Source organism: Spirosoma rhododendri (genome assembly GCF_012849055.1).
GTDB classification, from domain to species: Bacteria; Bacteroidota; Bacteroidia; order Cytophagales; family Spirosomataceae; genus Spirosoma; species Spirosoma rhododendri.
This window is the reverse complement of the sequence record NZ_CP051677.1, coordinates 2,862,672-2,920,342: the sequence shown is the minus strand read 5'-3', so window position 1 is coordinate 2,920,342 and position 57,671 is coordinate 2,862,672. Positions and strand designations below refer to the sequence as shown.

Sequence of the window (57,671 nt, the reverse complement as noted above, 5' to 3'; positions counted from 1 at the left end):
CGAAGCCGGTTCGCTCGATGAACTCAAAGCGTCGGTCTGGATTGCCGACCAACTTCGGGCGATGGGCCTGCAACCGGCGGGCGACGATGGCACGTTTTTCCAGTTTTTTCACATTCAGCGCACCCGCATCACCGAGACCAGCCGCCTGAACATCGGCTCGCATCAGCTCACCCACGGGCAGGACGCTTTTCTGCTGGCTCCCGCCATTGCGTCGGTCGATGCACCGCTCGTTTTCGTCGGGACGGGAACGCCGGACGAACTGGCGAAAGTCGATATCAAAGGCAAGGCCGTCGCAATTCAGTTTTCGGGTACCGGCCCGGCCGACATCAGCTATCGCCGGTTTCTGTTCGGAACGATGAGCCGCCGGGCCGCCGAACTCGTCAAAGCGGGGGCCGTTGCGGTCGTGTGGGTGTCCGACAAAGAAGCGCAGTCGTACTTTGAACGCTGGACAACGGGGCTGGAACGCGGCCGGTACGACTTACCCGGTGGCCCCAACACGCGGGTGTTTTCGCAGGCACCGACCGTATGGCTTCCGGCTTCTGCTATCGACTGGATCAAGCAGCCCGGTCAGCAGTTTACCAACGTCGTCAACGTCGAGAGTTTCAGCTACCCATCGGTCAATATCGTGGCGAAAGTGCCGGGGACCGATCCGAAGCTGAAAAACGAGTACGTACTGTTCAGCACCCACCAGGACCATGACGGCGTCCGCCGGGCCGTGGCGGGTGACTCGATCTGGAACGGGGCCGACGACAACGCCAGCGGCTGCGTCGCGACGATGGCCATTGGCCGGGCGTTTGCGCAGAAACCCGGCAAGCGGTCGGCGCTGATCGTTTTTCACGGGGCTGAGGAGCGCGGGCTGCTCGGTTCGCGCTACTACGTGGAGCACCCGACCGTACCGAAAGGCTCGATCGTGGCCGTGCTGAACGCCGAGATGATTGGCCGTAACGCGCCGGATAGCGCCTGTATTCTGGGTCAGCAGCCGCCCCACCGCAACTCGACCGATCTGGTCAACGCAGCACTGGCGGTCAACAAAGCGGACGCCCATTTCAAGCTCGACACGCTGTGGGATAAACCCGAGCACCCCGAAGGCTGGTACTTCCGTAGCGACCACCTCCCCTACGCCCGCGCCAACATCCCCGCCATCGCGTACACGTCGCTGCTGCACCCTGACTATCACACGCCGAAAGACGAACCCGAGCGCATCGACACCGACAAGGTAACGCGCATCGCCAAATGGATTTACCTGACCGGGTGGGACGTCGCCAACCGCCCCACCCGCGTTGGTCTCGACCCCGGCTTTAAACTTGAACGCTGATGCGCCCTTTTCAACCGAAAATCTGGGCTATCTGGCTGCTCCTCCTCGCGCTGACGGCTGCCTGCCACCGCCCCCCAACCGACACACGCCCGTACTTCCCGCCGAAGGGCGATGGCTGGGCGCACCGCAACCCGGCGCAGGTAGGCATGAACGCGGACAAACTGGCCGAAGCGGTCGCGTTTGCGAAGACGCAGGAAACGACGCAGATGGCCCCCGACTTCTCGACGCAGGAAGAAATCTTCGGCAAACTGCTCGGCCCCATGCCGACGAGCCGCGCCAAGACCAACGGCATCGTTCTGCGGCACGGCTACATCGTGGCCGAGTGGGGTGATACGGAAGCCGTCGACCCGACCTACAGCGTCGCCAAAAGCGTACTGTCGACCGTGCTGGGCATTACCCTCGACCGGAAAATGATCCCGGATATTCACCAACCCGTGGCCAGCCTGATTCACGACGGCGGCTACGAATCAGCGCAGAACCGGGCGATTACGTGGGAACACCACGCCCGGCAAAGCAGCGAGTGGGAAGGTGAACTGTGGGGTAAGAATAGCGATTTTGTCGGGAAGGAAGCGTTCGGGAAGGGCGAGCGTAAGCCCCGCGCGCTACAGACGCCCGGCACCTACTACGAATACAACGACGTTCGTATCAACCGACTGGCCCTGTCGCTGCTGCGCATCTGGAAAAAGCCCCTGCCCGACGTGGTCCGCGACGAGATCATGAATCCCATCGGTGCGTCGGACACGTGGCGGTACATAACCTATCCGAACGCCGTCGCCACCGTCGACGGTAAGGAAATGCCGTCGGTCAGTGGGGGAACGCGCTGGGGCGGTGGCCTCCGGATCAGTGCCCGCGACGAAGCCCGGTTCGGCTATCTCTTTCTGCGGCAGGGCAACTGGAACGGTAAGCAGATCGTGTCGAGTGACTGGGTGAAACAGGCGACAACGCGCGGCCCGGTGGGTCCGGCCTACGGCTATCTGTGGTGGCTCAACACGCCGAAGCCTGGTGAAACCAAACCCTGGCCCGACGCACCAACGTCAAGTTTTGCGGCTCTGGGCGCGGGGCAAAATACCGTCTGGGTCGACCCGGAGCACGACATTGTCATTGTGTGGCGGTGGCACAACGGTAACCCGAACGAACTGATTAAACGCGTATTGGCAGCCGTAAATGCGGGCTCATGACTGGCACTAAACACCACGGCGGACCCCGGATAAATCCGAGGTCCGCCGTGGTGCTGATGTTACGGTACCAGCCTTTCTGCTGAGCTGGCAACGCAAAACCAAAAAATGGTGTGGATAGAAAGGCAGTACAAGTTCAGGAATTGGTTCAGTTAGCAGATACCCTACCATAGGGGTGTGACCCTAAAATTTTCGCACAGGTACCCCATTTTCCGAGGCCCGGCAGATTTGTACGACCCGTGAGTCGTTTATACATATTCTGATAATCAATACACGATTCGGCATCATTCCTGCCTATATTCATCCGGGCTATTATCTTTGGCGATACAGATTGTCAAGTCTGTACTACCTACCGTTTTACGCTATAACCTATAAATATGATTGCCGAGAAGATTCGCCTGAGCGAACGAACAGATAATAAAGGCTGGAAGAAGTGGGGGCCATACCTGACTGAACGGGCCTGGGGCACAGTCCGGGAAGATTACTCTCCCTACGGCGACGCCTGGAACTTCATCACCCACGACATGGCCCGCTCCAAAGCCTACCGCTGGGGCGAAGAAGGTATCGGTGGTATCTCCGACAACAAAGGGCACATCTGCTTCGCGCTGGCCTTCTGGAATCATAAAGACAGTATCCTGAAAGAACGGCTGTTCGGCCTGTCGGGACCGGAAGGAAACCACGGCGAAGACGTTAAGGAACTGTATTACTACCTCGATAGTACGCCGACGCACTCCTACATGAAGATGCTGTACAAGTATCCGCAGCAGGAGTTCCCGTACAACCGGCTGGTTATTGAAAGCTCGCGCCGAAACCGGATGGATCCCGAGTTTGAGATCACCGACACGGGCATTTTCGACAGCGACGAATACTTCGACATTTTCATCGAATACGCCAAAGCCGATCAGAACGACTGGCTTGTGACGATAACGGCGCACAACCGCGCCGACCATGCCGCTCCGCTGACCCTGCTGCCGACAATCTGGTTCCGCAACACCTGGTCGTGGGGCTACCCGCAATACAGCGCCCGGCCGATACTGAACGGTATCGGCAACCGGCAGATCGAGGTGAACCACAAGCAGCTGGGTAAGTACAAACTCTACTGCGAAAACCCCGACGGACTGCTGTTCTGCGACAACGACACCAACACCGAGCGGCTGTACGGCCGCCCCAACACGGTGCAGTATCCCAAAGACGGCATCAATAACCATATTGTGTCGCGGGGAAAAAAGGGGTTCGTCAATCCGCATCAGATCGGCACGAAAGCCGCGGCCCGGTACACGCGCGAAATTCCGGCGGGGGGCAGCACAACGATCCGGCTGCGGTTCAGCGATCAGACGACGATGGCCCAGCCTTTCGCTGATTTCGACGCGCTCTGGGACAAACGACTGACGGAAGCTAACACGTATTACGACGATCTGCAAAAAAACGTAACCGACACGGAGTTGCGGGATATTCAGCGGCAGGCCTACGCCGGTATGCTCTGGAACAAGCAGTTTTACTACTACAACGTCAACGAGTGGCTCAAGGGTGACCCAAAGATGCCGGTACCGTTTCAGGGGCGTGTGTATGCCCGCAACGAAACCTGGCGGCACATGTACACGGCCAACATTCTGTCGATGCCCGACAAGTGGGAATATCCGTGGTTTGCCGCCTGGGATCTGGCTTTCCACACCCTGACCCTTGCCCGGCTCGACCCAAACTTCGCGAAACGGCAGCTGGCGGTTATTCTGCGCGAGTACTACATGCACCCCAACGGGCAAATTCCGGCCTATGAATGGAATTTCTCCGACGTCAACCCGCCCGTTCATGCCTGGGCAACCTGGAAAGTATACGAAATCGACCGCGACCTGAACGGTACCGGTGATGTCGGCTTTCTGGAACGGGCCTTTCATAAGCTGCTGCTCAACTTCACGTGGTGGGTCAACCGCAAAGACGTGGAGGGCAACAACATTTTCGGGGGTGGCTTCCTCGGCCTCGACAACATCGGGGTATTCGACCGGAGCCAGCCGCTGCCGATGGGTGGGCACATCGAGCAGGCCGACGGGACCGGCTGGATGGCCATGTATACCCTGAATATGCTGCGGATTGCCTGCGAAATCTCGCTGACGCGCCCGGTGTATCAGGATATGGCCAGCAAATTTTTCGAGCACTTCCTGCACATCGCGTCGGCGATGAACAACCTCGGCAAGAACCACATCAGCCTGTGGGACGAGATCGATCAGTTCTACTACGACGTGCTGCACACGCCGGGCCGCGACTCGCGACTGCTCAAAATCCGGTCGATGGTGGGACTGATTCCGCTGTTCGCTGTTGAGATTCTGGACGAGGAGCTACTGTCGAAACTACCCGATTTCAAACGACGCGTCGAGTGGGTACTGACCAACCGCCCCGATCTGGCGTCGCTGGTGTCGCGCTGGAACGAGCCGGGCAAGGGCCAAACCCACCTGCTGAGTCTGCTGCGTGGCCACCGGATGAAGATGATTATGCGCCGGATGTTCGACGAAAGCGAATTCCTGTCGGACTACGGTATCCGGGCGCTGTCGAAATACCACGAAAAGACGCCGTATCAGTTCGAGCTGAACAGCGAAATTTTCCAGGTGCGCTACGTACCGGCTGAGTCGGAGATGAGCATGTTTGGCGGCAACTCCAACTGGCGCGGGCCGATCTGGTTTCCGGTCAACTTCCTGCTCGTCGACTCACTGCTGAAGTTCTATCAGTACTACGGCGATGATCTGGAGATCGAATACCCGACCCACTCCGGGCAGGTGATGAGTATCAAGGAAGCAACCGTGCAGGTTATCGACCGGCTTATCAATATCTTCCGGCGCGATGAAAGCGGGCACATTGCGGCCTTTGGCAACGACAAAAAGATGCAGGACGACCCCAATTTCCAGGGCCTGTACCTGTTCTACGAATACTTCCATGGCGACGTGGGGGCGGGTCTGGGTGCCAGCCACCAAACCGGCTGGACGGGCCTTGTCGCCGACCTGATCGAGTACTCGTACAAATACCGATCAGAGCTGGTCGCCCTGCCGGTAGGTAAGTAAAACGAAAAGCCCGAACCCGAAACGGTTCGGGCTTTTCGTTGCTCAAACTTCGGCGGCTTCGGCCATTCGTCGACGAAAATAATCGGTATTCTCGTTGGCCGTAGCGGCTTCTTCCACCAGGTTGATAGCTAAGGCACGGGCGGCTTCTTCGCCCACTGCGTTTAGCAGCGCGTCGAACTGGTGGGCGAAGTCGCTGTGCGGGTAGGGCGTCGTGCCTTTCTCGACGGATAGCTGAATCTGCCGGTATGTCTGCGACAGAAAATAAAGTGTCTTGTTTGTCATGTGGCCTATTTAACCAGGTTACTACGCCGTTGTTGCAGATACGCCTGCATCTTTTCCAGCGGTAGCGCGTTGAACGTCATTTCGGCGGTTAGCCCCCCTTTGCGCGCAATATCAACGCCGTAGTGCATGTCGAGCAGCCCGGCCAGGCTATGCGCGTCGGGATTGATACTCAGCATAACGCCCTGCTGCATGGCGTAGTCGATCCAGCGCCAGTCGATGTCGAGCCGGTACGGGCTGGCGTTGATTTCGATCACGACGTTATGCTCGGCGCAGGCGTCGATGATGGCGCGGTGATCGATGGGATAGCCTTCGCGGGCCAGCAACAGCCGACCGGTCGGGTGCCCCAGAATCGTCGTGTACGGGTTTTCGATGGCCCGCAACAGTCGCGTCGTGGCTTTTTCGATAGACATGTTTAGCGTCTGATGTACCGACGCCACCACGTAATCGAAGCGGGCTAGAATCTCGTCGTCGTAGTCGAGCGAGCCGTCGCCCAGAATATCGGATTCGATACCTTTAAAAATGCGGAAGTCATCACCAAAACCAGCGTTCAGCTGATCGATCTCGGTGTGCTGCGCCATCACTTGCTCGACGCTCAGTCCGTGGGCGTAGGTGGCCGTTTTTGAGTGGTCGGCGATGCCGAAATAGCTCAGGCCCAGCTCCCGCGTGTAAGCCGCCATACTCGCGACAGATTCCTTACCATCCGACCAGGTACTGTGGTTGTGGAGCGTGCCGCGCAGATCATCCCACGTGACCAGATTGGTGTGGTGATGCTGGGTCGACCAGCGGAAAGCGAAGTCGTCTTCGCGCATTTCGGGCACCACATACGGCAGGCCCGCCCGCTCGTAAATAGCGGTTTCACTGGCGTCGTTGCCCGTGTAAGCCGCCTGCAACAACGCGACACCCGCCGACCCCGGCTGTTTCAGATGGGATTCAGCCGCCGACTGAATGAACAGTTGCCGGTCCATCTGATCGGGCGCGTTGAACCGCAGTTCCACCGGTACGTCGTACCCGGCAAACCGCCCCCGCCAGACAAACGGCGACGATTCGCGCTCGTCGATCAGCAGTTCGGGCATACCCCGGAGTGTGAGCATGGCCGAGAGCGGATCGGTGGTTTGTACCAGCAGCTGCACGGTGTCGACTTCCTGCACCCGCCGACGTACCTGCCCGCTGACGTCGACGCGCTCGAAATGCGGCAATAGCTGTTCGCGCAGCCGCTGCGCCAGTTCGTCGGCACGGTCCATGCGGAGTTTGCCCTGCTGTTCCTGCAAAAACGTCAGCGCGTCGAGGATTTTCTCCTGCGTACTGGCCCCAAACCCTTTGATCGTGGCAATACGCCCTTCTTCGCCCGCCTGCCGCAGTGCGTCGAGCGTGTCGATGCCTAGTTCGCGCCAGAGGGTGCGTACTTTCTTGACGCCCAGCCCCTTGATGCGGAACATATCGAGCACCCCGGCGGGTGTTTCGGCCAGCAGCGCATCGAGATCCGACAGCCGCCCGGTCTGACTGATTTCGTGGATTTTCTGCGCGACGCTTTTTCCCACGCCCGGCAGCTTGACCAGCTCATCGACCGGCAGCTGGCTTAGGTCGGCGGTAGTTTTATCGAGGTTGAACGCGGCCGACTGGAAGGCGCGGGTTTTAAACGCATCACGTTCGTGAAGCTCCATCAACCGGGCCGTCAGTTCCAGCAGGTCGACAATTTCAGCGTTACTCATAAGGGTCCAAATTCAGCCTGCAAGATACGGGGCAATGGCCGGTTTACAGTTTACACGACCACCACAGGATTCGAAAAGAGCGAGCCGGATCAGTTGTGCTGATCCGGCTCGCTCTGGCTACTGATACCCTACTTCGTTTCGAAATAATCCGGCGGAAATACCTCCTGACCGTGTTTCTCTGCGACAGCCTGCATCTGCGCGATCCAGTCGGGGGTTACGGCTGGCGGGGGCAGAAACTCATCGGCAGCTACCGGCTGGCCAATCTCCTGAAACATAGCCTCCAGTCCCGACGGCACCACGATACAAAGCAGGTGCGCTGGCTTGTCGGATTCGTTTTTAAACATGTGCACCGCCCCACCCATCGGAATCGTAACAGATGCCCCCTTACGGGCCGTGTACGTCTGCGTTTCCGACCGAATAACCACTTCGCCATCGATTACGTAAAACGTTTCAATGATGTTGGCGTGGGCGTGCGGACCGGGGCCACCGCCGGGCGGAACCAGCATATCGATAACGGCCAGCTTGTTGTCGGTCTACTCGCCGGTCAGTAGCATACGGTACGTATCACCGACAACCGACAGGCTGTTCCCGGCCTGCGGGTCCAGCGTAATTACTTTGTTGGGTCTCATGGCTAACGGGGGTTGACTACCAAGGGATAAGAACGATTTTGCCATGTGTGTGGCCTGCATCCAGGTCATCGTAAGCCGCTTTTACGTCTGACAACGGATAGCTGCCGGCTACCGGAAACTCCAGCTTGCCCGCGTCGATCAGCCCGGCCAGTTCAGCCAGTACATCGGCATTGGATGCTGCCGCACTACCCACCGATTTGACCTTGTATTTCGCAACGGCGGTAAAGTCAGCGATGGTGTTAATCCGGTCGGCGGGGATGCCCAGGCTGAGGGCGAGATCCACGTAACCGGCTCCGGAGCAGTCGAACAGGGCCGCCGGCTGACGCCCCTGCAAAGCCTCCCGGACGGCTTTCTCCGCGTCGGGCCGGTAGTCGACGGGGGTTACGCCGTGGTCGCGCAGCCAGGCATGGTTGGCCTGACCGGCCAGACCGATCACGTCGGCACCCCAGGCCGTAGCCAGTTGCACGGCCAGCGACCCTACCCCCCGGCAGCACCGGCCACGATCAGCAGATCGCCGGGCTTCAGTGCCAGTGCCTTCACGCCCGCATAGGCCGTACTGCCCGCCACAAACAGACCACCTGCCTGCTCCCAGCTTACGCCGGCGGGGCGGGGTGTCAGATGCGTCTGGTCGACGACGACGTACTGCGCCTGGCTGTTGCGTTTGTCCGAAAAGCCGATCACTTCGTCGCCCGGTCTGACCCTGTCGACACCCTGACCAACGGCCTCGACAATACCCGCAAAGTCACTACCCTGACCGGATGGAAACGTAGACGGGAAAATAGCCTGGAGTGCTCCACTGCGAATTTTCGTTTCGCCGGGGTTGATACCGGCCGCTTTTACCCGAACGACTACTTCACCCGTTCCGGGCGATGGCACTGGCAGATCAGCCAGATAATAGACGTCGGTTCCCCCAAACTGATTGTACTGTACGGATTGATTTCCGGATGAATTAGACTCGCTGTTCATTGCGTTGACTGACTAGATGGTTCGTTTGTATCGTGTTTGGCCAGATTGGCCTGTAGGCCATCGGCTCGTAAGCACATGACAAAGGTCAGCCAGCAGAACAGACTAAAATAGTCCGGTAAGACGCAAAATTAGTCGTATCCGCCAGCGTACTTTTTCGGAGCAATTCCTTTATGTTTCTGGAACAACCGACTGAAATGGCTCATGTTCTCGAAACCCAGCCGGTAACCCACCTCTGCAACGGAGTGCTTTCTCTGCCGCAGTAACAGGGCCGCTTCCTCGATGCGGGCCTGCTGGAAATACGCGTAGATGCTGGTGCCGAACACCTGCCGGAACAGATCCTTGAGCCGGGTCTGACTCATACCCACCATCCGGGCCAGTTGCGGCAGGCGCGGAGGAGCCGCCAGATCGGTCAGTATGGCCGTACGAACGCTGAACAGCCTGTCGGTGTCGGCCGGGACGACAGGCTGGTGCTGGCCAGCGTCGCGCCGAAGCAGCCGGTCAATCACCTGATAGACCAGTTCCTGCACTTTGATCCGGTAAAAGAACGACGTCAGTTCATCCTCGCGTTGGTTATCAGTCAATTGGCGGAGACTCGTGAGCACGTCGGCATCGAGCCGCTCGTAGACCAGAAAGCCCGGCACCCGGTTCAGCATAGATTGCAGGACCGGGCTGGGAGCGTCGATTTGCAACAGTTCCCGGAGCGTAGCCGACGACAGCCCCACTACGGTGTAACTGATCGGGACATGGGCGGGGAAATGAATCGTTGAGGTCAGATCGGCAGACGCAATCTGAACGGCGAACTCAGTAGTTCGGGATAAAACCACATCGCTGCCGGGGGTGCTTAGCCGGGCCGGCACGTCATTGACGTGGAAGATAATGCTGATCAGATCGTAGGGCTGTTCGGACGGCAGGCGTTTGAGAATAAGCTCGTCGTTGAGCGTGTACTGATGAATGAGCAGTTTAAACTCCGGCCCCAGATCAATCTTGCGAATGGTGCCCGTTCCCAGACTGGGTGGTATCACCAGCGTATCGCCCTGAACCGGTATGTCGAACTGCTGCCCGAAACTGGTCAGAAAATTAAAGTGGGGGCTACTGACAAATTCAAACAACATAGCAGGCATGGGGCTACCGTTGGCCAAAAATAAACCAGTTTCACGATCCCACATCCATCGTTTCATCGTCCAGCACGTCCTGCACGTACAGCATCTGGGTCAGGATCATCAGCATCGCTACGATGGGTGTCGCCAGCATCAGGCCCAGAATACCACCGAACGCGCCGATCACCAGCTGCGACCCAAACACCAGCGCGGGCGGCATGTCGATCAGCTTTTTCTGCACCAGTGGAGTGGCCAGGCTGCTTTCCACAAACTGGACCCCCATGTACAGAATGACCACGTAAAGTGCCTGCTGCGGGCCGTCGAGAAAGGCAAACAGGAGAGCCGGAACCAGCGCGATGATCGGGCCGAGGTTGGGAATGAACGAGATTAGCCCGGCAAAAAGGGCAAGCACACCCGCCAGCCGAACGCCGAGCAACCATAGCCCCAGCCCTGTCAGCAACCCGACCACTGTCATCGAGAAAAGCTGCCCCATCAGCCAATGTACCAGCGTCGTGTTGAGCTGATCGAGCACCTCACCTGCTCGTTTGCGGCCCCGCTTCGGCACCAGCCGCAAGATGCCCTGCCGGTATAATTTGGGGTCGGCCACGATGAAAGCAGCCATGAAAATAACGACGTAAATATTGCTTAACGCGCCAAACGTCCCCGACAGTACGCCCGTTGCCCGCGTCAGCAGTTTTGGGCCGTTCTTCATCAGTTGAGCCGGATCGGGCAGGTTATTGAGCACCTGTTGGCCCAGTTGCGACGACGCCAGCCGTTGCTCGAAATTGGCGATGGCTTCAGGCGTCTGCTCCTGAAACTCCGCAATCTGCGTGTTGATTCGCGACGCCAACAACCAGAAGATAGCAGTCAGCAGCCCCAGCACCCCGACGATCACCACGATCAGCGACAGCGTTTCGTTCCAGCCGAATTTCTGGTGGATTTTCTTCGCACCCGCCCGCAGCGGCAAGGCAATGAGCAGGGCCGCGATGATTAACAGAAACACCTCGAAGCTGACGCCGAACAGCCAGATCAGCAGGACAAATAGAATCGTGATACCAACGGCAATTGACACCCGCTGGGCGAACGTACCGGTGTCGAGCTGGGGAGAGTTATCAGGCATACGTTGAGTAGGTAGCCGCGTAACATACCCACGGCTATTTTTTTAACCGCTCTCATCGCCTGATGTTCAGCAAACAAGCCGCGCGCTTCCGGGCTATATTCATTACCGGGAATTTATCTGGCAGAATAGCCCATTCTGCAACGCACGACCATTGCCCTTTACCCAATCCGAGTCTCCTGACCCGGTCGGCACTCAGTTCCCCCAGATCATACAAGGAGGCTAGGCTATTCACATACCGGCCCGGCGGTCGGGGTAGCCCTAAAAATCGGATGTGTACCGGACACCCGACAAGGTCGACTGCCATTCGATGATGTCGGATCGGCGCAGTTGCTGGCAGGTAGCAACCATACCGCCGTCGGCTTCAAACTGACGGCATGCAGTCGCTTCATCACTGTTCAGATACAGCCGGGTGACGTGTTGTATCGACAGTTTGGGCCGATACCCGGTGATTACGATAATCGGTTTTTCTTCCATGAGCGGATTAAGTCGCAAAGGCCCGAAACAGGCCATACGGCGTTGATGATCGTTCAGAACAACCGGTAAGCTACTGGTCAAAGTTTGGGAGTTATGAGGAAACGGGATACCTGCCCATACCCTAACTACCGGCCCCAATCGAACGCCCGTTGTCGGCGACCGGCGGTTAATAAAGCAGTTTTTAACTAAGCCGAACTAATGGAAAACGAACCCTTAACCCAACTTATTAAACAGGGATTGGGCGCTCTGAAAGCGGGCAGTCAGGTAGCGGAGCAGGCTACCAGCGAAATTCAAAACGACGTTCGGGATGCGCAGCTGACCGACGCGCTCAAAAAAGGAAATCAGACATCGCAGCAGTGGTCGGCCCGGATCGATCGGGCACTGGCCGAAGTGGGCGGCAGCGATCAGCAGGAAAACCCCGTGCTGGAAGCGCACTACGAAGTCAGCAAAAAGATTCGGCAGCAGGCCACCGACGACATATCGCGCGACCTGGGTATCATTGCCGCCGGTCAGCTGGCCCTTCACTATTGGATCGCGTCCTTCGGCACGCTGGGAACGTATGCCGCAGCCGCTGGCCTGCAACAAACCGAGCAGGACATGAACGCATCGCTGGAAGAAGCCAAACAGGCCGACAGCGAACAAACATCAATTGCCCAGCAAATTCTGAATAAGCGCTAGTCACAGCCGACCAGTGTAGTTGCAGGAGGGGTACGGACGAGAGCGTTTTCTTGCCCGTACCCCTTTTTCATGGGTTACGCAGACGAGTGATCGGGCGTAACCTGTCAATCGGGCGTAGTGGCTGCGGTATACAGCACAAACCCCGTCCAGAGCAAACCGATCAGCGTGGCGACGGTCGCCAGCCACGTTTTAGCCGTTACAGCGGAGAAGTGATAGGTGAGCAGACCATACAGAATCAGGCCCGGACCCGATACCGCCGACCCAAACACGAGCATGCCCATTGTCAACCCCGTGTAAGGCGGATCGCCGTGCCACAGCACAAAGCAAATCGGCAATAGCAGACACAGCAACAGAATCACTAACCCACACATATTGCGCCTTTCTCTTGTCATTGCGATCACACTAACACAACTGATTCTTGTATGACTAACTCGGAAAATCCAGTTGACCTCATGTAGATTGAATGTCAGACGAGTGCCAAACCATCAAGAAGCTTCAAATGCTGTCGCGTCGAGCGAGTAGGGCGCAAAGTTTACTACAACAAAACCTGTTTGCACTGCAATTGTAAATATGAAAGCATAAGGATGGACACTGCTTTTTGCTGCTATAGATGTGCAAAGGCGTCAAGGAGATTCAAAAAAAAAATCTTCTTAATAATCTAACTCAACTGCAATATTTCTGACACCAGTCTTCGATGTCAGAAACATTGCAGTTGAGAATAATACCTTAAAGTTTGATTACACAAATGAACCTGATAATTTCTTCCATATCATTTTATATTCGTTACCAGATATATTACTAGTGTCTGGATTCGACCATTGATCGTCCTTCAAAGTATGTAACCAAGAAGTAACTTCATCAGAAGTGGCACTATATATATTACTATTTGAACTGTCAAACAATTTACCTATACGGCTAGCTATAGATCTAGGAACATTATTCTTTCTCATCAGAATGGCTTCGTCTGAGTTGACTCCATAATGAATCATTGCTGGCAAATTAGACAACCTCCTCTTATCTATATCACTTAAACTATCCCATTCCAAACCACTGTTCGGGAGCTTTTGTAATCCTGCCAATCCCCAAGTTGCAGCATTAGTTATGTTCCTGTAAATAGCTTTAGTACATTTTTCGATTGATTTCTGAGAACTATCTTCGGCAAAATACTTTTGTGCAATTTTTTCTATAGTCTCGCCACTGACCCAGTCCGTAATCAATCTAGAAATTGATGTTCTATCCAAGACACTATCACCTGATTTAATCTCCTCTAACTGTTGGCGTACTTCCGGTGTGCTTAACATAAGGCCAACTAACTTATTAAGACTTGAGTTTTGATTAGAAAATAATCTTTTACTATCCCAATCAGAGGAAACTAATTTTTCTCTTCCGAGTCCTGAGATTAAAGTTCTAACAGAAATAGTAGAGAACCTTGTTGCGTCTGAAAGCGTAGCTTCTGCAGGTTTAATATTTTTAGCATACTGCCTTAAGTTTTCTCTTATAAACTTTTTCTGTGGCTCATCTAGCTGTTTATAACCTAATGTACTTTGTAAATCAATCTCTAAAGATGCCAAAAACTGATCTAAACTTTCTGCTTGTTTATGTAGGTGCGAAATAAATTGTAATAGGTTGGTCCAATGTGGTTCAAAGTATATTAATTTTTCAAAATTTTGAAAACCATTATTCATGGCTTCTTTAACCATATCAATCAGTCTTGACTTTAGATCGTCAGCCGCCCTTAATACATACTGTGCGACAGTATCTAACTCTGCATCGTTTTTTAATGTAATGCCAACAAAGCCAATGTTTTTTTGGCTGGTCCTACCTACCCTCCCAACAATGTTCCAAAAATCCCTTACAGGCATTCTCTTAAATGGGTAACTATAAGAAGCCATTATAACGGAAGTAACAGGAAAATTTATTCCCTGAGCAATTGTAGTGGTAGCAACTAGAACTCGAAGTTTCCCCTTTGACATTAAATCCTCAATTAAGAATTTAATGTCTTCAGGAAGCGTAGAACTATGAATCCCTATTCCCTTATCTAAAAATTTATTCAAAGGAAACTCACTTCCTAACTCAGCCGAAACATATTTCTTAACCAACTGAACCTCATTATCAATTTTATCATTGTTACCCCAAAGAGACCATATTGATTCTGCAACTGTAAATGTATCCTCAGGTGTCCCAACAAGCACTATCGAATTTTCGTCAATGAAAGAGGAAGCGAGATAAGCAGACAAAATAGTCTTTCTACCTGCACTTTTAGTAGAACCTCCAAATAATGATGATTTAGTTACCGCAGCGTTCTCAAATGAAGTCATCAGTATCTTATCTGAAACTTCATAAGTACCCTTTTCTGTAAATAGCGTATTCAATAGAATTGAAAAGTTTCTTCCTGAACCTTCAACTGAAACTGCACCTATTATCCTTTCATTTGGTTGCCACCAATTCAAACCTAAATGAATTTGGCTTCCTCTTTCGGCCCCAAGCCATTTAGCTATCTCATCAGAATTTTTAATCTCAGGCGTTAACAATAAAAAGTTAGCTTTATTACACTCCTTTTTTATTAGCGTCAACAAAAGCTCTAAGGCGATACCTCGTGTCTCCTCCTCTAAATTATGTGCTTCATCAACAACTACTAATACAAGAGGGCGTTCAGCCTTCGTACCTACCTCCCTCCTAATCAGTATCTGAAGTTTTTCATACGTTGTAACAAGAACGTCAAATTGCCTGTGATTTGTGTCTTCGGTTAGTAGAGAATCCTCGAATCCATCTATATCCAACGCACCACTCAACTTTTCAACCTTTATTCCAACAGGTTGCAAATCTCTCTTGAGTTGAGTAGCTATCTGATTTACTAATGCTCTAGTAGGAACAACATATGCAACCCATCCACCTTGCTCAGAAAATTGATTAATTGCTTTCAGGATTCTATATTCAGCTATTAGTGTTTTGCCACTTGAAGTTGGTAAGTTGACTACTATTGCATCATATGCGTCATCTAGAAGCCTACCCTTTAATATAGCTTCTCTTTGTGGGTATAGCAACTCAAAAATTGGATCATTTTCTCTTTTAGTTACATACTCATTAAATTTATCTATTCGCTGATATGTACCACGAGTAATATACCAAAGAGAATTTTTAACAATTTTATCAGAGAAAGGCTCAAAGTATTGAATTAGTAAGCTCAAAGAGTAATCATTGAACTCTTGAGCATATTGCTCACTCTGAGAAAGATGATATCGTAACTGATCAAGTACGTTATTTGGAGAACCATCAATTAAATAAACAGCTAGAAGATCAACAGATTTTGCTAAATGATAAAGAGATATCAATTCAGCAGCTGCAGGTTTTTTCTCATTTAAGTCGAGCGCTTCTAAATAGTCAATCTCCAATTCTTTTTGTCTCTCTCTCAGGGAAGATATGTATTTCGATGCCAGTTTTAAGTCCTCCCAAGAATCTTTTTTAACTGTATAATATAACGCAAAAAAAATATTTTCTAACAACTTTTTATTCCAAACATCGTCAACTTTGGAATCAAAAAATTCATTCTGATTGTTCTTGAGAAACTTTTTAACTAAATGCCAACTCTCACCTACATAACTAATAGCTATCAGTTTTATACATTCAAATACTCTTAGAATTGGATCTTTTGGCAACTCTAGCAAACTAGCAATATCATAATAGACAGAACATAACGTTTTGAGTTCTTCATCTTCACCTGCATTCCATCTCTCTATTATTGATATTTCACAAATTTCCTTTATAGTCTCTAATTCTTCTATATCACTTTCGTTGAGCGATATATTTTTAAAACGTTCACTTATCTTGGCTTTTTGAACAAGCTGATTTGCCCCATCCAACAAGTCGGGGTAACTCTCTTCTAGTACAGAATATTTATTAATTATTTTCATTTCAATTATTAATTATACTGTACCAATCATCTTTATTTATTGGAATATAACAGGCAATCAGTTGGAGACCCGTATGATCCAAAATATCAGCTTTCAATTTGTGATAACACGAATTTATATCAGATTCAAGTGGATCAACATCTCTAACTAAAACTCCTACAACTGAAAATCCTTTCTTTTTTTTTCGATAATATTGAACTGTTGCATTTTTATAATCAATCTTAAAACTATCACTATCTGAAAGATTTCTCGTCTTACTAGCTAAATATCTTATTAGAATATCCCTTTTGTATTCATCTGTATATATTCCACGCATTTGGTCCATCATTTCTCCTTTACCTGTCATAACGTTGGGAGGATTAGGTCTAATGTCTTGAGACGATGTTTTAACTTCACCGAATAGAAAAAAAACTTGTTTATCTATTTCAACAAAACCCACTAGATCAGCACCAGTCTTATTTCCCTTTGGATTTCTAGCATCTCTTAATTCATTCCAATAAAACCGCGCATCAAATTTTTCAGCAAGAACAACTTCTGCGATCGCTTCGCCTATGCGCCACGTGCGCTTCTCATCAACTTCCGCAGTTTCAATTGACAGTATATCAGTCAAAGCTAAAGTTGTATCGAAACCTGTCGTACTTAAGCTTTCTACAACTTCTCGTAAATCTTCTAAAATAGCTTGTTGCTCTTCATAATCCTGTAAACTTTTTCGTACTGGGCCTTTGAAGCATACGTTGGTTCTATGCTCATCAAGTAACACTCCTTGGTAATTTCTACTAGAATTTTCGAGAAGCTGGTATACTATATTCATTGAGTATGATAGTTAAATGAACTAATCTAAACTTAATCAACTGCTGGATAAATTAATGCAAAAAAAATACTCTCTCAAAAGACCTTAATTACTGTTAAAAGCACCAGATGCAAATATTTTTGACACCTGATACATTCAAAATCAAAATGCTATATACAAAAAATTCCGTTGTTGATATAACAATAGAACCCGTTATATCAACATTAGCAACGCCCCCGAGGAACGGAAGCAATCACTTATAAATAAAAAAACCCAAATACCTGACATTCAGACACTTGGGTTTTTTTAGCAGAGAGAGAGGGATTCGAACCCCCGGACCTGTTACAGTCAGTGGTTTTCAAGACCACCGCAATCGACCACTCTGCCATCTCTCTTTGGTGGTACAAAGGTAGGGTGATTTTCGCGTCAACGCAACATGCAGGCGGTTTTGGCGAAAAAATATGCGTTCATACGCTTTGTAGGGCCCAACGAAACCGACTGTATACGTTATCAGTTTATATCGTATCGGCAGCGTAGTCGACTGGCGCGGCTTGCCCGGCCAATCGTGGCTGTACCTGCTTCGTCATCTTCATGAAGGAAATTCTTGCCATCATCGCGGCTTACAACGCACTGAATACCAACACAACAAAAGCGGCTTTGGCAACCGTCGTTCGTGTTGAAGGGTCGTCGTACCGCCGGACTGGAGCGCGTATGCTCATTATGGACAACGGGCAGTGGGTAGGCGGTATCAGCGGGGGTTGCCTGGAAGGTGATGCGCTCAAACGCGCCCGGCTGGCTATCGCGCAGGGTAAACCGACATTGGTTACCTATGATACCACCGAAGACGACGATTACCAGATTGGCGTGGGCCTGGGCTGCAACGGCGTGATCGACGTGCTGATTTCGCCCCTCCACCCCGACCACCCAAACCCGCTCGACTGCCTGAAAACGTGCCTCGCCGACGCCCGTAAAACCCACGTCCTGCTGACGCTCACCAGCTTTACCGGTTCATTCGACACGCTGCAACGGGGCGATATGATCCGTTACGAAGACCCCGACAGCCTGCTCGTGCTGGGCGACGCCGAGCTTACCGCGCCCATCGATCAGAAGATTCAGCAGTATATCAGCAAAGGCAAATCGGCCCCGTTTACGTTCGAGTTGGTCAATGGGCAGTCGGTGGAGTTGTTTATCGAGGTCTTGCTGCCCGTACCGCACCTGATTCTGATGGGACAGCAGTACGATATTCTGCCGCTGGTTCGGATGACGAATGAGCTGGGCTGGATGGCTACCGTCGTTGCCAACCCGCAGAAGGTAACGCAAACGCTGTTTGCCGAAGCCCACGCGATTGTCGCGCCCGACGCCTTCGCCAGTATTCCCGTCGATCAGCAGACGGCGGTAATTCTGATGGCGCACGATTTCAAGACCGACAAAAACAACCTGCCCCGCGCACTTGCTACCGATGCACCATTCGTGGGGATGCTGGGGCCGCGCGTTCGGGCCGAGCGTATCTTTAACGAACTAACGGAGGAAGGGCGCTTCGACGGCGAAACCGACCGTATCCACGCACCGATCGGGCTGGACATCGGCGCGGCAACACCCGAAGAAATTGCCCTCTCAATCGTCGCCGAGGTCCGGGCGTTCCTGGCCCACCGCAGCGGCACGGCCCTCCGCCACCGCCCCGCCCCTATTCATGAGCGGGAAGACAGTTAGTTTAAAGGCTAATGGTTAAGGTTTAAGGTTAGGCGCAGGGCGTACCAAAGACCAGCCAACGCCAAACCTTAACCATTGAACCCGAAACATTAAACCCAAAAATGACCTACCTCGACTATAACGCGACGACGCCCGTTGACCCGGCGGTGCTGGATGCCATGCTCCCCTACTTTCGGGAGCATTTTGGCAATGCCGCGTCGCGCACGCACGTCTACGGGTGGCAGGCGGCCGACGCGGTGGCGCAGGCGCGGGATCAGGTAGCGCGGCTGCTGGGCGTGTCGGAGAAAGAGATTGTCTTTACCAGCGGGGCCACCGAATCGGTCAATCTGGCGCTGAAAGGGGCGTCTGAAGCCAGACGTTCGGCCAGTGGGCATATCATAACGGTCGAAACGGAACATAAAGCCGTCCTCGACACTTGCGATCACCTCGCACGGCTGGGTGCCGACGTAACCTATATAACGCCCCACGCCGACGGACTAATCGACCCGGCGCAGGTAGAGGCCGCGCTCCGGCCCGATACGTTATTGATCTCGGTCATGGTTGCCAACAACGAAACGGGTGTTATTCAGCCCATCGACGCTATTGCCCAACTGGCGCAGGATCGCGGTATCCTGTTTCACACCGACGCCACGCAGGCCGTGGGTAAACTGCCGCTCAACCTCTCCGACGGCCTGATTGACATGCTGAGTCTGTCGGGGCATAAGTTGTACGGACCAAAGGGCGTTGGCGCGCTTATCACCCGAAAGCACGTGAAGCTGACGGCCCAGCAGGACGGCGGTCGGCACGAGCGCGGACGCCGGTCGGGTACGCTCAATGTGCCGGGTATTGTGGGGCTGGGCAAAGCCGCCGAGCTGTGCCATCAGCAACTGATGACCGAAACCATACGGCTCTGCGCCCTGCGCGACCGGCTCGAACAGGGCATTTTGAGCCACGTACGCGGTACCGTCGTTAATGGTAATACCACCCACCGGCTTCCCAACACGACCAACATTTCGTTTGCGAACGTCGACGGCGAACACCTGCTCGACAGCCTGAGCGAACTGGCCGCATCCAACGGGTCGGCCTGTACATCGGCCACCACCGAACCGTCGTACGTACTGAAAGCGATGGGCCTGTCGGACGAACTGGCCTATGCGTCGGTCCGGTTCAGCCTCGGTCGCTTTACCACCGACGACGAAATCGACCGGGCTGTTCAACACGTCACCGACACCGTCGCCCGGTTGCGGGTCGAGTTCGCCGGTTGATCTGATCGCTGTACAACGCTGCTTTACATTGAGTCAATAGCTCTTTTTCGCTGAACGGGCAGACGAAGTCGGTAGCGATTTCTAAATCCCCCAACCCGGTTTCAGCCAAAACCCGTACTTTTGGGCAATCTTCAAAGAGCGAAAGGGTGAAAGAGCGAAAGAGCGAAAAGCTGACGCGACTCCTTGCGCTCTTTCACTCTTTCGCTCTTTCGCTCTTTACACATGGACGCAACCGAATCACTGCCAACGCTCGAAACCGCCCGCAAGCTGGGCCTGCTCCCCGACGAATTCGACAAAATCGTCGACATTCTGGGCCGTCAGCCCAACTTTACCGAACTCAGTATCTTCTCGGTGATGTGGTCGGAGCACTGCTCCTACAAAAACTCGATTGTCTGGCTGAAAACCCTCCCCCGCGACTCCGATCGGATGCTCGCCAAGGCAGGTGAAGAAAACGCCGGACTGGTCGACATCGGCGACGGGCTGGCCTGTTCGTTCAAAATCGAATCGCACAACCACCCTTCGGCGCTGGAACCCTATCAGGGTGCCGCAACGGGCGTGGGCGGGATCAACCGCGACATTTTTACGATGGGTGCCCGGCCCATCGCCCAGCTCAATTCGCTGCGTTTCGGCGATCTGAGCCTGGCTAAAACCAAGCGCCTGCTACGCGGTGTGGTGAAAGGCATCGGCGATTACGGCAACGCGTTCGGTATTCCAACCGTTGGCGGGGAGCTGTATTTCGACGAATGCTACAACACCAATCCGCTCGTCAACGCGTTCTCGGCGGGTATCGTTGAAACGGGTAAAGTAGCCAAAGCAACGTCGTACGGCGTGGGCAACCCGGTGTTTATCGTTGGCTCGGCGACGGGTAAAGACGGTATTCACGGAGCCACCTTTGCGTCGGAAGACATTACCGCAGCCTCGACCGATAAGTTGCCCGCTGTGCAGGTCGGTGACCCGTTCATGGAGAAGCTGCTGCTCGAAGCAACACTCGAAATCATCGCCACGGGTCACGTCATCGGTATTCAGGATATGGGTGCCGCCGGGATCATCTGCTCGACCTCAGAAATGAGCGCGAAAGGTGAGCACGGCATGATTATCGACCTCGACAAAGTCCCGACCCGTCAGCCCAATATGGCTCCGTTCGAGATTCTGCTGTCAGAATCGCAGGAGCGGATGCTGGTCGTCATCGAGAAAGGCAAGGAAGACGTTATCCAGGGCATTTTCGACAAGTGGGACCTCAACTGCGCGCAGATTGGCGAAGTAGTGGCCAAAGGCGAAAACGACCTGGGTCGTCTGCATTTCTACCGATACGGCGAACTCGTCGCCGACGTACCGGCCTATGATCTGGTGCTCGGTGGTGGGGCGCCACAGTATCAGCGCGAATACAAAGAACCGGCGTACATTAAGGAATACGCCAAGTTCAACCCCGACGATGTCGATGACGTTACGGCGGATGAACTGACGGCAGTTGCCAAACACCTGCTGTCGCACCCGAACATCTGCTCGCGCCGGTGGGTGTATGAGCAATACGATTCGATGGTTGGTACGGCGAACCGGAGCACCAACGCCCCGTCGGATGCCGCTGTTGTCAGCGTGAAAGGCCCCGGCCTGCCCGCCACTGACAAGTCAATTGTCATCACGGTCGATTGCAACAGCCGCTACGTAAACGCCGAACCCCGCAAGGGCGCGATGATCGCCGTAGCGGAAGCCTGCCGCAACATTGTTTGTACGGGTGGCGAACCGCTGGCCGTTACCAATAACCTGAACTTCGGCAACCCCTACGTACCGGAAGTGTACTGGCAGTTTGTCGAGGCTGTTCAGGGTATGGGCGAAGCCTGCCGCCGGTTCAGCACCCCCGTTACAGGCGGTAACGTTAGTTTCTACAACCAATCGTCCGACGACGGTCCGGTGTTCCCCACGCCGACCATCGGTATGCTGGGCTTGATGGAAGATCCGACCCATCGCATGACGATGAACTTCAAGAACGAAGGCGACCTGATTTACCTCATCGGCGCATCGTCAAACGATATTGCTTCGTCGGAGTATTTGTACTCGTACCGGGGCATCAAAGCGTCGCCCGCGCCATATTTCCTGTTTGAAGACGAGTGGCGCGTGCAGGAAGGTATCAAAACGATGATTCGTAACGGCTGGCTTCAGTCGGCGCACGACGTATCGGATGGTGGCTTGTTCGTTGCCCTGGCGGAATCGGCCATGACGGGCGACAAAGGCTTTGCTATCGGCACCGACGAGCGGCACCGTACCGACGCCTTCCTGTTCGGCGAAGGACAGAGCCGCGTTGTCATAACGATCTCGCCCGATCAGGTTGAGCATCTGGAAGGCTACCTCAACGACAGCATCCTGCCATTCCAGTATCTGGGTAAAGTCACCGGGCAGGGCTTCTCGATTGAAGACAAGCAGGTGCTCACCTCGCACGAAGCGAAGGCCCTGTACAACTACTCGCTGGAAGCGATTATGAGCTAGCATTCAGTGGTGTCAGGTCGGGGACCTGACACCACTGGGTATTAAGAACGCAAAGGGGTCGGCAGTGATGCCGACCCCTTTGCGTTATATCAATTCAGAATCACGAATACCGGTCGTTCCGCCACGGATAGGCCGTATTGGAATAACCCCGCTCTTCCCAGAAACCGAGTTTGTTTTTATCCATGAACTCGATGCGCTTGATCCATTTGCTGCCTTTCCAGGCGTACAGCTGGGGCGTAATCATTCGCAGGGGCCCACCGTGTTCGCGGGTCAGGGGTTGGCCATCGGCGGTGTGCACGAGCAGCACATCGGGTTTGAGGGCTTCTTCGAGGGCTACGTTAGTCGAGTAACCGTCGTATCCGTAACACATAACGTGGGTTGCCGTACCCTTCGGATCGACCAGCGCGGCCAGGTCCATAAAGCGCACGCCCACCCAGGGAACGTCGAGCCGCGACCAGGTTGTCACGCAGTGAAAATCGCTGGTATCTTCAACCTGCGGCAGGGCCATCAGATCCTCCCACTTCAACCGAACCGGGTTGTTGACTTCCCCGTCGATGTTTAGTTGCCACTTGTCGAGTGGGATGCTGGGCTGGTAACCCAGATCGAGCACCGGCCACTTGGTTGTCAGTGTCTGCCCGACCGGTGTAGCAGGCATACCGTGCCGATTGATCGGCCCCGAACCGCGTGGCTTTTCGTCGGTCATCGATGGAGTCTGCGCCATCTTCTCCTCAAACCGCCGACGGAGTTTCATCCGGGCTTCGACAATTTTATCCGTTTTATCGTTGGCTTCCATTTCTCAAGTATCTATCCGTTGACATAACAGCGACAGCTGGCGAGTAGTTTTCTCAACCAATCGGTTGGCTAAGCCCCCCGCACGTAGCTACCCAGCAGCTTCACTTCGTTGGCGTACTGCGCCATCACGTCGCGCAGAGCCGGGTCGTCGGCGTGGCCTTCGCATTCGAGTAGAAACCAGTAGCGGAACGTAGCCCCGTCGCGTAGCGGGCGGCTTTCGATCTTGGTCAGGTTAATGCCCCGTGCGTTGAACGATTGCAGAAACTCGGCCAGTACCCCCGGCGACTGCGTGTTGGCCAGCCGGGCGATCAGCGTCGTTTTGTCGTTACCACTTGGTTGATTGACGAACTCTTTGGCCAGAATCAGGAAGCGGGTACGGTTCAGATCGGAGTTTTCGATGTTGTCGAACAACACCGGCACGTCGAATAGCTTGGCCGCGATTTGCGAGCAGATCGCGGCTGTTTTCGGCTGTTGAGCCGCCAGTTTAGCCGCTTTCGACGTCGATTCAACCGGGACAAATTCAGCGTTCAGGCCGTCGAACGAGTCGTTAAGGAAACGACTGCACTGCCGAAAAGCGATGTCTTTTGAATAAATGTGCGTGATTTCGGCGAGGTTCTCCGTCTGCGTGGCAAACGTAAAATGCACCGGAATCTGCGCTTCGGCGGCAATGCGCAGGTCTTTCTCCAGCAGCAGGTCAATCGTCTCGTTGACGACACCTTCCTGGTTGTTTTCAATCGGCACGACGCCAAACCGCACCCGCCCCGTCTCGACACTCTCGAACACCGACCGAATGGTCGGCAGGGCCATATATGCACTCATCGCCCCAAACCGACTCTCGGCGGCCTGATGGGTAAAGCTCCCCTCCGGCCCCAGATACGATACCCGTTCGGGCAGTTCGAGATTGCGCGAAACGGCAAAGATTTCCAGAAAAATAGCCTCGATAGCCGCCTGATTGAGCAGGCCCGTATTCTGACTGTGGAGCCGGTCGAGGATTTGTTTTTCGCGCTCGGGCCGGTAAATCACCGTGTTGGCCGAGCGTTTGAGTTCACCCACTTTCCGCACCAGTTCCATCCGCTGATTCAGCAGCGTCAGTAACTGATCGTCCAGTGCATCGATATTGTTACGGAGCGATTCGAGGGTCATTAAAAACGGTTCAACGTTTATAGTTCAAAGTTTAACGTTGCGAATTTGGTCAATAACCTTAAACCTTGAACTACAAACGTTGAACTATCTTACAACGGATTCTGCACGATGGCTGCGTTGGCGTTGATTTCCCGGCGCGGAATTAGAAACTCCCACTGATTGTCACCGGCGGCTACGTCAAAGAGTACCGCTACCGCCGTGTTGACGTTGGCCCCGTTGCGGTTGAGTGGCTGGTTTGTCCGTTTCAGGTCGGTAAAGCGGAAGCCTTCGCCCCACAACTCGACACGCCGGTGGAACAGAATCTCATCGACCAGCGCCGTTCCGGTTTTTGTCGATTTGGTGTAGGCAGCATCGCGCTTACTGATCAGGTCGTACAGCGCCGTTGCCGATGCCGCCGAGTTACCCAGCCGGGCCTGTGCTTCAGCTTCGATCAGGTACATTTCCGCCACCCGCATGTACGGTACGTCGCCCATCGTACTGGTCGAGGGCGTGCCGGGCAGGCGGAATTTCTGGTTCAGGTAAGCTACGCGTATCCCGCCCGTCGGCACGACTGAGTTCGTTGTGTTTGGCGACTTCACCCACATCTTCGAGCGTACGTCCGTCGTCGGAATCTGATCGTAGAGCTTGCTGTTGATAAGCTTCGGCGTTACGCGGATGTTGGTCGAGTTGAAGTTGGCCGACATATACGAGTGAAACGCCCCGAAGTACTCTGTCTGATCTTCGATATGATCAAAACCCCACATCCACTCCGGGTTAGCGATGTCGGCGAAGCCCTCCTGGTACTGCGCCGTCGTCATGAGCGAGTAGCCGGTACGAGCCTGTGCCGCGAATTTTGCCGCATCGGCCCAGTTTTGCTGCGTCAGCGCGACGCGGGCCTGAAACCCACGAATCACCTCCAGATTGATGTGCGACTTGTACGGACGAGTCGACGTCAGGAGCGTAGCCGCGTCGGCCAGGTCTTTGTTGATCTGCGTGTACACCTCTTCAACCGTTGCGCGGGCCTGCCCGGTCGTTGTCGGCACCAGAATCAGCGGAACACCCAGCTGACTGTTGGGGATCGTAGCCGCGTTGTACCGCTTACCGTATAGCTGCACCAGGTTGAAGTACGAAAACGCCCGCAGGCCCAGTGCTTCACCTTTGACCTGATTGCGCTCGGCGGGTGTGCCCGTTGCGTTGTCGATGTTGGCGATGGCAACGTTGGCGTTACCGATCAGGCGGTAATACAACTGGTACCCCAGCTGATCGCCCGCCGACGTTTCCGAACGGTGGGCCTGCCAGCGCGTTTCGGCCAGATGCCAGTTGTTCGACGTATTGCTGATGATGACGTCCTCGCCCAGCACGTCGTTGATAATCATCATCGCCGGGTGGCCGAAGTGCCCCTGCGAGTCGAGGTAACGTACAACCATCGCCCGGTAAATACCGTTGATAGCCGCCGTCGCATTTTTGGTCGTCGCGTAGGCCGCAGCCGCGTCGACGCTGCCCGTGGGGGCGGTATCCAGGTAATCCTGCTTGCAGGCACCGGCCAGCAGCCCCGCTGCTAATGCCAGTGTCAGGTGTATTTTTTTCATGAGTTGTTGACGGCTTATAGCGTGAAGTTGACGCCCAGTACGATGCTTCTTGCCGGGCTAAATGCGTTGCTGGTAACCCCGCTGAAGTTCTGCTGTACGTTCATGCCTTTCCGGCGCGACAGAATCAGCAGGTTTTCACCGCTTACGTACACCTGCGCGTTTTGCAGGAATGCCTTGCGGGCCAGCACATTAGGAATCGCGTACGAAAGCGTTACGTTGCGGACGTTGAAGTAGCTGGCATCGATCAGCCATCGGTCCGAACCAGCATCGAAGTCCGAGGTACGGGCCGCATCCATACGCGGCACGTTGGTTACGTCGCCGGGGTTACGCCAGCGGTTCAGGATGTCGACGTGCTTGGCATTGCCATAGCCTCCGACGCTCATCAGCGAAGCATAGGCACCATCGTAGGTTTTGCCGCCCAGCTGGTAAACCGCCAGCACCGACAACGACAACCCTTTGTAGCGGACCGTGTTGGTGATACCACCCGACATTGCCGGAATCGACGTACCCGCATACCGGTAACGGGCATTGTTGACACTCGACGTCAGCGTGTCTCCCGATTCCGTAATTCGCGAATTGGCCGCTACGTAGTTAACCGCCCGATACTGCGCATCCCCATTGGCCGGGTTTACCCCTACGTATTCACGCAGCCAGTAATCATAGATCGACCGGCCGACGGCCAGCTTTTTCGTACCGTCGATAATTTCCGGGTTTTCGTCCGGCATTTTCGTGATGCGATTCCGAATGCTCGTAGCGTTCAGGTCGATACGCCAGGTAAAGTCTTTCGTCCGAACCGGCTCCAGCCCCAGCTCTATCTCAACACCCCGGTTATACATCGTACCGATGTTGCGCGTAACCGTCGAGATACCCGCCGATAGCGGCAGCGGCACGTCGAAAATCAGGTTCGATGACCGGCGGTCGAAGTATTCAATCGTACCACTCACCCGGTTGTTGAACAAACCAAACTCCAGGCCGACGTCGAAGGCGTTGCTAGACTCCCATTCCAGCCCGGCATTCCCCAGACTTGCTTGTATGATACCCGCTTCCGATGCGTTGTTCGAGTTTAGGTTGTACAGCGGTTGCCAGGCGTAGTAGCTGATCGCAGCGTTCCCGGCGGTGTTGCCCCCGCCGTCGTTACCCGTCTGCCCATACGACGTCCGCAGTTTGAGCAGGTTAAGGTTTGGTATCGACCGTACAAAATCCTCCTGATCCAGCCGCCATGCTCCGCTGATCGAGTAAAAGTTACCCCAGCGCGTAGCCCGCGAGAACTTACTCGACCCGTCGCGCCGAACCGATGCCGACAGAAAATACCGCTGATCGTAGTCGTAGTTGAAACGCGAGAGAAAGCCCTCAACCCGGCGCACGTTCGCTACCGACGACAGGTTAGTCGTGGTTGTGAAGTTGATGAGTTCGTAGTTGCCGTCCAGAATCTGCTGCGAGCGCGAGCCAGTCAGGTAGTTGTCGCCGACCTGAAAGTTTTCGTGCCCCGCCAGCACTTCGATATTGTGCCGACCAAACGAATGCCCGTAGTTGAGCAATTGGTTCAGGTTATAGCTGGCAATGTTCTGAAACTCGTGCGTAGCCCGACCCGCCGGAGCACCATCACCCACCAGCGTATTGCCGAAGGTGTACGAGTTGGTGTTCGTAATGTCGGTACCAACGTTGGTCGTAAAGCGGAAATCCTTCAGAAACGATATTTCGACAAAGCCACGCGCGCTGAGTACGTTACGCCGGAAATAGTTCTGGTTCAGCACCGTCTCTGCCAGCGAATGCCGACCCGCGAATGCCGGGCGGGCTGGTAAGCCCAACGATGTCAGGTTACCCAGATCATAAATCCGGTCGCCGTTGGCATCCGTCAGGAACGTACCCGGATTCTTCGGATCGTAGGCGTAGACGGGATAGATCGGACCGATGTTCCGCGAAAAGTAGAATGGGTTGACGAAAGACGTACTGCCATCCGCATCCGCCTGATTCGATTTGGTAAGCGTAACGGCCAGATTCGCGCCCGTCCGCAGCCATGATTTCATCTGCGAATTGATGTTCATCCGGCCCGTAAAGCGATCGTAATCCGAGCGGAGGATATACGCCTTATCGTTCAGGTATGACAGCGAAATGAAGTAGTCGGACTTTTCATGTCCCCCGGCGAAGCTTACGTTCAGTTCGTCGCGGTTACCCTGCCGCATCAGCGGCTTTTCCCAATTCAGGTCATCCGGCGAATACAGCAGTTGCGCGTTGGGGTTCAGTTGGCCGTTCACATCAACAAGCTGGGCATCCGGTACGTTATATACATTGTACCCGGTCAGGCTCACCAGCCGATTCGATGCATCCTGATTCGCCGTTGCTAGGGCTACAGGGTTTGTAGCCCGGTAAGCGATGCTGTTGCGGTACATTTCCCACATCAGCGGGTAGTATTCCGCAGGGCCCACGCGGTCGTACTCAGGCAAACCCCGCGTACTAAATCCTTTCGTGTACCGCAGGTTGATCGAACTCCGGTCTTTGGTACCCTTTTTAGTCGTGATTACAACCACGCCATTGGCCGCCCGCGACCCGTACAAGGCCGTCGACGCGGCATCTTTCAGTACCGAGATGTTCTCGATGTCGTTAGGGCTGATGTTGGCGATGCTACCCGAATACGGAACACCGTCGACCACGTACAGCGGGTCGTTACCCGACGAGATAGAGCCAAAACCCCGAATCCGAATCTCGGGGGCCGTTCCAGGCTGCCCACTACCGGCCGTCGTTTGCACCCCCGGCACCGCTCCAGACAATGCCTGTCCGACGTTGGTGATGGGCCGGGCACTGATGTTAGCCGCGTTGATTGTACCGGCCGAACCGGTAAAGTTTGCCCGCTTAGCCACGCCAAACGGCACGACAACTTCGGCTAATTCAGTCGCACTTGATTCCAGTTTTACCGGCAGTACTGTCTGGTTGCCAACCGCTATTTCCTGCGAGGTATAGCCGATGAAGCTAAACACCAGCCGCGATCCCGATGCCGCGTTGATTCGGTAATTACCTTCCGCGTCGGTTGTTGTGCCGCGCGTTGTTCCTTTTACCTGTACACTCACGCCCGGTAGCCCGGACCCGTCGTCGGCGGCAGTGACCCGGCCGCTAATGACGTTGCTCTGCGCCCAGCCGGGCAACCACAAAACAACCGTCAGTAACCAGCTTAGTAATAGAACTTTTCTCATAGAGTTAGCCAATAAAGTGTTTTAATTTTTCTTTAATCAAGCTTCAAAAGTAATGATCGACCAACATATCAGAATAATATTCTGTATAAATTTCAATAGACGAACTTTTTCATATATAAAATTTCGATACACCTATTTTACTAATCCGACAACCAATTTGATTTTTCCGCTGTAAGGTCACAGTACTATTCGACCCAATGAATTGTCTATCAGTTATATAGTCCATATAAATAAAAATTCCCGGTGACATCGTCAGTCGATGCCACCGGGAACCCATTTTTTGGAATTGAACCAGTACCTATCCGGCCAGTGCGGCCTCGTCTACGTCTTTCTCTACCCGCAGATTATCGATAATAAAGCGTTGCCGATCGGGCGTGTTCTTACCCATGTAGTAACTGAGCAGTTTGGCAACCGACGTTTCCTGCTCCACGATAACCGGCTCCAGACGCATGTCTTCGCCGATAAACAAGCCGAACTCTTCCGGCGAAATCTCGCCCAGCCCTTTGAATCGGGTAATCTCGACTTTCTTGCCGCCCTTCGTCAGTTTATCGATCGCCTTTTGCTTTTCCTCTTCCGAATAGCAGTAAGTCGTTTCCTTGTGGTTACGTGGGTTACGTACGCGGAACAGCGGTGTTTCGAGGATATACAGATGCCCATTCCGCACCAGATCCGGGAAGAATTGCAGGAAGAACGTCAGCATCAGCAACCGGATGTGCATCCCGTCGACGTCGGCGTCAGTGGCGATTACAATGCGGTTGTAACGCAGCCCTTCCAGCCCGTCTTCGATGTCGAGCGCGTGTTGTAGGAGGTTGAACTCTTCGTTTTCGTACACGACCTTTTTGGTCAGGCCAAAGCAGTTCAGGGGTTTACCGCGCAGACTGAATACGGCCTGCGTCTGCACATTTCTTGATTTGGTAATAGACCCACTGGCCGAGTCGCCTTCGGTGATGAACAGCGTCGACTGGTAGCGGTCTTCAGCCTTAGCGTCGGGCAGGTGGTTGCGGCAGTCGCGCAGTTTTTTGTTGTGCAGACTTGCCTTCTTGGCACGATCGTTGGCCAGTTTCTTGATACCGGCCAGTTCCTTGCGCTCCCGCTCCGACTGCTCGATTCGCTTCCGCAGCGCATCGCGCACGGTGGGGTTCATGTGCAGGAAATTGTCCAGCCGCTCTTTGACAAAATCTTTTACAAATGAGTTGACCGACTGCGCATTCGGCTCCGGCGACATATTAATAGAACCCAGCTTGGTCTTGGTCTGCGACTCGAACACCGGCTCCTGCACCCGGATACTAACAGCCGCGATGATGCTGGATCGAACGTCGGCGACGTCGTAGTTTTTGTCGAAGTGTTTCCGAACCGTGTCAACGATCGCTTCGCGCAGGGCCTGCAAATGTGTACCGCCCTGCGTTGTGTATTGCCCGTTCACAAACGAGTAATATTCTTCGCCGTAAGCATTACCGTGGGTCATGGCAATCTCCAAATCATTACCCTTCAGGTGAATGATCGGGTACCGCAACGATTCTTCGTCTTTCTTGGTCTTGTCGCGCAGCAGGTCGAGCAAGCCGTTTTGCGAAACGTATTTCTGCTTGTTGAACGAGATGGTTAGTCCGGCGTTCAGGTAGCAGTAATTCCAGACCATGTTTTCCAGGTACTGCGGAATGAAATGGAAGTTTTTGAACACCGTATCGTCGGGCTCGAAGGAGATCAGCGTACCGTTTCGTTCGCTGGTCATCTCATCGCCCTGCTGTACCAGCTCGCCCCGCTTAAACTCGGCCCAGACCGTACGCCCGTCCCGGAAGGCCTGCACCCGGAAATAGGTAGACAGCGCATTGACGGCCTTCGTACCGACACCGTTCAGCCCAACCGATTTTTGAAAAGCCCCGAATCGTACTTACCTCCGGTATTAATTTTCGATACAACCTCGACAACCTTACCAAGCGGAATACCCCGGCCGTAGTCGCGCACGTCGACGCGGTGGTCACTAACGCGAATATCAATGGTTTTACCGAAGCCCATTACGTACTCATCGATGCAGTTGTCGACGGTTTCTTTGAGCAACACGTATATACCGTCGTCAGCAGCCGAACCGTCGCCCAGCTTGCCGATATACATGCCCGGACGGAGCCGGATGTGCTCACGCCAATCGAGCGAGCGAATACTGTCTTCGTTGTATTGCACGGGCTGATTTGCCGTTTCAGTCATTTCAACTATATTTGTAGTAGTAAAACTATTGTACCGCTGGAATCACAAACGTTATTTCGCTCAACATTGGAAAAGTCATACCCTAAGAATGAGTCAGACGGGCGGTCCGTAGCTTAAGAAATCATTTACAATCCAACAAAAGTTCGTTTACTTTGCCGACCAAACTATGAAACGTACTAAGCGTTCAACTGTGTCGTTAGAAACAGGGTGTTTTGCATTCAGGACAACCTGCTTTCGGCATCTTAAAAATATGCAAAAAACGCGAGATTCCATCATCTTCCCGGCAAACTTTTTTTCTCCCGCCACAGCCTCGTTTCGCCCCCGTTTGTTACCGGCATTAGTACTGATGGGAGGCCTGCTTACCGGGCTGACCAGCAACGCGCAGGTGACACCCGGCGCGACCGGCAGCGGCTCATCGTCGGGAAGTGGGACGACCGCTCCCGCCAGTGGTAACGTAACGTTGCCCGCCGGGGTCAACCCCAATTCACTGCCACCAGCCGTTCGCCAGCAGATTCAGCGGGCGGGCGGGCAGACACCCGGCACCAACGTACCAACGGGCCGCACTAATGCCCAGACGTCTAACCAGAACGGAGCCACGACCGCGCAGGACGGCCGTACTGTTAATGGCGAAGTACCAGCCCAGCTTGGTGCCAACACGCAGGCCGATACCAACGGGGTCGTGACGCAGCAGGAGATAATCGAAAACGGCTACGATGCGGCCCGGAACCGGGAGCGCAACGAGATTCGCCGGAAACTCTTTGGCAGTTCGATCTTCAGCGACCCGAACATGGCGACGACGTTTCAGCCGAACCTGACGATGGCGACGCCCCGTAACTACATCGTCGGGCCGAATGACCAGCTCAACATTCAGTTATACGGCTATTCGGAAGCTGATTTCACCCAACGGGTATCGCCCGAAGGGTACGTATATTTCAAGCAGGCCACCGGTATCGGCCCCGTTTTCATATCGGGACTGACGATCGAACAGGCTAAAGCCCGGATGGTCGGGCGGCTGGCAACCAAGTTTGTTGGGTTGAAGACGTCGTCGTATGGCCCGCAGAATACCTTTCTGGAAGTGTCGCTGGGTAGTATCCGCAGCATCCGCGTAACGGTAACGGGCGATGCTATCCGGCCGGGCACTTACACGATGTCGTCGCTGTCGACGGTTATGAATGCCGTCTATCAGGCGGGTGGCCCGAGCGAACTGGGTTCGTTCCGGCGCGTGCAGCTGATTCGTAATAACCGGGTCGCGGCTACGCTCGACCTGTACGATTACCTGCTCAATGGTACCCAACGCAACGACCTGCGGCTTCAGGACAACGACAACATCCGGTTTGAACCGTACATCGAACGGGTCGAGATTCAGGGAACGGTAAAGCGCAACAATATCTTCGAAATGCTGCCCGGCGAAACCCTCGACCGGCTGCTGTTCTACGCGGGTGGGTTTGCGGCCAATTCCTACAAGGGCCGAATCAAAGTACAGCGCCTGACCGATCGGGAGCGCAAAATCATCGACGTAACGGCCCCGGAATTCAAGGCTTTTACGATGCAGGACGGTGACCTGGTCACGGTTGAGCAACTGCTGGACCGGTTCGAGAATCAGGTAACGATCGAAGGGGCTGTGTACCGCCCCGGTCAGTACTCACTGGACGACAACAAAACGCTGAAGCAACTGATCGCGTCGGCGGAAAATCTGAAAGGCGACGCCTTCACGGGCCGTGTCACGATTATCCGTACCCGCGAAGATCTGGCGATCGAAAACATCACCGTCAATCTGGCAAACGTGTTGGCTGGCACCGACCCCGATGTAACGCTTCAACGCGAAGATCAGGTCATCATCCCGTCGCGGTTTGACCTGGCTGAACAGGCTAACATCACCGTACAGGGCGAAGTGAACAAACCCGCTGAGATGGCGTTCATGGCAAACATGACCCTCGACGACGCCCTGATTCGGGCGGGTGGCCTCAAGGAGTCGGCAGCGGCTTCGCAGGTAGAGGTTGTTCGGCGCAAGAAAGATGTCGACCCAAAATCAGCATCTGCCTCTGTCGCCGATATTTTCCGCTTCAATGTCAACCGTGACCTGTCGATTTCCAACGATCAGAACCGATTTTTGCTGGAGCCTTACGATCAGATCATCATCCGGCGTTCGCCCAACTACCTCGTGCAGACCTACGCAGCGGTGCAGGGTGAAGTAATTCTGCCGGGCTCGTACGCCATTCTGCGCAAAGACCAGAAAATCTCGGACCTGATTCAACTGGCTGGTGGTCTGACGCCACAGGCATACGTCGAAGGCGCAACGCTGGTGCGGCAGGTACGGCTGAGCCCCGACGAACTGGCCCGGCAGCAGCAATCGATCACGGAACTGTCGGACATCGATCGTAAATCGGTAGTGCAGGTGCAGGCACCATCGGCCGAGCGGCCCGAATCAATTGGTATCAACCTGAAGCGCATCATCGATCGCCCGGGCTCGTCGGAAGATATTCTGGTACAGGAAGGCGATATTCTGCGGATTCCGAAAGTGCTGGAAACGGTACGGGTCGATGGCGAAGTGCTGCTGCCCAACACGGTAAAATACCGCTCTGGCCAGACGTTCCAGGACTACATTGCCAATGCCGGCGGCTTCACGGAGCGGTCGCAGCGCAAGCGGGCGTTCGTCGTGTACGCCAACGGCTCAGTCGACCGGACACGCCGGTTCATGTTCTTCAACGTGTACCCCCGCGTCGAGCCAGGCTCGGAAGTGGTTGTACCGCGCAAAACGTCGAATCCGCTTACACCCCAGCAACTGCTGAGCACTACGGCGGGTACGATTTCGTCGCTGCTATCGGTGATTGGGCTGGTTATTGCCCTGAGTGCAACCGTAAATCGCTAAGGTCTCTTTTCACATGATACCAACTAATTTAACCCCGGCCAACGATCCAAACGGCATGGTTACCCGCCCGCTGCCCCCGGATCAGATTTCGCCCAAATCGGTCGTTCTCCGCCTGTTCCGGCTCAAGGATGTCGTCCGCCGAAACTGGCTGCTGCTGGTCGCGTTGATCGGTATTGGTGCCACTATCGGGTTTATCTACGATCAGTTCAACCAGAAAGCTCCCGTCTACACCGCCACGATGACCTTCAACCTCGGCGGTGGTGGTAGTTCCAGTTCGTTCGGTGGTGAGCTGGGCGCGCTGGCAGGTGCCTTTGGTATTGGTCAGGGAGCCCCCGACGCTAATATTTTCGTCGGCGAAAACTTCCTGGTCTACGCTAAATCGCGCCCGGTTGTCGAGAAGACGTTAATGAAGACCGTTAAAATCAACGGTGTCGACACCCTGCTTGTCAACTATTACATCCGGCACAGCGGCATTCGCGACAAGGAGTGGGAAAAGAGCGACACCCTGCGCGCCTTCTCGTTTCCCCGCGCTAAAAAGCCCAGCGAATACACGAAGCTGGAGCGGATCGCGATGTCGCAGATTTATGGCCGCATGAAAGCGGAAATTGGCGTGGTGCAGCCCGAGCGGAAATCGTCGTTCATGGAACTACGCTGCGGCATGGAAGACGAAATGCTGGCGGCCAGTTTTATCGAGCATCACCTCGAAACCATCGAGGAAGATTACCGGAGCAAGCAGACGAAGAAGACACGTGAAATGTACGACCTGCTGACCGCCCGTGCCGACTCGATTGCCGGGCTGATGAGCGGTACCGAACGGCGGCTGGCCCAGTACATGGATCAGAACCAGCAGATGGTGGTGGCGCAGGGGCAGATGATGCAAAACAAGCTGACCCGAAACTCGACCTTCCTGACAACGATTTATTACCAGGCGCTGCAAAACGCCGAGAACATGCGTCTGTCGCTGATCCGGGAAGCCCCCCTGTTTACGATCATCGAACCGGTTACGCTGCCTCTTTACCGGGAGGTTATCACGCCCGTCGGCATGCAAATCGGTATTGCACTGGGATTGATACTGGCGCTTATTGTCATATTTTTGCGGGAAACCTATCGCTCCATCATGCAGGGGCAATAGAGGAGGTTTACGGTATTCAGTTTTCAGTTGACGGTCTCATCCCTGCGCATCCACTGAAAACTGAATGCTGAAAACCGAAAACCATAAATCATTGAAAACACAAGAGGTAGTTATACAGCCCGGCCGCTCGGAGAAACATTACTGGCGAGACCTGTGGCGCAACCGTGAATTGCTGCTGATTCTGTCGATGCGCGACGTATCGGTTCGGTACAAGCAGACGGCTCTGGGCATGGCCTGGGGCCTCATTCGCCCGCTGACAACCATGCTCATCATGGTCTTCGTATTCAGCAAGGTTGCCAAGTTGAAAGGTGATCCGGGTATTCCCTATCCACTCATGGTGCTGGCCGGCATCACGATCTGGACGTTTTTTTCGACGGCCTTTACGCAGATCAGCAACAGCGTAACGCTCAACTCCAATCTGGTCACGAAAGTATACTTTCCCCGGTTGCTGATGCCGCTCAGCTCAATTGCCGTCAGCTTCCTTGATTTTCTGGTGTCGCTGGGCTTGTTTATCCTGCTGGCGATCTGGTATCAGTTCATACCCGACTGGCATTTGCTGCTGGTCCCGGTATTTGTGGTGCTGGCAGTACTGGCTGCGTTTGCGTTCGGTCTGTTTTTTGCAGTCATTAACGTGAAATTTCGTGACATCGGGCAGCTGATTCCCTTTATCGTACAGGTCGGTTTCTACGCGTGCCCAATCGCTTACACGAGTCAGTTGGTAGCCGACGAACGTTGGTACCCGATCTATATTCTCAACCCAATGGTGGGTATCATCGATGGCTTTCGGTGGGCTTTGCTGGGGGGTAAAACTTATTTCAATCCGCAGAGCCTGCTGGCATCCGTTGTATTGACGGGTATTTGTCTGATTCTGTCGGTTTACTTCTTCCGCAAGCGCGAGAACTCGTTTGTAGACGATATTTAACGCAATTAGTATGTCGGTCATTACGGTCGAAAACATCAGCAAACAATACATCATCGACCACCAGAAAGGTAAGGGCGTCAATACCCTGCGGGATGTGGTGAGCGAGAATTTCCGGCAGTTGTTCGGCCAGAAGAAAGATAAAATTACCACCACCCACGAGGAGTTCTGGGCGCTGCGCGATGTGAGCTTTTCCATCGAGCAGGGCGACCGGGTCGGTATCGTGGGTCACAACGGCGCGGGTAAATCGACGCTGCTCAAGATCCTGAGCAAAATCATCGAACCGACGAGTGGGTCGGTTCGAATTCGGGGCCGGGTAGCGTCGCTGCTCGAAGTTGGGACGGGTTTCCACCCCGAACTGACCGGTCGCGAAAATATCTTCCTCAACGGTTCGCTGCTGGGCATGAGCCGGAGTGAAATCCGCAAGCAGTTTGACGAAATCGTAGCCTTTGCCGGGGTCGAAAAATTCCTCGATACCCCCGTCAAGCGGTACTCCTCGGGCATGTACGTTCGCCTGGGTTTTGCCATCTCCGCCCACCTCGACCCCGAGATCATGATCGTGGACGAAGTACTGGCCGTTGGCGACGCTGAATTTCAGAAGAAAAGTCTGGGTAAGATGCGCGACAACTCCGCCAGTGGTCGTACGATTCTGTTCGTCAGCCACAACCTGACGGCGGTGCAGGCGCTGTGCAACAAAGCGTTCTACTTTGAGAAAGGGCAACTGCTGGAGCAGGGTGAAACCAATCAGGTTGTTGCCACGTACCTGAGCAAAGTGTCACGCACGCGGCTGCTTCGCGAGTGGGACACGCCCGAAAACGCGCCGGGCAACGATCTGGTGCGCATCAAGCGCATCGAACTGATCCCGGAGTATCAGGACGAGCTGACGCACATCGACGTGCGAACCCCCATGAAGTTCCGGTTTGAGTTCTGGAACATGATGGACAGTGCTAACCTGAATCTGTCGATGCACCTCAATTCGCTGACTGGCGAGTGCATCTTCAACGTCGGCACGAAATCGCAGCCGTACGGGCCGGGCGTCATCGCGGGCGAGTGCGTTATCCCCGGTTATTTCCTCAACGACGGATCGTACACAATCTCGGTCATGATCGTGAAAGATACCGTGACGCCCCTGTTTACGATGGAGGAAAGCCTGACGTTCGACGTGGAAGACTACCGCGAGGGCATTGCCTGGTACGGAAAATGGCCCGGCTACGTCCGGCCGCAGTTCCCGTTTCAGATCGGGATGCTCGAGGAAGCAGTAAAATAAGTTCTGGGGTTTAGATCTCCGCATCCGGTTCGCAGCACTTTACCGCCTGCCGTGTAAACGAGTGCCAGCACCGGCCTCTCTCTATGATTAACGTTACCAAATCGTACTTACCCGACTTCGACGAATATACGGCCCTGCTCAAAGGAGTATGGGATCGGGTGCACCTGACGAACGACGGGCCGCTGTTGCAGAAGCTGGAGGAACAGATGAAAGAGTACCTGGGCGTGAAGCATCTGCTGATCTGCTCAAACGGTACCATTGTTCTGCAAATGGCCCTCAAGGCCATGAATATCACCAAAGAAGTTATCACGACGCCTTTCTCCTACGTGGCCACAACGAACGTGCTACTCTGGGAAGGGTGTACGCCCGTTTACGCCGACATTCGCCCGGATGATTTCTGCCTCGACGCCGACAAGATCGAGCCGTTGATTACAGAGAATACGCAGGCGATCATGGCGACGCACGTGTACGGTAATGCCTGCCGGATCGAAGCCATTCAGGCGATTGCCGACAAGTACAACCTGAAAGTTATCTACGACGCGGCCCACACGTTTGGTGCCCGCTACAACGGTGAAGCCATCCTGAATTATGGCGATGTGAGCACCTGTAGCTTCCACGCAACGAAGGTATTTCACAGTGTTGAGGGTGGTTGTATCGTTACGAACGACGATGAGCTGGCCCTGACGCTTCGGCGGTATCGCTCCTTCGGACACCGCAACGACGATTACTACAGCGTGGGGATCAACGCCAAAAATTCGGAGCTGCACGCAGCGATGGGTTTGTGCGTACTACCCAAAGTCGACGAACTGATTGCCGCCCGGAAGCAGGTATTCGGCTGGTACGACGCCCGGCTGAACTTCGATAAGATTTCCCGCCCCGCCCTGACACCCGGCATCGAATACAACTACGCGTACTACCCCGTGGTGTTTGAGTCGGAAGAAACGCTGCTGCGCGTGGTCGACGCGCTGAAAGCTGCCGAGATTACACCACGCCGGTATTTTTATCCGTCGCTGAACACGCTGCCTTTCGCCGTGCCGCCGGGCGCGGGACAGGCGCAGGCTTGCCCTGTGTCGGAGTCGGTAGCGCTGCGGGTGCTGGCGCTGCCCATGTACCCCGACCTGCCGGAATCCGACGTCGACCGTATCGCCACCATCATAAACAATCATGTCTAGCCTTCTGAACAGCATCCTGCTCAGCGGCCTGACCGATAGTGCCCTGCTGCTACCTAAACTGGCCGGGCTGGTTTTGTTTTTGATTTATCTGGGTCATCTGGCGAGTCGCATCGCCCGCCCTTCTTTGACGGATTGGTGGCTGACAACCTTTCTACTGGGAGCGGGCAGCGTCATCCTGACGGGCTTTGTGCTGTCGGCCCTGTATCTGACAGCAAACACGCTGGCCTGGGGGTTGGGTGTCTTCGTCACGGCAACGGTCGTTGGCGGGGTACTGGGTTGGCTGGCAGGTCGGCCAACCCCCTTTTCCATACCGGCGTTAGTAGCCGACCGACGTAAGCTTGGTGTGGAGTGGTTTGAATCGTTGCCGCCTTATCTGAACATTATTTTTCTGGTGCTGCTGCTCACGCTGAGCGTGATTGCCGTTACGAATCTGTTGCTGGTTCTATTTACTGTGCCGAATGAGTGGGACAGCATGACGGGCCACCTGAATCGGGTGATGCAGTACGTGCAGCGCGGTACGATGCGTCATTTTGGTGGTACGAACTGGAACATCGATACCTACCCAAAAAGCGTCTGCACGCTCCAGATTTACGGGTTTCTGATGACGAACCATTTTGAAAACGGGTTCAAGTTCATCCATCACCTCAGCTACTGGACGGCTATTGTGTCGGTGTTCGGTATCGTGCAGCGCATCGGTCAGCTAACCACTGGTCGGGCCAACATGACGGCCAGTTTCTTATGTGCCCTGATCTATGCACTGGTGCCCGATTTTCTGATGCAGGCCATCACCACCGAAACCGACATCGTACTGACGGCCTACCTGAGCGTGGTACTGTACATGCTATTTACGTATCGGCAAACCCGCGACAACCGCTATCTGTACATGGCGGGTATGGCTTTCGGAATTGCCTTTGGGCACAAGATCACGTTTGCGCTGCTGCTGCCATCGGTGTTTGTCATCATGATTTACACCGTCTTTCTGTCTGATTCGCTGGCCACCACAGTCGGTCGGACGCTGCGACTCGCGGGTGCAATCCTTATCGGTGTCAGCCTGTGGACGCTGCCGACGGGCTATCTGAAGAACATTGAAGTTTTCGGCCACCCGATCGGCCCACCAACCGCCCTAAAACACCAGTCGGTTGAGCGGGCGGGATCGCTGAAGAATTTGCTGGAGCAGGGCAGCCGAAACCTGGTACGCTACAGTTTCGACCACATCAACCTCGACGGGCTGCGTAACCTGCCAACGGGTAACCGACTGAATCATCTGATGCGCGAGCCGCTGGTTTGGCTGGAGGCTAAATTGCATATGCGGCTCGATGAGGAAACCGACTTCTCGATTCAGCCCTTCGCTTTCGATCGCCGGTTTGTGTTTTTCAATGCCAACCCGTACTGGGGTATTTTTGGTTTTGGGCTACTGCTCCCCCTGCTTATTCTGTCGCTGGTTCGCTGGCTCAGACTGACGCCTAAACTGCTCGATGATCCGTACATTTTTCTGGCGGTAGCCGTCCTTCTACACTTCGTAACCCTATCCTATTCTGCACCGTACGACCCATTTAAAGGGCGTTATTTTATCGAAACCGGGCTGATGAGCGCGCCGTTTGCGGGCTTACTCTTACTGAGCCCCAGACTGACATTTACCAACCCGGGCCATTTTCTGGGCAAAATCTATGTCGGTATGGTAACGGGGCTTGGCTGTCTATCGGCTGTGCTATGCGTGTTTCTGAACATCCGTGCCCTGCCGTTGCCCTGGCGTGCACCCGATGGCATTGCTTACCCATCGGCTTTTGCCTCGGATCGCATCCGTCAGATGACGCTCGGCCGACCCGATATCTACACGCCTTACGAGCGCTTTAACCAACTCGTACCCGACACAGCGACGGTGGCCCTCGGCACGATCAACGACGACTACGAATACCCGCTGTACGGTCCTCACCTGTCGCGCCGACTCATCACTATCAACCCGTTTGAGCAGGGCGTGCAACCCATTCCCAAGGCCGCCGATTATCTGTTTTTCGATAAAAGCGTCATTACCCCCCAACCGGGCGACCTGCGGCTTGGTACCGACACCACCATGCGTCAGGCCGTTATCGTGCCCGGTGAAGACTATTATTTACGCAAGCTGAAATAGATAGTTTAAGGTTTATGGTTCAATGGTTAACGTTGGCTGCCACAAAACCTTAGACATTGACCATTAAACTACAAACCCGTCCATGACCCTTGCCATCATGCAGCCTTATTTCTTGCCGTACATTGGCTACATGCAGTTGATGGGGGCTGTTGATACGTTTGTGCTGTACGATGATGTTTCGTTCATAAATCGGGGCTGGATCAATCGTAACAAGCTGTTAATCAACGGGCAGGAGCACCTGTTCACCATCCCGCTGAAAGATGCCAGTCAGAATAAGCGAATCAACGAAGTTCAACTGGCCGATGATCCGAAATGGCGGAGCAAGCTGCTGAAAACCATCGAGCAGGGCTATCGGAAGGCACCACAGTACGCGGCCGTTATGCCGCTGACCGAAAAAATCGTCAACTTTACTACCGGCTCCATCGCCGAGCTTATCTACCACAGTCTGGTTGAACTGAACGGTTATCTGGGGCTGACACCGACATTGGTAGCCTCGTCGTCGGTCTACGAGAATACGCAGCTGAAAGCACAGGAACGGATTCTGGACATCTGTAAGCAGGAAGGGGCTACGCGCTACATCAATCCAATCGGTGGTATGGAGCTTTATAATCGGGAGCGCTTTGCCGAAGCGGGTATTACCCTGAACTTCATTCAGTCGAAGCGGGTCGAGTACGCACAGTTTAACCGGGGCGATAGCAGTACATTCATCCCCTGGCTATCCATACTCGACGCCCTCATGTTCAACGACGTACCCGCAACAAAGGAATTACTAACGCAGTATGAACTCGTATAATTTAATTGCGAAAGAGTGAAAGAGCAAAAGAGCGATAATGCGCGTCAGCAATTTTCACTCTTTGATTCTTTCGCTCTTTCGCTCTTTACACTATGGCGAAGGTTATTATTTTCGGGGTTATGGATACGGCCGAACTGGCCCACTTCTACCTGACGCATGATTCGGAACACGAAGTCGTTGCGTTCACGGTAAATCAGGAGTACCTGCACGACAAAACCGGATTTCGGGGGCTGCCTCTCGTTCCGTTTGAAGACGTGGCAGAACTTTTTCCCCCACAGGAGTACAAGTTCTTTGCGCCGATGACAGGCAAGGGAATGAACAAGAACCGGGAGCGTATCTATCTGGAAGCCAAAGCGAAAGGGTATGAGTTTATTTCATACATCAGCTCGAAATCGACCACCTTCGGCAACGAAATCGGCGAAAACTGCTTTATTCTCGAAGACAATACCATTCAGCCGTTCACCACTATCGGTAATAACGTCGTGTTGTGGAGTGGTAATCACATCGGGCACCACGGCCGCATCAATGACCACGTATTCTTTACCTCACACGTGGTTATGTCGGGGCACTGCACCATCGGTTCGTACTCGTTTTTTGGGGTCAACAGTACCATCCGCGATTACCTGACCATCGGCGAAGGTACGCTGGTCGGTATGGCCGCGTCGGTCACCAAAAACACCGATGCCTGGGGTGTTTACGTCGGTAATCCCGCCGAGAAACGGCCCATTCCGAGTTATAAAGCGTATTAAGCGTCGTTGATAGTTGTAAAGTCGTAACGTTATAGAGTTGTAAAGTTGCTGCCGCCGGAAGGGCTAACGCGCTGGTCAACTTTACAACTCTACAACTTTATGACTCTATAACCTTACACCATATTCTGAAAAAGATACTACTCATCGGTCACGACGCCAACCGGGCGGGAGCGCAGCTGGTATTACTCAACCTGATGCGGCTACTGCGCGAGCGTGGCTACGATCTGCACCTGCTGCTGGGTGAAGGTGGCCCGCTGCTTGATGAGTATCAGGCTATTTGTCCGGTCACACTCTGGCCCGCGCAGCCGTCGCACGTGGTGGGTGTACTGGCCGATAAAGTGCTGTGGCGCATGGGCATCTGGGATCAGGCGTATCAGCGACGGCGAACCGCACACCAGCAGCAAATACAGTCGGAGCTGAATCTGGACAGCATCGATCTGGTGCTGGCCAATACGGTCATGAGCAGTCGCTGGTTTGTGCAGTTGGGCCTTGCCCCCACCGTGCCGGTCGTGACGTTTGCGCACGAGCTGGATATGTCGGTGCGAATCTATACCGACCCGGCGGAACTGGCCGAACTACTGGCCCGGACAACCCGGCTACTGGCTGTCTCGAAAGCTACCGCCGACTATTACGTAAATCAGCACAGCGTCGATCCGGCGAAAATCACGCAGTACACACTGATTGACACCCCCGCACTGGTTGCCAACGTCGCGCAGGCTCACGAGCAGCCCGACCTGTACGACACCCTGGGCTTGCCGCCCAACGCGCTCATCGTGGGTGGCTGTGGCAATGCCGAATGGCGCAAAGGCAACGATCTGTTTGTGGCGCTGGCCCGGCAGGTAACCGGCCGCATGGCGGATACGCCCGTGCATTTTGTTTGGGTCGGTATGCCGCCGAGTTTACTACGGGAAGACCTGTTGCTCGACATCCGTAAGGCGGGACTGGCTGATTGCGTCCACCTGATTCCGCCGACGCCCGATGTGCTGCGCTACATGAAACGGTTCGACGTGTTTGTGCTCTGCTCGCGCGAAGACCCGTACCCGCTGGTCGTGTTTGAGGCCGGACTCAGTGGCGTACCCGTCGTTTGCTTTGCCGGAGCCGGTGGATCGCCCGAACTGGTCGAGGCCGACGGGGGTTTCGTCGTACCGTACCTCGACCTCGACGCTATGAGCAGCCGCGTTGTTGACCTGCTGCAACAGCCCGCCCTGCGCCGAACGATGGGGCAGCGTCTGGGCGCAAAGATAATGGAACGTCACCCGGCGCAGCAGAGCGTCGATACGCTGGTTACGCTGTTTGATCAACTGACCGCCCGATGACACCTGTGCCTTCGCCCCGACAGACTGCGGACCAGCCCCTGGCCGGACACATGCCGCAACTCGACTCACTGCGAACGCTGGCCGTGCTGCTGGTGGTCGTTTACCACTGGTTTCCAACGGGTGAAGGCATCAATCGGCTCCCCAACGGTACCATCGGGGTGATGGTGTTTTTTGTCGTCAGCGGCTTCCTGATTACCCGCATCCTGCTCGGCAACCGCGACCGTATCAGGGCGGGCAAAACAACGCTGGGCCATACGTACCGCAACTTTTTCGTTCGCCGGGTGCTGCGCATCTTCCCGCTGTATTACCTGGTCATTACGTTCGTCTACGTGTTCCTGCCGCAGGCGTCCGACATTTGGGCTCACCCGGCGTACTACTATTTCTACGGTTACAATATCCTGCTGCACCGGACGGGCAATTGGGCCGATCTGTTATCGCCCTTCTGGACGCTGGGTGTTGAGGAGCAGTTGTATCTGGTCTGGCCATGGGTAGTGCTGCTGACTCCGCCACGCCTGTTCCGGGCTGTTATCATCACCATGATCGGTATCGGCGTATTGTTTCGGGGCTACGGCTACTGGAACGGTGATTTCGACGGGGTACTGACGCCTGCCAGCTTTGATGCGTTCGGGTTGGGCGCACTCTGGGCCTGGATCACAACCGAGCGGCCAGACACGATTGCCCGGTTTCGGCAAACGCTGAGCATAACCACAATCGTGGCGCTGATTCTCCTGATCGGTTTACTGACCCTGCTGCCCGGCGATCATCTGGCCGTGGTGCTGTTTCAACGACTGCTGATTTCGGTCATTGCCCTGTGGTTTGTCGTTGGGGCCAGTCTGGGTTTTGGTGGTGCGGGAGGCTTGATACTGAATAACAGCCTGTTGCAGTACATCGGGCGAATCAGTTACGGTATTTATGTGTTTCATATGCTGGTTCCGGGCTATGCCGTACCTTTGTTACTCCGGATCACCAACCGGCTGGGCGTTCATCTGTCGTTGGGCTTCTGGTCGCACCGGTTGTTGAGTTTGGCCGTATTGTTGGTGCTGGCTTCAGTATCGTGGTATCTGTTTGAAAGACCGATCAACGGCCTGAAACGGTATTTTTCGTACAACGAGCGGAAAAATACCGGAACAACCCAACTGAGCGGCTAACCAAATGCGCCTGTGCGTACCGTAGCCGTCAGGAAAAAACAAGTTGTGTATTGGCCTGCATCCCCACAGACCGCTTAGCCGGCAGGTAAACTCGGCTGACGTGTAAGGTCTGCCAGGATAAGGACCGGAGAGCCGATACCGAAAATACTGGTTCGTTTTTTTGCCCAACCGTTGCTTTATGACGCTTGCTTTTACGATCTGTTCCATCAACTATCTGGCTCAAGCCCGTACGCTCGGCGATTCACTGCGTCGGACCAACCCGGATTATCAGTACGTGATTGGGCTGGTCGATAAGCTAAACGACGCCAACTTACCACCCGACCTCGTACCCGACTACCCCATGCTGGAGGTCGATAAAATTGGCATTCCCGATTTTGCGGCCATGTGCGACCGGTACGATATCACCGAGCTAAACACGGCGGTCAAACCGTTTTTCATCGACTATTTCTACAAGAACCAGCCGGAGGCTACGGCAGTCATCTATTTTGACCCCGACATCATTGTTTTTCAGCCACTTGTCGAGCTTAATCAGGCGCTGACCACGAACAGTATTGTGCTGACACCGCATACCTGTTCGCCCACCCCCGACTGGGAACGACCCAATGAGCAACACCATCTCAATACGGGTATTTTCAATCTAGGGTTCGTTGGCTTACGCGTTGATGAAACGGCCCGGCAATTTGTCGACTGGTGGAAAGAACGGCTGGTGTACGAATGCCGGATCGATTTGTGCGAAGGACTTTTTGTGGATCAGCATTGGGTCAATTTTGCGCCGGTATACCATCAGAACGTACGAATCGACAAATACCGGGGCTACAATGTAGCATACTGGAATCTGCACGAACGTCTATTTTCGCAGCGCACCGACGGTACCTGGATTATCAACGGCACCGACGAACTGCGCTTTTTTCACTACAGCGGCTATAATCCGTTCAAGCCCGACGACATTTCCAAGTACCAGACGCGGTATACGTTTGCCCAGCGACCCGACGTTAAACCCCTGTTCGACCTGTATTGCCGGGAACTGCTGGCCAACGCCAACGAGCGGTATGTCAAGTATTCCTGCGTATATATAAAACCACCAACCATAAAACGGTATCAGCGCGTACGAAAAGCAATCAAATTGCCGATTAACCGCCTGATAACCCTGCTACAGCCGTAATGACTGACGCCGAATGGACACGTCTGAGAAAACTATGGACGTACCGGTACCACAAATACACCCACATCATTGGTAAGTACTGGAGCGTCTTGACGAAGACGCTTTACCTGCACTGGTTGAAATGGCGGGCGGGGAAACGGCCGTTCGTGGCCATTATCCTGTCGGAGCAGATGGGCGATATTATCGCCTGCGAACCCGTTGCCCGCGAAGTCCGGCGGCTCTACCCCGATGGGTACATCATCTGGTTTGTCCGCGAGGCATACGTCGATCTGGTCCGGTTTAACCCCACTCTGGATAATTTCCTGATCGAGAAATGCCCCGGCGAACGAGTTCAGTTGCTGAAGCGTAACCCGTTCGACCACGTCTATAACCTGCATATTTCGCACCGCAAGTGTAAGTACTGTCCCGAAGACCCGGTCAACCCAACCGCCGACGCGATTGGGCTGAACTTCGACAACTACTACGATCGGGGCGATCTGTTGTACATCTTCTCGCAGGGAGCCGGCCTGCCCGCGCTCACCGCCGATCCGCAGATGTACATCCCGCAAGTGGTGCAGCAACAGATAGCCAGTCGGAAGCTGCCAGCCTCCCCAATCGTGCTCCACTGCCAGTCGAGCCACGTTGCCCGCGACTGGCCCGCCCAAAACTGGAACCGGTTGGTTGAGTGGTTACTCAACAATTACGACTACGACATCGTCGAGGTGGGCCTGCAACCGGTAATTCGGCAAACCAATCCGCGATATATCAACCTGTGCGGCCAGTTGAGCCTGCTTGAAACGGCAGAGGTAATCCGGGACGCGCGGTTGTTTATCGGCATCGATAGTGGTCCGGCGCACATGGCCAACGCCATGCAGACAACGGCCATTCTGCTGCTGGGCAAACTGTTTGATTTTGTCGACTATATGCCCTATTCCGGCCGTTATAAACGCGGAGAAGGCATCACAATTCTGAATAATTTTGGTCACCCCTGCGCTGAACTGCCCTACGACTGGGTACCGGAAGCCGTTGCGCAGCAACTGGGTCAGCCTAAACTTGCATGAGTAGTTCGTTAACCACTAGTGTCTGCGTCGTTATCCCGGTCTACAAACCGGTGCTGTCAGCGTATGAGCAGATCTCGCTGACACAGTGTATGAAGGTGCTGGGGCATTACCCGGTTTGTCTGGTAGCCCCCCGCTCGCTCGACCTGTCGGCTTACACGAACCAGTATCCGACGCTGCGGGTATACCGCTTCGACGATTCGTTTTTTGCCAACATTCAGGCGTACAACCAACTGATGCTGAACGCCGAATTCTACCGGGCCTTCATCGACTGGGAGTACATGCTGCTGTATCAGCTCGACGCCTTTGTTTTCCGGGACGAGCTGGCCGACTGGTGCCGCCGGGGGTACGATTACGTGGGTGCCCCCTGGCTCCGCGACATCGATTTCGTCGGCTGGCGTGATGCCGCCTTGTTTCGGGCCAGGCAACGCATGGCAACGCTCCTTGATCTGAAAAAAGACGACGGCGTGACGCCCCGCGAGATTATCAGTCAGAACATGGTAGGCAACGGCGGTTTTTCGCTACGCCGTATTCCAGCCATGCTGGCCGTACTGAAGTCGGGCCACAAACACCTTCACCGGTACCAAAATCAGACGATTCATCAGTACAACGAAGACGCGTTCTGGGGCATTGAAGTGAATCGATATTGGCCCCGCCTGCGTATACCATCCTATCGCACCGCCCTGCATTTTTCCGTCGAATTTTTCCCCCAGCGTGCTATCGAACGATACATGCAGGGAAAGCTACCATTCGGCTGTCATGCATGGGACATCCATGGAACTGAGTACTGGCGCCCGGTTTTCGCGCGTTATGGCTACCAGATTTAACTTATTTCCAGCGCGTAAGAACCGTACTTTTGGTACGGTTATTCGCTCGATTGCTTTTAGTAACTCATGATTACTCCAGTTAGACCGACGATTTCCATTGCGCTTTGCACCTATAACGGCGAAGCGTACCTGGCAACGCAGTGGCAAAGTCTGGTTGAGCAACAACTGCTACCCGACGAACTCGTTGTCTGTGACGATCGCTCGTCCGACGGTACCGTTGCTCTGTTAGAGCGCCTGGCGGCCAAAGCCCCGTTTCCAGTCCGTATCCTGGTCAATGAAAATCGGCTTGGCTTCAACAAGAATTTTGAGCGTGTTCTGACGGAATGTATCGGCGATCTGGTATTTATCTGTGATCAGGACGACGCCTGGTTTCCGGAAAAAATCCGTGTCATGACCGATTTCATGACCAGTCATCCAACCACACAGGTTGCGTTCTGCGACGCCTGGGTAACTGATGAGCAGTTGCAAGAACGCCAAAGTCGCTTCTGGAGCTGGGTGCGGTTCGACGAGCCGACGCGGACGCGCTGGCAATCGGGCGAGATGATGGACGTCATGCTCGACGGAAATCGGGTTATGGGGTGCGCTTCAGTCATTCGCCGGTCGCTGCTTACCCATATACTGCCCATACCCGGCAACCTGCCAGGGTACATTTACGACGGCTGGATTGGCCTGGTAGCAGCCGCTTACGATAGCATTCAGTTTGTCGACGAACCACTACAGCTGTACCGCACCCACGAGAAGCAACAGGTTGGCGTGGGGCGGGAAGAAGACGTTCCCGACCGTGTCCGGCTGCGCGACCGATTTATTCGCCCGCGAGCTATCAAACTAGCCCCCCTTCGCGAGAAACAGGCCACGTTGGCAACATTTGCGCGGCTACTGTCGGAGCGAGCGCCGGTAACAACGCCCGGCATGCAGCAACTTTATCGGCGGCTCGCTCATTTTACCATGCGGAGTTGCCTCCCCCACGACCGGATGCGTCGCTTTCAGCCCGTGTGGCTCGGTCTACAGCAGGGCGACTACCAGCGTTATGCCGACGTATCGGCCAATTGGTACGCGCCGATGCTAGCCGCTTTGGGCGATATTCTTGAATAAAGTAGCTTTGCGCCTGTGCTTGTAACCATTTGTTTCATTCACCAGCTACCACAGGTACTGGTTCTTGCCGACAGCTACCGCCAGCAGTCGCCAGCCGCTAATTCGGAGACGCCACCAATTGTCATTGGCCTGGCCGACGATCCGGCTAACCTTCCCGCCGGTTTTCAGTCGCCCTATCCGTTGCTTCCGGTCAGTACGCTGTTTGAAGCAGATTACCTGCAAAAACTATCGGCGCAGTACACACCCGTTGAATTTGCAGCCGCCTGCAAGCCCCGCTTCATTCAGGCCGTTTTCACGCAGTACCCAACCGCGCAAACGGTGCTGTACGCCGATCCGAACGGGCTCTTTCTGCACTCGGTTCAGCCTATCCTGGACCGGCTGCTCGATCAGACGGTACTACTGACGCCCCATATGTTGTACCCGCCGGGCGACACAGGACCGGGCAAATCGGCCTGGCCCGACGAGAAGTACCTGCAAAACATTGGTCTTTATAGCGCTGACTTTCTGGCGTTTGCGCGTTCGTCCGAAACCGATCGGCTGTTGAGCTGGTGGCAGGATCGGGTCGAAGAGCGGGCGTACATCGACTTTTGCCAGGGCTTATGTACGGATCAACTATGGCTGATGCACGTGCCGGTTTTCTTCGACAAGGTAACCATTGTTCACAATCCAGGCTGGCACGTAGCCCTCTGGAACCTGCCCCGGCGACAGCTCCGGCAGTCGGGCACCGACTGGCAACTGACCGACACCGGTGAGCCAGTTCTGTTTGCCAACATGAAAGGATTGTTCAATCCGGACGAAGGCTTTTTCCCGCATCAGACCCGCTTAAAACTAGCCGATCGGCCCGACGTACAAGCCCTGCTGAACACGTACCGTCAGCGGGTAAGCGATACGGGCCTGTCGGCTTTGCGCTCGGTTTCACCCGCGTATGGGCATCAGCCAATACCGGCCGTTCTGCGGGGATGGCGCCGGGCCGCAACGGGTGCCCTGACGGCCGTAAACCGCTGGGTCGATAATCTCGACCTGCCAGCCCTGCCCCGTTGATCGGGTTTAGGCCAGCCGATACCGAAATTTGACAAACAAATCGTAGGTTTACGGTTCAGTTTCTACGAAAAATACAAACGCGACCAGCATTGCGGGGTTTACCCATGACTGTTTTATACGACCATCAGTGCTTTACAGGAACGGCCTACGGGGGAGTATCCCGGTACTTTTTCGATCTGATGCGCGTGTTCTCCGACCGGTCGGATGTGCAGTTCCGGCTGTCGCTACTGCTGTCAAATAACGATTATCTGAAGCAGCAGCCGTTCAACCGATTCTGGACCTACGGCTCGCTGGCCCGCAACCGCCGGATCAATCAGGTCGTGTCACAAATCAACCGGCAGAACAGTCTGCGCCAGATTCGGGCCGGGCAGTTCGATGTGTTTCACCCAACTTACTACCACCGGTATTTTCTGGATTCGCTCGGCCACAAACCGTTCGTACTGACGTTCCATGACGCCAGCACCGAACGCTTCGGCGACAAGTACCCGGAGCTGGGCGCGGGCCTTTACGAAACGAAGAAGGTGCTGCTCGACCGCGCAAACGCGGTCATTGCCGTTTCTGACTTCACAAAGCAGGATATTCTCCGCTATTTTTCCGTCGATCCGGCGAAAATTCATGTCGTGCCCCTCAGCACGTCGATGAGCGAACTGACCGGGACAGTACGCGCTGCGTCGCCCGCATCGCCGGCCCACCCGTACCTGTTGTTTGTGGGCAAGCGGGATCTGTATAAAAACTTTACCACTTTTTTTCGCGCCGTTGCCCCGTTGCTCAGCCGTTACCCCGACCTGCATCTGCTTTGCGCGGGCGGGGGTAACTTCTCACCAGCCGAGCAAACCCTGTTTCGGTCGGCTAACCTCAGCAACCGGGTTCAGTATGCCCCCATCACGAGCAACGAAACCCTCTTTGAGCTGTATCGGCAGGCGCGGGCGTTTGTGTTTCCCTCGCTCAACGAAGGTTTCGGTATTCCCGTGCTGGAAGCCTTTGCGGCTGGTTGCCCGGCGGTGCTGAGCGATCGCAGTTCGCTACCCGAGGTGGCGGGAGACGCGGCTATTTATTTCGACCCCGACGACATCGACGCCATCGGCACGGCAATTGAGCGGGTCATTACCGACGACGCGCTGCGAACCGACCTGATTCAGCAGGGGTATCGTCGGCTGGGTCATTTTTCGGCTGAGCGTACGGCCGCCCAGACGCTGGCCGTTTATCAATCGCTTTTGTAATTCATGGCTGCTGCTTCTTCGCTCCGCACGTTCGTTACCCAACCCTACAGCCCCCGCCCCCAGTCGGATGGGCTACGTTACCCCAAGTTAACCGTCGTTACGCCTTCGTACAACCAGGCGGCTTATCTGGAGCGGACTATCCTGAGCGTATTGAATCAGCAGTATCCTAACCTCGAATACTTCATCATTGACGGCGGATCAACCGATGGTACGCTGGATATTATCCGTAAGTACGAGCCTTATCTGGCTGGCTGGGTCAGTGAAAAAGACCGGGGGCAGACCGACGCGATCAATAAAGGCTTTCGGATGGCAACGGGCGACTACGTGGCGTTTCAGAACTCCGACGACGTGTTTGCGCCCGACGCCCTGCTGCGCGTTGCCGACGCCTGGCGAACAAACCCCGACACGGGCGTTTTTTACGGCGGTATGTACATCATCGACGAACAGGACGTTATACTGGAGACGATGAAGGCGCTGCCTTTCTGCCCCGAATGCCAGATTTACGAGGGTATGCAAGTGTTTAACCAGTCACTGTTTATCCGCCGGTCGCTGCTGGAAACGCATGGGATGCTCGATGAAACACTGCGCTTCGTAATCGATTACGAAATCATCGCCCGGTTGGGCGTACAGCCGGGGGTTAGCTTTCATCAGGTCAGCGATTTCTGGGGAGGGTTTCGGGTACAGCCCGACGCTAAATCGTCGACTATTGCCAACACGGTTGGGTTGACGGAACACGAGCAGGTAAAACAGAAATACCGCCCGATGCTGAAATCAGGGCTGGGTAGCTGGTTCTGGAGCCGCTACTGCCGGTTGCGGAAGCTGACGACGTTCGTATTTCGGGGTGATTGGGCGTATATTCGTCATCGGTTTGGGCTGAGACAATCAAGAAAATAACCGGATGACTGCGTGTACGACTGGTACCTGCCGGTACTGTCGACACACGGGACACTGACTTGAACATGAGAAAATTCCTTTATTTTCTGGAAACGATTGACCTGATGCGCATGGTGCTCGGCATCTGCATTCTGGTCGACGGGTACCCGCTGATTTTCTTTTTCCGGGAAACCCTCAAACTGGCCCCCGGCAGCACCGTGTTTACGGCTGCTGTATTTGCGGTTGGCCTCATCCTGATGGTGCCCTTCACGGTGCTGCGACGATTGTACCGGCCCAACATGACAATGTTCTGGATGGGGCTGGGCTTCATCACGCTCTGCATCGCCTACATGTTTACCTACCTGGGCGATCCGGGCTTCAGGGACTACGACAAAGACATGATTTATTACGCCTACGCGCTGATTTTCCTGTTTTTGCTTATCAACATACCCAACGACATTGCCCGCGTTTTTATCCTGGTCGTTGTGCTGTTTACGTTTGTCTCGAACCTCGGCCTCATCTATTCGCTGATAACTAACCCTAGCTGGGCCATCGGTCAGCGGGCGACGATTACACTGGGCGACAACGACGACGGGTCGGGTAACCCCCACGTTTTCTCGCGGAATGCATTCATGGGCGTCGTTGCCTGCGCAATATGGCTTATCCGTTCCGACACCAATATTCTTTTGCGCATCTTCGCCCTGTTTGCGGGTGTTATCAATCTGGCCGTACTAGTCCTGACCCAGACACGATCGTCCATTCTGGCGCTGATCATCGCTATTACGCTGTTTCTGGCTTTTAACGTTCGCCCACCGCAGATCCGGGCTGTCGTTCGGGGCATTTTCCGCCCGGTTACGCTGGGTGTGGTGGCACTGGGTGTGGTTGGTATCGCCCTGTTCCTCAGACGATACTACGATGTTTATGCCGTGCTGTACGGGTATGTACTCGGCTTTGCCGAGCGTAACCTCGACAATATTTACGCCCTGGTGGGAGCCAAAGCGCAGGGAGCAGCCTATAAGGCAACGCTCGACGATTCGGCTGCCAACCGGTCGGTGAGTGCGCTGTTTTTCTCCAACGTCGTGACGGGGCACATCCACATGCTGATTCTGGGTTTCGGCTACAAGTACCTTTATCTCGATGTACCGGTGCTGGAATCGCTGACCAACATGGGTATTCTGGGCTTCTTCCTGTTTGGTGGGGTCAATGCCATGTGCCTGTACTATGCGCTGGGTATCATGCGGACCAACCCTAACCAGCTCAGCGTCTTTCTGGCGTACTTTTATATGCTGATTATGGTGGCCGCATTTACCGGGGGGCGGCCAAATGAAATTTCGTTCTGGATACCGTTGGCGCTGATGACCCGGTTTATGGGTATCGAACACCTGTTTCCGGAATACCTACAGGAACACCGGCACATTGTGTATGCACCGGCCGTGCCCGCGACTTCCCCCACGAACTGATGCGGATTCTGATTGTCCACAACCTGCTGTGGGCTCATTACAAAGCCAGTGTGTTCGAAGCACTACAGCAGCAGGTCGATCAGCAGCCCGGCCTGACGGTACACGTGCTACAGATCGCCCGTAACGAACGGTCGCGGGCGGGGATGGAAGCCGATGCCGCCGACGCGCCACCCTACCACTACAGCTACGAACTACTGTTCGACCGCTACCTCGACGATACCAGCCCGACCCAACGGGCGAAGGCGTTACTCAGTCGGGCGCGGGCGTACCGGCCGGACGTAATCACGCTGACGGGCTACTACGACCCGGCGCAGTTGGCCTTGCTGTTCTGGGCGAAACTGCGCGGTATCCGGGTTATCATGCAGAACGAAAGCACCACAGCCGACCACCTGCGTACTGGCCCGAAAGAAGCGTTTAAGCGGTGGGTAATCAGCCTGTTCGACGGTTTTTTCTGCTTTGGAAGCCGATCGGCAGAGTACCTGCTGGCGCTGAACGTACCGGCCCGCAAAATCCTGCTGCGGAAAAATGCCGTCGACAACACAACGCTCGTGCGCGTATACGAACAGGCGCGGCTGACCCGATCGGCGGAACAGGAACGGCTGCGGCTGCCGTCGCACAATTTCGTGTACGTTGGTCGGCTCATCGGTGTCAAGAACATACCGGTATTGCTCAATGCCTTTGCGCAGGCCCGCCAACAGGCACCCGGTGCCGACTGGGGCCTTGTTTTGCTCGGCGACGGCACAGACCAGCCAGCCCTGGTGCAGCAGGCCGCAGCACTGAGCATTACCGACGTCGTATCGTTTCAACCCGCTCAGCCCTGGTATCGGGTACCGGCGTTTCTTGCCCTCAGCGATGTGCTGGTACTGCCCAGCCAATCGGAGCCGTGGGGACTGGTCGTCAACGAAGCAATGGTTTGCGGGATGCCCGTTGTCGTATCGAGTCAATGCGGCTGCGTACCCGATCTGGTCGTGGATGGCGAAACGGGCTTCATCTTCGACCCGGCCAATACGCACCAGTTAGCGCAGCTGCTAACCCGTTTCATGACCGATCAGGTCGACCGGGAGGCTATGCGACAGGCTGCACTGGCACGAATTGCTCCCTATGCGCCCGATGTGGTGGCCCGCGAGATGCTGGCCGGTTTTAAGAAAGTGACTGCTTAACCGTATTTTCGCGCCCTATGCGAATTCTGAATATCTGTGCGTACAGCTGGGAGATTGGTGGCCCACCTAAAATCATTTTCGATCATACGCAGGTGGCCCTGCGCGACGGGCATCAGGTCGACATTCTGAGCCCGATTTCGCCAAACGAGCGGCCTTACCCCGTGCCTGAAGGTGCCCGCCTGCTGCTGTTTCCCCGCACAACACCCGTCAGCAAGTACTTCCGCGAGTTTTCGGTCGGTTTGTACCAATACCTGCAACAGCATATTCAGGACTACGACGTGGTGCACTGCCACGCCCTCTGGCACTTCGGTTCGCTGGCTCCGTTTATGACCGATCGGTCGGCGGTGGCAAAAGTTGTGACTATTCACGGGGTACTCGACCGCTGGGCCTACGCGCACAACAACTGGAAGAAAAGCCTGATCGACCGGATTGCGCAGAAAGCGTACCTGCGCCGGGCCGATCTGGTTCATATCAACAACACCGACGAACGCGCCGATCTGCTGCGCTATTTCGGCGACGAACATCCGCGCATCGAGCTCATTCCCAACGGTGTTCGCATGAGCGACTTTGCCATTCTACCGCCAAAGGGTACGTTCCGGCAGAAATTCAACATCCGCGCCGACAAGCCGATGGTGCTGTTTATGAGTCGGCTCAACGAGAAAAAGGGACTTGATTTGCTACTACCCGCTTTCCGCGATTACGTCCGGCAGCACCCCGATACCTTGTTGGTGCTGGCCGGCCCCGACGACGGGTACGAAGCCACAGCCCGGCAGTTTATCAGTCAGCACCAGTTGGGCGATTCGGTCAGGCTGGTGGGTATGCTGACCGGCGATGACAAAAAAGCCGCCCTGCACGACGCCGATCTGTTTACACTGCCCTCCTACTCCGAAGGTTTTTCCATTGCCGTGCTGGAAGCAATGGCCGCCGGTACACCCACGCTGGTATCAGACCGGGTTGGGTTCGGCGAAGCCATTCGCACCCATCAGGCAGCGGGACTGGTCGAGCTAAACCCGGAGAGCGTGCAGATAGGACTCGCTCAGCTACTGAGCAACCCAACGCTGCGGCAGCAACTAAGTCAGAACGCGACTAACCTGCTGCGAACGCAGTACGACATGGACATTGTGGCCCGGCAGATGTTACGGACCTACGAATCGGCGATTCAGCACCGAAAAGCTAATCCCTAACCATCAGCGAATCACTATTTTTTCCTGTTGTACCTGCCCGTCGGTCGTGTTCATATCGGTAACGTAGAGCCCCGACGGGAGCTGGTGCAGGGGCAGTTGAAGCTGACTGGTCGCCCGCCCGCGCCATTCGCTCACCACCTGCCCCTGCATATCCCGAATGACCACGGTACTGACTGTCGTTGATCCGGCATCCAGATTCAGTTGCCGATCCGGCCCGACCGGGTTAGGGTACACGCTTACAACCGGCGCGTCAGTCAGCCCCAGAATAAGCAGCATGACCCTGGCCACAGCGCTGTAATCGGATTCCGACGTCTGAGTAAGAACCCGAACCCGATAGCGATACAGCGCGTACGGGTCGGGCAACCCCGTGTCGACGTACGATCGGGTCGTTCCATCCAGCGTTTTCACCAGTTGAAACGACCCCGATTGACCCACGGCCCGTTCGACGATCTGCTGCGAACCAGCCGTTGGTACGCTCCATGTCAATCGAATCTGTTTGTCGTCGATTGGCGTGGCCGCTAGTTGAGTCGGTGTGGCAATTCGGTCGGCAATAGCCACGTCGGCGAAGGTAAATGCGCGCATTCCCCGGCTGTTGCGCAGGGTTGGGCCATTGTAGAACGGCGACAGAGCGTCAGAAAAGTAGGGCGACATGTACGTCAGCGTTTTAGCCGATGAAGCCGCGTTGAGTCGCAGAATAACCCGATTGCCGCTGGCGGCACCGTTGGTTACCAATCCCGCTTTGTTGTCCAGGAAAAACGCGTCTTTCTGAAACCGGCGACCTATCTGCGCGCCCGTTGCAAAACTGTAATAGGTTGTGTCGCGCCAGACCATCTGCATCGACGGCTCAAACACCAGCGTTACCGAGTCGCGCCGGGCGTTATAGACCACTTTCTGAATGTCGGGCGATCCGATTTGCAGCGTGTCGGTAGCCCCGTAGAAGTCGCGGGCCAGCAACCGAAACTGCTCAAAAGCCAGTTGTCTGTATCCTGTATCAAAGTAGTGAATACCGTCGTAGTCGCGGGTGCCCACCGTCGCGATGGTTGCGACATTACTGAATAATTGCCGGGTCCGGCGTTGAAAATCGCGCAGCGTGCCCGCAGCCTCGCTACCGCTGCCAAGCAGATTAGCTTGTGCTACGTAAAGCCGGGCGTTTCCGTAATCTTCCCGCAATTGCTTGTAGAGTGTTGCAAACTTATCGCCGTACCCGGTCGCATTACCCCCTGATTCAGCTTCGCCCTGCCGCCAAAGAATCGCCTTGACGTTTTGTTGCAGCCCAGCCAGTTGCACGCGGGTCAGTAGCCGTCCGTACGACGTGTTGGTATTGCCGTGATAAAGCGGGTCCCGCGCCGACAATTCCGTAATTGTTGCGCCACCGATGGCCCCATTGATGACCACCGTTGGGATGCCGTACTGCTCCAGAATTAGCCGCTGGATATTCAACCCGACGGTACCAACACTGGCAAAGGGTTCTTTGGCCGGGTACCAGTTCAGCGTAGATACGGGGTCGCCCCCGTTGATATAGGTATAATTTCGCAGATACCGATCATTGAAACCCGCGCCGTAGTTTTCCGCCAGGCTGGTGCCAGGAATTATGTTTGACTGAC

At 54.7% G+C, this 57,671-nt stretch carries 43 protein-coding genes, 1 tRNA gene and 1 pseudogene (2 of these 45 cut by a window edge); 27 read left to right on the top strand and 18 right to left on the bottom strand.

Annotated elements, in window-relative coordinates; translation table 11 throughout:
* The 3 genes from HH216_RS12075 to HH216_RS12065 all read left to right on the top strand — a co-directional run.
* Window positions 1-1,315: the 3' portion of a M28 family peptidase gene (locus HH216_RS12075; protein WP_169551043.1), read on the top strand. 200 nt of this gene lie to the left of the window's left edge; only the last 1,315 of its 1,515 coding nucleotides appear in the window; its start codon lies beyond the left edge, outside the window; its stop codon occupies window positions 1,313-1,315.
* The gene (locus HH216_RS12070) at window positions 1,315-2,493 is read left to right on the top strand and encodes a serine hydrolase domain-containing protein (protein ID WP_169551042.1); all 1,179 of its coding nucleotides are present in this window, start codon (window positions 1,315-1,317) and stop codon (window positions 2,491-2,493) included. Before HH216_RS12075 ends, HH216_RS12070 begins: the two co-directional genes overlap by 1 nt.
* A gap of 374 nt (window positions 2,494-2,867) precedes the next feature.
* Entirely contained in the window at window positions 2,868-5,537 is a 2,670-nt protein-coding gene (locus HH216_RS12065) for an MGH1-like glycoside hydrolase domain-containing protein (RefSeq protein WP_408641732.1), read from the top strand.
* A 42-nt stretch (window positions 5,538-5,579) separates the two neighbouring features.
* Here the strand turns inward: HH216_RS12065 and HH216_RS12060 are convergent, their stop codons facing one another.
* From HH216_RS12060 to HH216_RS12030, 8 genes are all read right to left on the bottom strand, one after another.
* Window positions 5,580-5,819: a hypothetical protein gene (locus HH216_RS12060; protein ID WP_169551041.1), complete on the bottom strand. Its 240-nt coding sequence runs from the start codon at window positions 5,817-5,819 to the stop codon at window positions 5,580-5,582.
* Between the two features lie 5 nt (window positions 5,820-5,824).
* On the bottom strand, window positions 5,825-7,528 hold the full coding sequence (locus HH216_RS12055) for a helix-hairpin-helix domain-containing protein (protein ID WP_169551040.1): 1,704 nt from the start codon (window positions 7,526-7,528) through the stop codon (window positions 5,825-5,827).
* Window positions 7,529-7,656: 128 nt separating this feature from the next.
* Window positions 7,657-8,034, bottom strand: coding sequence for a cupin domain-containing protein (locus HH216_RS12050; RefSeq protein WP_254448392.1), 378 nt, complete (start codon window positions 8,032-8,034; stop codon window positions 7,657-7,659).
* A 139-nt stretch (window positions 8,035-8,173) separates the two neighbouring features.
* A complete protein-coding gene (locus tag HH216_RS25540; RefSeq protein WP_217371855.1) occupies window positions 8,174-8,623 on the bottom strand; it encodes a zinc-binding dehydrogenase in 450 nt (149 codons plus the stop codon).
* 11 nt (window positions 8,624-8,634) lie between these two features.
* A complete protein-coding gene (locus tag HH216_RS25535) occupies window positions 8,635-9,123 on the bottom strand; it encodes an alcohol dehydrogenase catalytic domain-containing protein (protein WP_217371854.1) in 489 nt (162 codons plus the stop codon).
* Window positions 9,124-9,251: 128 nt separating this feature from the next.
* The gene (locus HH216_RS12040; RefSeq protein WP_169551039.1) at window positions 9,252-10,244 is read right to left on the bottom strand and encodes a helix-turn-helix transcriptional regulator; all 993 of its coding nucleotides are present in this window, start codon (window positions 10,242-10,244) and stop codon (window positions 9,252-9,254) included.
* 31 nt (window positions 10,245-10,275) lie between these two features.
* On the bottom strand, window positions 10,276-11,340 hold the full coding sequence (locus HH216_RS12035; protein ID WP_169551038.1) for an AI-2E family transporter: 1,065 nt from the start codon (window positions 11,338-11,340) through the stop codon (window positions 10,276-10,278).
* Window positions 11,341-11,598: 258 nt separating this feature from the next.
* Window positions 11,599-11,814, bottom strand: a complete 216-nt coding sequence (locus tag HH216_RS12030) for a hypothetical protein (RefSeq protein WP_169551037.1) — start codon at window positions 11,812-11,814, stop codon at window positions 11,599-11,601.
* Between the two features lie 198 nt (window positions 11,815-12,012).
* Between HH216_RS12030 and HH216_RS12025 the strand changes: the two genes are divergently transcribed.
* The gene (locus HH216_RS12025) at window positions 12,013-12,492 is read left to right on the top strand and encodes a DUF892 family protein (protein WP_169551036.1); all 480 of its coding nucleotides are present in this window, start codon (window positions 12,013-12,015) and stop codon (window positions 12,490-12,492) included.
* A gap of 104 nt (window positions 12,493-12,596) precedes the next feature.
* Here HH216_RS12025 and HH216_RS12020 read toward each other — a convergent pair whose 3' ends face one another.
* From HH216_RS12020 to HH216_RS12005, 4 genes are all read right to left on the bottom strand, one after another.
* On the bottom strand, window positions 12,597-12,884 hold the full coding sequence (locus HH216_RS12020; RefSeq protein WP_169551035.1) for a hypothetical protein: 288 nt from the start codon (window positions 12,882-12,884) through the stop codon (window positions 12,597-12,599).
* A gap of 345 nt (window positions 12,885-13,229) precedes the next feature.
* A complete protein-coding gene (locus HH216_RS12015) occupies window positions 13,230-16,403 on the bottom strand; it encodes a DEAD/DEAH box helicase (protein WP_169551034.1) in 3,174 nt (1,057 codons plus the stop codon).
* A gap of 1 nt (window position 16,404) precedes the next feature.
* On the bottom strand, window positions 16,405-17,214 hold the full coding sequence (locus HH216_RS12010) for a hypothetical protein (protein ID WP_169551033.1): 810 nt from the start codon (window positions 17,212-17,214) through the stop codon (window positions 16,405-16,407).
* Window positions 17,215-17,503: 289 nt separating this feature from the next.
* Window positions 17,504-17,588, bottom strand: a tRNA-Ser gene (locus HH216_RS12005).
* A 196-nt stretch (window positions 17,589-17,784) separates the two neighbouring features.
* Between HH216_RS12005 and HH216_RS12000 the strand changes: the two genes are divergently transcribed.
* From HH216_RS12000 to purL, 3 genes are all read left to right on the top strand, one after another.
* Entirely contained in the window at window positions 17,785-18,903 is a 1,119-nt protein-coding gene (locus HH216_RS12000) for an XdhC family protein (protein ID WP_169551032.1), read from the top strand.
* Between the two features lie 101 nt (window positions 18,904-19,004).
* Window positions 19,005-20,147, top strand: a complete 1,143-nt coding sequence (locus tag HH216_RS11995; RefSeq protein WP_169551031.1) for a cysteine desulfurase family protein — start codon at window positions 19,005-19,007, stop codon at window positions 20,145-20,147.
* Window positions 20,148-20,369: 222 nt separating this feature from the next.
* The gene (gene purL, locus HH216_RS11990; RefSeq protein WP_169551030.1) at window positions 20,370-22,628 is read left to right on the top strand and encodes a phosphoribosylformylglycinamidine synthase subunit PurL; all 2,259 of its coding nucleotides are present in this window, start codon (window positions 20,370-20,372) and stop codon (window positions 22,626-22,628) included.
* Between the two features lie 100 nt (window positions 22,629-22,728).
* On the opposite strand, the gene HH216_RS11985 is transcribed toward purL, so the two are convergent.
* From HH216_RS11985 to HH216_RS11965, 5 genes and pseudogenes are all read right to left on the bottom strand, one after another.
* Complete coding sequence (locus HH216_RS11985; protein ID WP_169551029.1) at window positions 22,729-23,421, bottom strand: sulfite oxidase-like oxidoreductase; 693 nt, start codon at window positions 23,419-23,421, stop codon at window positions 22,729-22,731.
* 68 nt (window positions 23,422-23,489) lie between these two features.
* Entirely contained in the window at window positions 23,490-24,563 is a 1,074-nt protein-coding gene (gene pheA / locus HH216_RS11980) for a prephenate dehydratase (protein WP_169551028.1), read from the bottom strand.
* 89 nt (window positions 24,564-24,652) lie between these two features.
* Window positions 24,653-26,131: a RagB/SusD family nutrient uptake outer membrane protein gene (locus HH216_RS11975; RefSeq protein WP_169551027.1), complete on the bottom strand. Its 1,479-nt coding sequence runs from the start codon at window positions 26,129-26,131 to the stop codon at window positions 24,653-24,655.
* A 14-nt stretch (window positions 26,132-26,145) separates the two neighbouring features.
* On the bottom strand, window positions 26,146-29,319 hold the full coding sequence (locus tag HH216_RS11970) for a SusC/RagA family TonB-linked outer membrane protein (RefSeq protein WP_169551026.1): 3,174 nt from the start codon (window positions 29,317-29,319) through the stop codon (window positions 26,146-26,148).
* 298 nt (window positions 29,320-29,617) lie between these two features.
* A pseudogene (locus tag HH216_RS11965) lies at window positions 29,618-31,518 on the bottom strand (DNA topoisomerase IV subunit B).
* 250 nt (window positions 31,519-31,768) lie between these two features.
* On the opposite strand from HH216_RS11965, the gene HH216_RS11960 reads away from it, so the two are divergent.
* The 20 genes from HH216_RS11960 (at window position 31,769) to HH216_RS11865 (ending at window position 56,067) form a co-directional block, all read left to right on the top strand.
* Window positions 31,769-34,387, top strand: coding sequence for a polysaccharide biosynthesis/export family protein (locus HH216_RS11960; protein WP_169551025.1), 2,619 nt, complete (start codon window positions 31,769-31,771; stop codon window positions 34,385-34,387).
* A gap of 13 nt (window positions 34,388-34,400) precedes the next feature.
* Complete coding sequence (locus tag HH216_RS11955; protein WP_169551024.1) at window positions 34,401-35,519, top strand: hypothetical protein; 1,119 nt, start codon at window positions 34,401-34,403, stop codon at window positions 35,517-35,519.
* Window positions 35,520-35,610: 91 nt separating this feature from the next.
* Entirely contained in the window at window positions 35,611-36,441 is an 831-nt protein-coding gene (locus HH216_RS11950) for an ABC transporter permease (RefSeq protein ID WP_169551023.1), read from the top strand.
* A 10-nt stretch (window positions 36,442-36,451) separates the two neighbouring features.
* The gene (locus HH216_RS11945; protein ID WP_169551022.1) at window positions 36,452-37,705 is read left to right on the top strand and encodes an ABC transporter ATP-binding protein; all 1,254 of its coding nucleotides are present in this window, start codon (window positions 36,452-36,454) and stop codon (window positions 37,703-37,705) included.
* Between the two features lie 83 nt (window positions 37,706-37,788).
* On the top strand, window positions 37,789-38,877 hold the full coding sequence (locus HH216_RS11940) for a DegT/DnrJ/EryC1/StrS family aminotransferase (protein ID WP_169551021.1): 1,089 nt from the start codon (window positions 37,789-37,791) through the stop codon (window positions 38,875-38,877).
* Window positions 38,870-41,005 (top strand): glycosyltransferase family 39 protein, encoded by a 2,136-nt coding sequence (locus HH216_RS11935; protein WP_169551020.1) that lies wholly within the window; start codon window positions 38,870-38,872, stop codon window positions 41,003-41,005. Before HH216_RS11940 ends, HH216_RS11935 begins: the two co-directional genes overlap by 8 nt.
* 82 nt (window positions 41,006-41,087) lie before the next feature.
* On the top strand, window positions 41,088-41,798 hold the full coding sequence (locus HH216_RS11930; protein WP_169551019.1) for a WbqC family protein: 711 nt from the start codon (window positions 41,088-41,090) through the stop codon (window positions 41,796-41,798).
* Window positions 41,799-41,890: 92 nt separating this feature from the next.
* A complete protein-coding gene (locus HH216_RS11925; RefSeq protein WP_169551018.1) occupies window positions 41,891-42,547 on the top strand; it encodes an acetyltransferase in 657 nt (218 codons plus the stop codon).
* Between the two features lie 194 nt (window positions 42,548-42,741).
* The gene (locus tag HH216_RS11920) at window positions 42,742-43,863 is read left to right on the top strand and encodes a glycosyltransferase family 4 protein (RefSeq protein ID WP_254448801.1); all 1,122 of its coding nucleotides are present in this window, start codon (window positions 42,742-42,744) and stop codon (window positions 43,861-43,863) included.
* The gene (locus HH216_RS11915; RefSeq protein ID WP_254448800.1) at window positions 43,860-45,011 is read left to right on the top strand and encodes an acyltransferase family protein; all 1,152 of its coding nucleotides are present in this window, start codon (window positions 43,860-43,862) and stop codon (window positions 45,009-45,011) included. Before HH216_RS11920 ends, HH216_RS11915 begins: the two co-directional genes overlap by 4 nt.
* 178 nt (window positions 45,012-45,189) lie before the next feature.
* Window positions 45,190-46,173, top strand: coding sequence for a glycosyltransferase family protein (locus tag HH216_RS11910; protein WP_169551017.1), 984 nt, complete (start codon window positions 45,190-45,192; stop codon window positions 46,171-46,173).
* Window positions 46,173-47,213, top strand: a complete 1,041-nt coding sequence (locus tag HH216_RS11905) for a glycosyltransferase family 9 protein (protein ID WP_169551016.1) — start codon at window positions 46,173-46,175, stop codon at window positions 47,211-47,213. The genes HH216_RS11910 and HH216_RS11905 overlap by 1 nt, the downstream gene beginning before the upstream one ends.
* Window positions 47,210-48,037, top strand: coding sequence for a DUF5672 family protein (locus tag HH216_RS11900; protein WP_169551015.1), 828 nt, complete (start codon window positions 47,210-47,212; stop codon window positions 48,035-48,037). Before HH216_RS11905 ends, HH216_RS11900 begins: the two co-directional genes overlap by 4 nt.
* 66 nt (window positions 48,038-48,103) lie before the next feature.
* Window positions 48,104-49,129 (top strand): glycosyltransferase, encoded by a 1,026-nt coding sequence (locus HH216_RS11895; protein WP_169551014.1) that lies wholly within the window; start codon window positions 48,104-48,106, stop codon window positions 49,127-49,129.
* A 15-nt stretch (window positions 49,130-49,144) separates the two neighbouring features.
* Window positions 49,145-50,170: a hypothetical protein gene (locus HH216_RS11890; RefSeq protein WP_169551013.1), complete on the top strand. Its 1,026-nt coding sequence runs from the start codon at window positions 49,145-49,147 to the stop codon at window positions 50,168-50,170.
* A gap of 104 nt (window positions 50,171-50,274) precedes the next feature.
* Window positions 50,275-51,390, top strand: coding sequence for a glycosyltransferase family 4 protein (locus HH216_RS11885; RefSeq protein WP_169551012.1), 1,116 nt, complete (start codon window positions 50,275-50,277; stop codon window positions 51,388-51,390).
* Window positions 51,391-51,393: 3 nt separating this feature from the next.
* Window positions 51,394-52,284, top strand: coding sequence for a glycosyltransferase family 2 protein (locus tag HH216_RS11880; RefSeq protein WP_169551011.1), 891 nt, complete (start codon window positions 51,394-51,396; stop codon window positions 52,282-52,284).
* Window positions 52,285-52,349: 65 nt separating this feature from the next.
* A complete protein-coding gene (locus tag HH216_RS11875) occupies window positions 52,350-53,723 on the top strand; it encodes a hypothetical protein (RefSeq protein WP_169551010.1) in 1,374 nt (457 codons plus the stop codon).
* The gene (locus tag HH216_RS11870; protein ID WP_169551009.1) at window positions 53,723-54,883 is read left to right on the top strand and encodes a glycosyltransferase; all 1,161 of its coding nucleotides are present in this window, start codon (window positions 53,723-53,725) and stop codon (window positions 54,881-54,883) included. The genes HH216_RS11875 and HH216_RS11870 overlap by 1 nt, the downstream gene beginning before the upstream one ends.
* Before the next feature lie 17 nt (window positions 54,884-54,900).
* On the top strand, window positions 54,901-56,067 hold the full coding sequence (locus HH216_RS11865) for a glycosyltransferase (protein ID WP_169551008.1): 1,167 nt from the start codon (window positions 54,901-54,903) through the stop codon (window positions 56,065-56,067).
* A 3-nt stretch (window positions 56,068-56,070) separates the two neighbouring features.
* Here the strand turns inward: HH216_RS11865 and HH216_RS11860 are convergent, their stop codons facing one another.
* Window positions 56,071-57,671, bottom strand: partial view of a sialate O-acetylesterase gene (locus tag HH216_RS11860; protein ID WP_169551007.1) — the 3' portion only. Its footprint extends 379 nt past the window's final position; 1,601 of the gene's 1,980 nt are visible here — the last part of the coding sequence; its start codon lies off the right edge, out of view — the gene reads right to left on this strand; the stop codon is at window positions 56,071-56,073.

Excerpts from the sequence above, each read along its gene's own strand:
- HH216_RS12070 (WP_169551042.1), top strand. The coding sequence starts at position 1,315 with ATGCGCCCTTTTCAACCGAAAATCTGGGCTATCTGGCTGCTCCTCCTC.
- HH216_RS12065 (WP_408641732.1), top strand. The coding sequence starts at position 2,868 with ATGATTGCCGAGAAGATTCGCCTGAGCGAACGAACAGATAATAAAGGC.
- HH216_RS12060 (WP_169551041.1), bottom strand. The coding sequence starts at position 5,819 with ATGACAAACAAGACACTTTATTTTCTGTCGCAGACATACCGGCAGATT.
- HH216_RS12055 (WP_169551040.1), bottom strand. The coding sequence starts at position 7,528 with ATGAGTAACGCTGAAATTGTCGACCTGCTGGAACTGACGGCCCGGTTG.
- HH216_RS12050 (WP_254448392.1), bottom strand. The coding sequence starts at position 8,034 with ATGCTGGTTCCGCCCGGCGGTGGCCCCGGTCCGCACGCCCACGCCAAC.
- HH216_RS25535 (WP_217371854.1), bottom strand. The coding sequence starts at position 9,123 with ATGAACAGCGAGTCTAATTCATCCGGAAATCAATCCGTACAGTACAAT.
- HH216_RS12040 (WP_169551039.1), bottom strand. The coding sequence starts at position 10,244 with ATGCCTGCTATGTTGTTTGAATTTGTCAGTAGCCCCCACTTTAATTTT.
- HH216_RS12035 (WP_169551038.1), bottom strand. The coding sequence starts at position 11,340 with ATGCCTGATAACTCTCCCCAGCTCGACACCGGTACGTTCGCCCAGCGG.
- HH216_RS12030 (WP_169551037.1), bottom strand. The coding sequence starts at position 11,814 with ATGGAAGAAAAACCGATTATCGTAATCACCGGGTATCGGCCCAAACTG.
- HH216_RS12025 (WP_169551036.1), top strand. The coding sequence starts at position 12,013 with ATGGAAAACGAACCCTTAACCCAACTTATTAAACAGGGATTGGGCGCT.
- HH216_RS12020 (WP_169551035.1), bottom strand. The coding sequence starts at position 12,884 with ATGACAAGAGAAAGGCGCAATATGTGTGGGTTAGTGATTCTGTTGCTG.
- HH216_RS12015 (WP_169551034.1), bottom strand. The coding sequence starts at position 16,403 with ATGAAAATAATTAATAAATATTCTGTACTAGAAGAGAGTTACCCCGAC.
- HH216_RS12010 (WP_169551033.1), bottom strand. The coding sequence starts at position 17,214 with ATGAATATAGTATACCAGCTTCTCGAAAATTCTAGTAGAAATTACCAA.
- HH216_RS12000 (WP_169551032.1), top strand. The coding sequence starts at position 17,785 with ATGAAGGAAATTCTTGCCATCATCGCGGCTTACAACGCACTGAATACC.
- HH216_RS11995 (WP_169551031.1), top strand. The coding sequence starts at position 19,005 with ATGACCTACCTCGACTATAACGCGACGACGCCCGTTGACCCGGCGGTG.
- purL (WP_169551030.1), top strand. The coding sequence starts at position 20,370 with ATGGACGCAACCGAATCACTGCCAACGCTCGAAACCGCCCGCAAGCTG.
- HH216_RS11985 (WP_169551029.1), bottom strand. The coding sequence starts at position 23,421 with ATGGAAGCCAACGATAAAACGGATAAAATTGTCGAAGCCCGGATGAAA.
- pheA (WP_169551028.1), bottom strand. The coding sequence starts at position 24,563 with ATGACCCTCGAATCGCTCCGTAACAATATCGATGCACTGGACGATCAG.
- HH216_RS11975 (WP_169551027.1), bottom strand. The coding sequence starts at position 26,131 with ATGAAAAAAATACACCTGACACTGGCATTAGCAGCGGGGCTGCTGGCC.
- HH216_RS11970 (WP_169551026.1), bottom strand. The coding sequence starts at position 29,319 with ATGAGAAAAGTTCTATTACTAAGCTGGTTACTGACGGTTGTTTTGTGG.
- HH216_RS11960 (WP_169551025.1), top strand. The coding sequence starts at position 31,769 with ATGCAAAAAACGCGAGATTCCATCATCTTCCCGGCAAACTTTTTTTCT.
- HH216_RS11955 (WP_169551024.1), top strand. The coding sequence starts at position 34,401 with ATGATACCAACTAATTTAACCCCGGCCAACGATCCAAACGGCATGGTT.
- HH216_RS11945 (WP_169551022.1), top strand. The coding sequence starts at position 36,452 with ATGTCGGTCATTACGGTCGAAAACATCAGCAAACAATACATCATCGAC.
- HH216_RS11940 (WP_169551021.1), top strand. The coding sequence starts at position 37,789 with ATGATTAACGTTACCAAATCGTACTTACCCGACTTCGACGAATATACG.
- HH216_RS11935 (WP_169551020.1), top strand. The coding sequence starts at position 38,870 with ATGTCTAGCCTTCTGAACAGCATCCTGCTCAGCGGCCTGACCGATAGT.
- HH216_RS11930 (WP_169551019.1), top strand. The coding sequence starts at position 41,088 with ATGACCCTTGCCATCATGCAGCCTTATTTCTTGCCGTACATTGGCTAC.
- HH216_RS11925 (WP_169551018.1), top strand. The coding sequence starts at position 41,891 with ATGGCGAAGGTTATTATTTTCGGGGTTATGGATACGGCCGAACTGGCC.
- HH216_RS11920 (WP_254448801.1), top strand. The coding sequence starts at position 42,742 with ATGCGGCTACTGCGCGAGCGTGGCTACGATCTGCACCTGCTGCTGGGT.
- HH216_RS11915 (WP_254448800.1), top strand. The coding sequence starts at position 43,860 with ATGACACCTGTGCCTTCGCCCCGACAGACTGCGGACCAGCCCCTGGCC.
- HH216_RS11910 (WP_169551017.1), top strand. The coding sequence starts at position 45,190 with ATGACGCTTGCTTTTACGATCTGTTCCATCAACTATCTGGCTCAAGCC.
- HH216_RS11905 (WP_169551016.1), top strand. The coding sequence starts at position 46,173 with ATGACTGACGCCGAATGGACACGTCTGAGAAAACTATGGACGTACCGG.
- HH216_RS11900 (WP_169551015.1), top strand. The coding sequence starts at position 47,210 with ATGAGTAGTTCGTTAACCACTAGTGTCTGCGTCGTTATCCCGGTCTAC.
- HH216_RS11895 (WP_169551014.1), top strand. The coding sequence starts at position 48,104 with ATGATTACTCCAGTTAGACCGACGATTTCCATTGCGCTTTGCACCTAT.
- HH216_RS11885 (WP_169551012.1), top strand. The coding sequence starts at position 50,275 with ATGACTGTTTTATACGACCATCAGTGCTTTACAGGAACGGCCTACGGG.
- HH216_RS11880 (WP_169551011.1), top strand. The coding sequence starts at position 51,394 with ATGGCTGCTGCTTCTTCGCTCCGCACGTTCGTTACCCAACCCTACAGC.
- HH216_RS11875 (WP_169551010.1), top strand. The coding sequence starts at position 52,350 with ATGAGAAAATTCCTTTATTTTCTGGAAACGATTGACCTGATGCGCATG.
- HH216_RS11870 (WP_169551009.1), top strand. The coding sequence starts at position 53,723 with ATGCGGATTCTGATTGTCCACAACCTGCTGTGGGCTCATTACAAAGCC.
- HH216_RS11865 (WP_169551008.1), top strand. The coding sequence starts at position 54,901 with ATGCGAATTCTGAATATCTGTGCGTACAGCTGGGAGATTGGTGGCCCA.